Source organism: Nocardia sp. 852002-51101_SCH5132738 (assembly GCF_001665695.1).
GTDB lineage: Bacteria > Actinomycetota > Actinomycetes > Mycobacteriales > Mycobacteriaceae > Nocardia > Nocardia nova.
The window spans coordinates 57,672-115,342 of sequence record NZ_LZML01000004.1 but is presented as its reverse complement, the minus strand read 5'-3'; the positions used below and the strand labels follow the sequence as shown (position 1 = coordinate 115,342).

The window sequence follows — 57,671 nt, the reverse complement described above, 5'->3', positions numbered from 1 at the left end:
CAGCCAGGACCGGGTGGCGTCCGCATCGTCACGGGTCGCGATGGCGACGTGGGTGGCGTCGATCAGGCCGCGCAGTTCGGTGGCGGCATCGGTGTCGAGACCGGTGACGGCGCCGGGCAACCCGGCGCAGATGCGCAGGAGCAGGCCGTCGGCGACTCGCGCCAGCGCGCCGAGGTCGGTGCTGCGGACGTCGCCGTAGCGCAGGGTGCGGATCAGTCCGGGCAGTGCGGCCAGCAGGTGCGTGACGTCGTGATCCAGCGCGGCCACCGCCTCCAGGCGAGCGACCAGCCCGTCCACCGCGCCGCCGAGGTCGGCCAGGAGCGCGGTCTCCAGGGCCGCGCTGATATCGGCGACCGTGGCGTCGGAGGCGCCGGCGCGGTCGAGGATCTTCGCCTCGGCCGCGGTGCGGATGGTTGTGCCCCAGCGCGATGCCTCGATGACCGCGACCGACAGGCCCGGTTCCCACCGCAGCGCCCACGATTCGCGGAAGGTGCCGGTATTGCGGACCTCGCCGGTGACGGGTGTGCCCCAGTCGATTCCGAGCAGTCGCAGCCGATGTAGCAGATGTGACCTGGCCACATCGCGGTCCTTGCGCAGATCGAGGTCCAACTGCTGGGCCAGAGCCTGCTGTTTGAGCCGCAGGGTGCGCGCCTGCGCGCGCAGGTCGGCATCCAGCGGGACGGTCGGCGTGCTCTCGGGCACCGAACCGAGCGCCTCGCCGACCACCAGTTCGTCGCTGACGAACCGCAGCATCGACTCGTCGCCGTCGCAGAGCACCGACCGCGTGGCATCGGTGACCTCGGACAACCCCGGCGCGGGACGACCACGCAGCGCGGCCAGAGTGTCGGCCAGTCGCACCGACTCGATGATGTGCGCACTGGAAACCGGCAGGTCACGGGCGCGCAGCGCGCCGGCCACCCGGGTGAACCAGCGGGCGATCGGGTCGTCGATCCGCGTGAACAGGTGGTGGTACCAGCCGGGCGAGGTGATGCCCGCGCCGTATCCGGACGAGCCGGCCAGCCGCGAGTGGGTCCACGGCACCCAGGTGAGCGTGGCCTTCACCTTCGGCAGACCCTTGAGCAGGCGGGAATCGGCCGCCGCCGGACCGAGTTTGCCCGCCAGCGCCGGGGCGTGCCACGCCCCGCAGACCACCGCGATCCGGCGCGCACCGCTTTTGAGCGTCCGGCGGATGACCTGCCGCATATACGCTTCGCGCTGCAAGGTGCGCAGGTCGATGCCACCGGGCAGGAGCTCCGTGGGCGCGGATGAATCCTGCTGTGGCGCAGTATCTTTCGTGTCGAAGGCATGTGTGGCGTGCCGATCGAGGTCGGACGGTGGCGGCGGGTCGGCTCCGGGATCCGTCTCCGACGCCGCCCGGGCAGGACCGTCTCCGGCCGCGGCGCGCAGTGCGCCCATGGCCTCGGTGATGGCCTCGAAGATGTCGGTGCCGTCCCCGGTGGGATTCGACGACGATTCGATGACGGCGTCCCACCACCGCTCCGGGTCGTCGTATCCGCCCGCGGCGGCCAGCGCGGCCAGGGGATCACCGCTGTCACCCGGCTCGGTGTCGAGGGCGAGGGTGTGGGTGGCCGGAAGATCGCAGAAGCTCACGGGGACAGCGTGTTCGGACGCGTACCGCAGCGCCTGCCATTCCGGGGAGAACACCGCGAACGGCCAGAAGGCGGCTCGCGAAGGTTCGTTCGGAGCGTAGGCCAGCAATGCCACCGGCGGTTCCATACCGTCGGCGGCGACGTAGGCGACCAGCGGGTCGGCATCGGCCGGGCCTTCGATGAGGATCGCATCCGGGCGGAAACGTTCCAGCGCCCAGGACAGCGAGCGCGCCGACCCGGGACCGTGGTGGCGGATGCCGAAGATCCGGGTCTGCGGCTCGTCGAGCGCGACGGCGTCGCCGCTCACCCGTGCACCTCGCGGCAGGCGCGGTAGAAATCGGACCAGTCGGGGCGTTCGCGGACGACGGCCTCGAGGTACTCGGTCCACACCACGGCATCGGCGACCGGGTCCTTGATCACCGCACCGAGGACCGCACCGGCGACATCGCTCGCGCGCAACACCCCGTCACCGAAGTGCGCCGCGAGCGCGATGCCGTTGGTGAGCACCGAAATCGCCTCTGCCGTCGACAACGTGCCCGAGGGCGACTTCAACTTGGTCCGGCCGTCCTCGGTGATGCCGGAACGCAGTTCGCGGAACACCCGCACCACCCGCCGCACTTCCTCGGCCGCAGCCGGAATCGGCGGCAATTGCAGTGCGGCGCCGAGCTGTTCGACTCGGCGGGTCACGATCGCGACCTCGTCGTCCTCGCCCGCGGGCAGCGGCAGCACCACGGTGTTGAACCGGCGGCGCAGCGCGGAGGAGAGTTCGTTGACGCCGCGGTCGCGGTCGTTGGCGGTGGCGATGACGTTGAAGCCCTTGGCCGCCTGCACCTCGATACCGAGTTCGGGCACCGGCAGCGTCTTCTCCGACAGCACCGTGATCAGGGCGTCCTGCACGTCGGAGGGAATGCGGGTGAGCTCCTCGACGCGGGCGATCGCACCGGTGCGCATCGCGGTCATGACCGGTGAGGGCACCAGTGCGCCGGTGCTCGGCCCTTCCGCGAGCAGGCGCGCATAGTTCCAGCCGTACCGGATCGCCTCCTCGGCGGTTCCGGACGTTCCCTGCACCAGCAGGGTGGAGGCGCCGCTGATGGCGGCCGAAAGATGTTCGGACACCCAGGTTTTCGCGGTGCCCGGTACGCCGAGCAGCAGCAGTGCCCGATCGGTCGCCAGCGTCGCGACCGCCACCTCCATCAGGCGGCGCGGCCCGACGTATTTCGGGGTGATCACGGTGCCGTCGGGCAGGGTGTCGCCCAACAGGTAGGTGACCACCGCCCAGGGCGACAGCCGCCACGACGGCGGCCGCGGACGGTCGTCGACCTCGGCGAGGACTCGGAGTTCGTCGGCGTAGGCCTGTTCGGCATGGGGACGCAGCAGGTCGGCGGGTGGGTTCTGGGTGGTGGTCATGCCAGCTCCTCGAGCATCAGGGTGCGTTGGGTCAGATCGTCGGCGAGGCGGTCGAAGGCGCTCTGCCAGTAGGGGTCCGTACAGCGGCGGGCGGCGACGGTCACCGCCGCGACCGCGCGGACCGGGAAGTTGATCGCGGCACTGCGCAGCAGCGTGCGATAGGAGGCGGGGGACAGCCCGGCCGCGCCGGGACGGGCGGCGGCCAGATGGGCGCGATCGAGCAGCAGCCGGACCAGGTGTTCGGCCAGCGGCTGCGGCCACGGCCGCGGAAGCGCCGAGACGAGCAGTTCGAGTTCGGCCAGCCAACTGCTGTCCAGGCCGCACAGGTACCGCACCCGCCGCTCGATCGGCAGCAGCGCGAACAACCGCTGTCGCAGCCGCGGATCCGCACCCAGGGTGGGCGTGGTGGTCAGCACCTCGAACAGCGGAATCGCCCAGCGGGAATCGCCCTGTGCCAGAGTCGCTTCCGCCCATCCCGCGGCGACCGGCCCGAGGATGTCGTCGGGCAGCCCCAGCGCCGTGGCGGCCTCCGCGGATCCGCACAGCTGCTCCCAATGTCGCAGCGGGGTGGCGGCGATCAGGCGGCGCAGCCGTTCGGCATCCACGTCCGCCCCGCCGTCGCGGCGGTAGGCCACCGGGTCGAGCCGGTCGGCGAGTCCGTCGCGGCGAGCCGCGTCGTCGAGGTCGTGCGGCAGATGCGCCTCGAGCCGGCCGGACCGGACGGTCAGCCACCGGCCGGCGCGCTCGCGCATCCGTTCCGCGAAGGCCGAATCAGGCAGGTGGGCAAGGAGATCGGCGGCCGTGCGGCGAACGTCGGGCCGCGCGTCGTCGAGCGCCGATTCGAGCAGTGGCTCGTCCTCGGGCCCGACTCCTGCGGCCAGCACCGCCAGCAGTTCGGCCCGGCCGCGCGCCGGCTCCCGGCTCCAGGTTTCGGCGAGGGCCTGCCGGGCGGCCGCGGCGTCGCGGGCGCGCAGGGCTTCCAGCCAACTTCGGCGTTCGGCAGGCCGGCCGTGCGTCCACACCTGGGGATCGTCGTCACCGGTCCGCAGCAGCGGTCGCCAGCGTGGATGCAGCGCCGCCAGCCACCGCCCCCGAGCGCCCGCCAGGCGCATCAGCGGAACCCGCAGGGCGGCTTGGCTTCTTGCTGCCTCGAGGAGTGTGGCGCAGAGTGCGTCGGGTGCCCGCCGGTCGCCGGGCAGCGCGGCCTCGAACCATTCGGCGAGCATCGGTGAGCCGTCGGCCAGCAGGTGGTGCAGCCGCTGTGCCGCTGCCCGCAGCAATGGGGCGCGATCGTCGTCGGCGGCAGGGACCGGCAACTCGGCTCGGGCCGGTGGCACCCCGCCGCGGTGATACAGCTCCTGGAGCGCCACAGCCCCCAGCACGGCATGTTCCGGAGTGTCGGCGCGCGCGGCCGAAGTCACCGCCTCGGCCAGTCCGCCGGGATCGAGGGTGCGGCGGGCGGTACCCAGCAGCGCAACCGGCACGATCGGCTCCGACGAGGCCGGGACGGCGGTGCCGGGGGCCGGTACCCCCAGAAGTGATTCGGTCTCGACCCCGACGAGTTCGCCGGCCACCAGAGCGGAGACCGGGACCAATCCGGCCGCGGTCCATTCACCGATCACCGTCAGCGGATGACCGCCCGACAGTCCGATCAACTGCCACGGCACCTCGGCGGTCGCGGCGATGGGCACCGCCGTGCCGTCGGGCTCGGCGAGATACCAGCCGGCGGTTCCCGGGCTCGGCACCACGTCCGCCAGCAGCATCGGCCACCCACGCAACCACGGATCGGCGCCCAGTGCCCGCGCGTGAGCGTCGAGCTGTCCGGCGATGGACGCGGACTCCGAGACGATGGTGGTGAACGGTTCCGGCTCGCCGTGGCGCACGCCCCACACCGCGCGCAGCGGCATCGCCCCCGAGTAGTAGTGCAGGTCCGCCTCGACCATGGTGCCGGGAATCGGCAGCTCGCCCGCGAAACTCGCACTGCCGAAGCTGTGGTCGAGGATATGTGCCCAGCGTTGGGTGTCCCGGCCGAGCAGCAGAGTGCGGCGGGTGAAGACCCGTTCCTCCTCGGTGATCCGCACCCCGAGCACCATCCACCGGTCACGGATCGCGGGCTCGCCGCCGCGGACCGCCTCGGCCTTGGCCGGATAGCCGATATGGGCGCGTACCCCGGCAGCCAGCGCCGGCGGCAGGTCGTCGAGCCGCCGGTGTGCGCCGATCAGCAGATGCAACCGGGCGTATTCGCTGAGCAGAATCGCCGGCCACTGTTCGACGCCCAGGGTGCGGCGCGGCAGTTGCCGCAATGCTGCCGCCACCCCCGGCGCCTGCGAATCCACCATCCGGGCGGCCACCGCCTCCAGGGCCGCCGCGGAATGGTCGGCCTGGGCCAGGCCGGTGCGGATCTGGTCGCCGAGCCAGACGTCGAGATCGTCGAGTCCGGTGGTCACTCGCGCCCGCCGCTGGTCGAGCGTCGACTGTTTGGTGCCGCGCGTGGCCGGCTCGGCCGGTTTCGCGGCCCGTGCGGCCCGGCCCGCCAACCACTCGGCCGCGAAGTCGGCGGGTGCGTCGGACGCCGCGACCGTGCCCTGCGACCAGAGCAGTAACAGCGACAGCGCATGTTTGCAGGGAAATTTCCGGCTGGGGCACGAGCAGCGATAGGCGGGCCCCGACAGGTCGACGATCGTCTGATACGGCGTGGCGCCACTGCCCTTGCACTGCCCCCACAGCGAGCTGCCGTGGACGCCGGTGCCCAGCCATGCGGCGGTGAGCTTGCGGGCGGCGCTCACCGATGCGGCGTCGGGCGCCAGGGCCAGCACATTGTCGGCGGTGACGGCGTAGGTCGCGGCCGGAGAGGTCGTCACGTGTTCCCCCGTTCGTTCGGTACCCACGGATTTGTACCCGAGCCCACCGACAACATCGCGCGCCCGGCCGTCGACGCCGCCGTCCGGCCGGCCGTCACCGGGTTCGCTCATCGATTGCGAGACGAATTGCCGTGGCGCGGAATGTGATTGCAGGATCAAGCGCTGTTGTGAATGATCGTGATCTCTGGCATTCTGATCTGTTCGGTTGAACCGAGCCACCCGTCAGGGGTGTAACCCGTGGAACTGCCCGGCCGGGACGGCCGAGGGGTGGACATCGGGCGGTTCGACCGTTCGATGGCCATGCGTCCCGCCCGGGCCGGTTCTCCGGTAGCGTTCGCCACGACGAGTCGTGTGCGAGGGCCGGGAGGGGCAGTGGGGCAAGAGCAGGGGGAGGTCGCGCCGCGGCTGCGCGACCTGGTTTCGGCTCGGCTGCAGACGGATTCGTCGGTGAGCCCCGAGGTAGCGCAGACGGTGCTGGAGGCGCTGGGGGAGTCCGCCGAGGCGGGCGGCGCCGGGCCGCGATCCGGAGTATTCCTGCGTGCCATCCGCGTCCGCGGCTTCCGCGGAATCGGTCGCGAGGCGGTACTGCGCATCGCGCCCGGCCCCGGTCTGACGCTGGTGGTCGGCCGCAACGGGTCGGGTAAGTCGAGTTTCGCCGAGGCCGCGGAACTCGCACTCACCGGCGTCAACCGGCGCTGGGAGGGCAGATCCGCGGTCTGGCGCGACGGCTGGCGGAATATGCACTGCGAGCAGGATCCCCGGATCGCGATCGATCTGGTCGCGCAGGAACGCGGCCCGTTCACGATCGAGCGCACGTGGGCCGGCGGCGACGAACTGTCCGAAGGCAGCTGGACGCAGCGCGAAAACGGCAGCGACAGCGACCGATTCCGCCCACAGGACTGGGCCCGCGCCCTCGAGCTGTATCGGCCGTTTTTGTCCTACAGCGAACTCGGCGCGGTGGTCGACGGCCGTCCGAGCGATCTGTTCGACGCGCTGCATCGGCTGCTCGGGCTCGACGACATCAGTGCCGCCTTGGACCGGACCCGCACGCGCCGAATCGAATTGGAACGCGCCGCGAAACAGTCCCGGGACGGCCGGCAGGCTTTGCTGGACGAACTGATCACCGTCGCCGACGAGCGCGCCGAGCGCGTCGCCGAGATGTTGCGCGCGCCCGCGCCGGATCTGTCCGCGATTGCCCACGAACTCGCCGGCGCCCGCCACGACCCCGGCGGTGTCGCGGCACTGCAGGCCGTGGCACGGCTGCGCATTCCGGCTCCGGCCCAGGTCGAGGCGGCCGCCGAGGCGGTCGAGGGGGCCACCGCGGAGCTGCTGGACCTGGCGACCGGCGATCTGGAGGCCGAACTCCGGGTGGTCGACCTGCTGCGTGGCGCCCGCGAACACGCCGAGGACGGCGAATGCCCCTGCCCGGTCTGCGGCCACGGCCGGCTCGACGCGCGGTGGCGGCGCGAGGCGACAGCCCGGATCGAGGCCGTCGAGCGGCGCGCCGCCGTCCTGACCGCCGCCCGGGGCGCGCTGGGCGAGGCGATCGCCGCGGCCCGTGCGCTGATCGAACCGGTGCCGCCGGAACTGGAATCGACCATCGCCGCGCCGAATATCGATCCTGTGGACGCTCGTCGCGCCTGGTCATCCTGGTCCGCTCTGCTGGAGGTCGAAGCGGGCGCCACGCTGGCGGCCCGGATGCGCGGCGCGCACGCCGACCTCGCGGTGCGGCTGGAGGTGCTGCAGCGGGCCGTGCACAAGGAACTCGATCGCATCGATGCGGTCTGGACGCCGCTGGTCCCGCGCATCGCCACCTGGCTGCACGAGGCGCGGCTGGTGGCCTCGGCCGATGCCGAACTGCGTACCGTCCGCCGCGCCGAGGACTGGCTGAAGTCGGCCGCCGCCGGCCTGCGCGACGAACGGCTCGCCCCGCTGGCCGAACACGCCCGCCGGATCTGGGGCGGGTTGCGCCAGCGCAGCAATGTGGATCTCGGCGCGATTCGCCTGCAGGGCAACGCCGGAGCCAGTCGCAAGGTGCTGCTCGACGTCACCGTGGACGACTCCGGAGCCGCCGCTCTCGGAGTGATGAGCCAGGGCGAATTGCATGCGCTGGGCCTGGCCCTGTTCCTGCCGCGGGCCACGGTGGCCGAAAGTCCGTTCGGATTCGTCATGATCGACGACCCGGTGCAGGCGATGGATCCGGCGAAGGTCGACGGACTCGCCCGCGTGCTGGCCGCGGTGGCGCGCAGCGGACGCCAGGTCATCGTGTTCACCCACGACGAGCGGCTGGCCGAGGCGGTGCGCCGGTTACGTTTGGACGCAACGGTTCTCGACGTGCAGCGGCGCGAACACTCGCGAGTGGAGGTGCGCGCGGTCGAGGATCCGGTGCAGCGCTATCTCGGCGACGCGCGGGCCCTGCTGCGCACCAGGCAGTTGCCCAAGCCCATCGCGAACGAACTGGTCATCACCTGCTGCCGATCCGCGATCGAGGCGGCCGCGTTGGCCCGCGCGCGGCGAGAACTGCTGGCCGCCGGCGTCGACCACCGCGAGGTCCAGCGCCGCGTCGATCGGGCCCGGACTACCTGGGAGACGGTCGCCCTGGCCGTCTTCGGTGTGCCCGACCGGGTCGACGATCTCAACGACTATCTCGACCGGGAGGCGCCGTGGGCGCGCGCGGTGGTGCGCGATGCCACGGCCGGAGCCCATATCCGCATCCAGCGTCGCTCGGGCGATTTGATCTCGGGGACGAAGAGATTCGTGACATGGCTGAATCCGTGAGCCCGACCGTGGCCCAGCGCTTGGCGGCGGCCGCGGAACTACTCGACGGCACGGTCACCGATGCGGGCGGCCTGTGGTCGCGGGCGACGGTGTGGATCCTGCGGATCGCGCTGGAACAGTCGGTGGACCGGCTGTGGGCGCGAGTGTCGCCACCGCTGGCCCGGTGCAGTATGCGCGCCCAGCTGCTGGCGCTGGACAGCTGCGCCGGCCCCGAACTGTCGGGCCGGGTCGCCGGATTGTGGGCGACGCTGTCGCGGGCCGGACATCACCTCGACTCCGAACCCGCGCCGACCCTGCACGAACTGCGTGACTGGTACGACGAGACCGCCCGGCTGGCCGAGGAACTCGACCGCATCGGCCGCGCGGATGTACCCGCCGTCTTCGGCCGCCGCCGGAACAGGTGATATCGGGCGGCGATAATCGTCCGATGGCCGATACCTTTCCCGAGCGTCCGGACGACACCGACCGCTGTCCGTGCGGCAGCGGCGAACAGTTCGGGCAGTGCTGCGGCCCGCGCCTGGACGACACCCGCCCGGCGCCGACCGCCGAGGCGCTGATGCGTTCGCGCTACACCGCCTTCGCCGTCGGCGATCGCGACTACCTGCTGCGGACCTGGCATCCGCGAACCAGGCCGCGACGGCTGGCCCTGGATCCGGCGCAGCGCTGGGTGTCGCTGCAGGTCTTCGCTACGGAGGCGGGCGGCCTCTTCGACGACACCGGAGTGGTCGAATTCCGCGCCACATACCGATACGACGGCCGGCGGGGTGTGCTCTCCGAGTGCAGCAGGTTTGCTCGTATAGACGGCCGCTGGGTCTACGTCGATGGAGATATCGAATCGTAACCGGCTCGTAAAGAGTTTCCCGTGCTCTCCCATTATTATTTCGGCAATACATTTCCGATTAATGCAGATAGCGAAGGAGTTGCCGTAAACGTGGACAGCCGCGCGGTGGCTACCGGGAATCCGGACCCTCATTAGGGTCACCGCATGGCACGAATCGCGATCGAATACTGCACGCAATGCCGGTGGTTACTGCGGGCCGGATGGATGGCCCAGGAGTTGCTGAACACCTTCGGCACCGACCTCGACGAGGTGGCACTGATTCCCGGAACCGGTGGAGTGTTCCGGATCACCGTGGACGGTGAGCAGATCTGGGAGCGCAAAGCCGACGGCGGCTTCCCGGATGTCGCCGGGCTGAAACAGCGCGTGCGCGACCGCATCGATCCCGCCCGCGACCTCGGCCACATCGATCGAGGCTGACGCGGTACGAATGATCTCGGACGTACTCTCGGTTACAGGGAGTACGAGGAGGTGCGAGATGAGCACTCAATTCTTCGAGGCGACCCCGGTCGAGGACACTGCCGGACCTGTCGCCCACACGACCAGCGGTGCGGTACGCGGATTCCGTACGGGATCGGTTCACGTGTGGCGCAGCATTCCCTATGCCGCGGCACCGGCGGGACCGAAGCGGTTCGCCCGGCCGGAACCGCCCGAACCCTGGTCGGGAGTGCGTGACTGCACCGAATTCGGCGAGATCGCGCCGCAGACCATGGGCGATATGGTGCCCGTCGACTCGGGGCTGCGCATGGGCGAGGACTGCCTGTGGGTCACCGTGTGGGTGCCGGCCGCCGAGCCGGTGCAGCCGCGTCCGGTGATGGTGTGGCTGCACGGCGGCGCCTACTGTCTGGGCACGGCGGCCCAGGCGATCTACGACGGCCGCCGGATGGTCGAGATGGGCGACGTGGTGATCGTCGCGGTGAACTATCGGCTCGGCGCACTCGGCTTCCTCGATCTGTCCTCGCTGGGCGACGGGTTCGTCGCCAACCTCGGCCTGCACGATCAGATAGCGGCGCTGGAATGGGTGCGCGACAATGCCGCCGCCTTCGGCGGCGATCCGGGCAACGTCACCGTCTTCGGCGAATCCTCCGGCGCCGGATGCGTGACCGCGCTGCTGACCTCGCCGCGGGCCGCGGGCCTGTTCCACCGCGCCATCGCGCAGAGCCCCCCGGCCACGACGGTCTTCGGCCCCGACCGGGCCGCCGGGGTGGCGAGCCGCTTCCTGGAGCTGATGGATCTGCCGCCCGAACGTGCCGGGGAACTGCTGGAATGCCCCGTCGAACGGATCGTGGACGCGGCCGGAATCCTGCTGGACGAGGTGCCGCTGCAGTCGCCGGGGCGCCTGGCCGCGGCGCCGGTGGTGGACGGTGATCTGCTGCCCACCTATCCGACCGACCGCTTCCAGCAGGGCCGCTCGCATCGCGTACCGCTGATCATCGGCACCAACAAGGACGAGGCGTCGCTGTTCCGGCTGTTCCGCTCGCCGATCATGCCGGTGACACCGGATGCGGTGAACGCGATGCTCAATGCCGTCGCGGGGGAACACCCCGGGATGTCGCACGAGCGCATCGCCGAAATCACCTCCGCCTACCCGGATCTGACCAAGACTCGCGGCGCGCTGGCGATGTCGACCGATGCGGCGTTCCGGATGCCGGCGCACTGGGTCGCCGATGCGCATTCCCGGCACAGCCGCACCTGGATGTATCGCTTCGATCAGGCCACGCCGATGCTGAAGGCGGCGCGTGTAGGCGCCGGACACGCCACCGAATTGCCGTACATCTTCGGCAATTTCGGCTCCTTCGACCACGACCCGACCTTCTGGCTGGGTGGTCGCAAGGTCGCGAGCGAGGTCTCGGGCCGGATGATGCGGCGCTGGCTGGCCTTCGCCGAGCACGGAGTGCCGGCCGCGCTGGACGGCTCGAAGCATTGGCCGCCCTACCGCGAATCCACCCGCACGACACTGGTCGTCGACGCCGCGGATCGAGTCCTCGACGATCCCGATCACGATCTGCACACCGCCTGGGGCGACCAAGCGGTCGGCTTCAGCTGAGCCGGCTCAGACGCTGCTGGGCTGTTCGGCGCGCTGACCGAGCAGCACCGGCAACCGGCTGTAGCCGTGCAGGGTGAACAGCGGCCGGCGCTGCGGGCGACCGGCCAGCACGAGATTCGGGAAACGCTCGAACAGCGACCGCAGCGCGTACGTGCCCTCCATCCGGGCCAGGCTCGCGCCCAGGCAGGCGTGGATGCCGCTGGAGAACGTCAGGTGATCCTTGGCGTTGGCGCGGGTGACGTCGAAGCGGTGCGGTTCGTCGAACACCTTCGGGTCGCGGTTGGCGCCCGACAGCGACAGCACCACCGTGCTGCCCCGGTGCACGGTGACCCCGCCCAGTTCCGCATCGCGCCCGGCAATGCGGCCGGTGTTCTGCACCGGGGCGTCGAAACGCAGAATCTCCTCGATCGCGTTGGGCCACAGCTGCGGATCCTCGCGCAGCAGGTCCAGCTGATCGCGATGGTTCACCAGCTGCACGACGCCGTTGCTGATCAAATTGACCGTGGTCTCGAATCCGGCGCCCATCAGCAGCGTGGCGGAGGCCTTCAACTCGGTGTTGTCCAGCGTGCCGGAACTCACCAGGCCGGACAGGATGTCCTCGCCCGGTTCGCGCCGCAGCCGCGCGATGTGCTCGTCGAGATAGTGGTCCATCTCCAGAATGGCCGCCGAGGCGTCGCGGGTGGTTGGCCAGCTGATGCCGATATCGAGCATCGGCGAGACGGCGTCGCCCCACGCCAGGAAGCGGTCGCGGTCGGCGTCGGGGAAACCCAGCATTTCGGAGATGATCGCGATCGGCACCTGGGAGGCGAAATCGGCGACGAGATCCGCCGAACCGCCGGAGGGCAGGGCATCGAGCAGTTCCGTTGTCACCGATTCGACGCGGTCGCGCAGCCGGGCGATCGCGCGCGGAGTGAATGCCGAGGCCACCGGTTTACGCATCCGGGTGTGGTCGGGCGGATCGATCACCAGCATCGACGGCGGCTGCACCGGATTGGGCGGCAGCGGCGCCAGATCCATCAGCGGCCGCAGCGGTCCGGGCACGAAACCCTCGGCCGCCGCGACCTTGAAGGTGGTGTCGCGCAGCACGGTCCGCACCACCTCGTAGTCGGTGGTCGCCCAGCCGAGGGGGGAGTGCACCAGCCGTCCCTGTGCGCGCAAGGATTCCAGCAGTGGTATCGGATCATCGACCGCCTCGGGGCTGGACATCAGTTGTGCCACGGTTTCGCCGCGCCGGGCGTAGGTCTTCAAGACCAGCCGCGGCGTGCCCTGCACCACCAACCACCGAAACCAGTACTGCGGCTTCATCGCCATCCCCGTTCGTCGTCCGGTTCGCTGACCCCCACACTACGGAGTAGCGGGCGAGCCGAAAACGGCCTGCGGGTGGATCGCCGTGCCCTACCCGGGTAGGAGATCAGGACCGGCGAGTGGTGACGCGCTCGGTCTCGATCCGGTGCTCGAGCCGAGCCGGATCCGGGGCGGTCACCTGCACCAGCGAGGCCCCGGCCGCGTACACCGCGAGCAGTCCGTCGATCAGGTGGGCGGTGGTGTCCCAGTCGGTGGTGGACAGCACCCGGTCGCTCGCGGTGAACCCCTGCTGTTCGGCCGAGGCCCGGGCCGCGGCCACGGTCTCGGCGACGGTGGCGCCGTCGAGGGCGGCGCCCGCGCCCGACGGGTGGAATTGATCGCCGTGCGCCCGCACCGACGTGGCGTAATCGGTGATGCCGACCGGCAGATCGGCGACGGGCATGCCCATCGGATCCAGCGACAGCGCGGCCACCTCGGCGATATCACCGGCCTCGTCGATGCGCGCGGCCGAGACCAGCGCGAGCTCGGCGTCGGCGTCCGGCCGCAGCACCACCTCCGTGCCCGCCCACCAGCAGCCGAGCAGGACCGCGGCGGTCTGCCAGTGCGCGGGCAGCAGCACCGACACCCGTGCGCCCGGAGCGAGGCCGAATTCGTCGCGAATCATATTGGCGGTCTTGGCCGCCCAGTTCGCCAGCGTCAGCCCGGACAGTTCGATGCGGGCACCGGTGCTGTCGTCGTAGTGGGTGATCCGGGGCGCCGCGGGCTCGCGGGCGAGGATCGGGCCGAGCAGGGCATCGGTGAGAGTGTCGTTCAGTTCACGCATTTCGGTCCGTTCTGGCCGGCGTCGATGGGAGGCGCGGGCGGCACCGGTGTCGCGGTGCCCGAGGCCGGCGAGGTTCCGGACATATCGAACAGACTGCCGGCCGCCGAGCCCGGACCAGAGTAGTCATCGGCGAGCACCACGCGCACCGCGCCCTCCGGCACATCCGGTGCGGCGACCACGGTCAGGCCGCCGAGCGCCTCGGCGACCGCCTTCGCCTTCGGATCGGAGCCGGAGGCGGCGAGCACCCGGCTGCTGCGCACCGGCGAACCCGGCCAGTTCTCGACGGTTCCGGTGTGGAAACCCTTGCCGGTCAAGGCCTGCGCCACCTGACCGGCCAAACCACCGGTACTGCCGGCGTTGTAGACGTCGGTGGTGACCGAACTCGGCGCCACCGTCCGGTCGTCGTCGTGCTCGTCGGTGGTGGCGCCGACCGCCGCCGCGACGAAGGATTTCACCGATTTCGGATCGACCTTCACCACGGATTCGCCGTCGGCGGTCGTCCCGTCGAGGTCCTGCACCGGAATGGTCTCGAAATTCACCTTCCCGCCGGACAGATCCTGCAGCTGATGCATGAAGGCCACCACGTCCCAGTCCTCGTCGAGCACGATCGTGCGGCCGACGGCATCGCTGAGTTCGCGCAACTTCGCGGGATTGGCGAGGATGCGCGCGTTGAGCGCCTTGTTCACCAGCGAGGCCATGAACACCTGCTGACGCACGATCCGATCCAGGTCGCCGCGGGGCAGATCGTGGCGCTGACGTACGAAACTCAGTGCCTGCGCCCCGTTCAGGCGTTGCTGTCCGGCTGGGAAATCCGCGCCCGAGAGCGGTTCGTCCACCGCATTGTTCAGGCATACGTCGACCCCGCCGACGGCATTGGTGAGCAGCACGAATCCGAGCAGCCCGACCTCGGCGTAGTGGTCGACGGTGATCCCGGTGAGGTTGGCGACCGACTTGATCAGCGCCTGCCGGCCGGCCTGGGTGGACTTCTGCTCGATCTGGGAGTCGGACAGGCCCTGCGACGCGTATTTCTGCCGGGCGTTCTCCTTGGTCGCGCCGTAGGCGGAGTTGATCTTGCCCTTGCCGATGCCGGGGATGTCGACGTAGGAGTCGCGCGGAATCGAGATCGCGGTCGCCGAACGGCCGTCGTTGGGCACCCGGACCAGCACGATGGTGTCGGTGTTGGTGCCGACCTCGTCGCCGGCGTGCAGCATCGCCCGTTCCTGGTCGCTGAGCGGATTGCCGTGTGCGTCGGTGCGGCTGTCGATGCCGACCATCAGGATGTCGACCGCACCGTCGTGGCCGCCGCCCAGGCCGAGATTGCCGATCCGCTCGATACCGGAGATCAAGGAATCCACACTGTGCCAGCCGAAGCCGGTGACGATGAACACCACGGCCGCGGCGGCTACGGCGAGCAGCCGTCCGGGACGATTCACCCCGGGATCCGGCCTCGGGCGAACGCCGCGAGCTCGCGGGATGCGGCCGCCGGGCAGTGGTGCTCCGGCGCCGCGGGGCGGCGACGACGCACGTCTGTTCTGCGGCACTCCGTATTCCTTTTCCACGCTCGATCGACCCCCGTTCGAGAATCTGCCCGCGTAGCCCACCGCCTCCGATACCGGTGGCGTACCGGGGAGTTCCCGGATTCGAGGCTATCCAACCAGTGGGCCCGCACCGCTGAACCGCTGTTGGCGTGGCGTGCCAGACTTGCCGGGTGAGTCCCGATTCCCACTCCCGGCTCGTGATCACCGGTGCCGGCGGACAGCTCGGCCGGGCGTTGCGCGCGGCGGCGCCCACGGCACTCGCCCTGGGGCGTGCCGATCTCGACATCACCGACGCCGAGGCGGTGCGCGCTGTCGTGCGTCCGGGCGACGTGGTGCTCAACTGTGCCGCGTACACCGCCGTCGACGCCGCCGAGTCCGACCACGAGGCGGCGTATGCGGGCAACGTCACCGGGCCGGCGGTACTCGCCGCCGCCTGCCGCGTGGCCGATGCGCGCCTGATCCACATCTCGACCGATTACGTCTTCGACGGCACCGCCTCGGACCCGTACGAGCCGGACGACCCGACCGGACCGGCAAGTGTGTACGGCCGTACCAAACTGGCCGGTGAGCAGGCCGTGCTCGGAGAGTATCCGCAGGCCACGATCGTGCGCACGGCCTGGGTCTACACCGGTGACCGCGGCGACTTCGTGGCGACGATGCGCCGGCTCGAGGCCGAACGCGAGACGATATCGGTGGTCGACGATCAGATCGGATCGCCCACCTACGCGCCCGATCTGGCGCAGGGTCTGCTGGAACTCGTTGCGCGACAGCCGGTTCCGGGGGTACTGCACGCGAGCAACGCGGGTGCGGTCAGCCGCTTCGGGCTGGCGCGTGCGGTGTTCGCCGAACTCGGGGCCGATCCCGAGCGGGTGCGGCCCTGCGGCACCGCCGATTTCCCGAGTCCCGCCCGGCGCCCGGCGTACTCGGTGCTGTCGAATCGAGCGTGGGCCGAGGCCGGGCTCACCCCGCTGCGTGAGTGGCGCGCGGCGCTCGCCGACGCGCTGGCACGCTTGTCGGATCGGGCGAAACCGTGATTCTTCCTGCTCGCCGCCGCGCGAGGCGGCGAGCGTGAGCACCGGTGCCGGCCGTCAGTCTGATAAGGCCCTGTGGGTGGCTGCGCTCGGGTGCCTACTCCGGCCTCTCACCCATTAGGCTGGCCTTCCGTGAGCGCTTCGGATTCAGCCCCTTCCGCGGACCGTACCCCTCAGCTGGCGGTGGTCACCGTAACCTATTCGCCGGGCGAGCATCTCGACCACTTCATCAGCACCCTCGCGACCGCCACCGCGGAGAAGCCGCAGGTGATCCTCGCCGACAACGGCTCGACCGACGGTGCTCCCGAGCTGGCCGCGGAGTCCAACGAACACGTCACGCTGCTGCGCACCGGCGGCAACATCGGTTACGGCGGCGCGGTGAACCGAGCGGTCGCCGAGCTCGATCCGGATATCGAATACGTGATCATCGCGAACCCCGACGTGCGCTGGGGGACCGATTCCATCGATCAGCTGCTGGCCGCCGCGCGGCGCTGGCCGCGAGCCGGGGCGCTGGGGCCGCTGATCCACGAGCCGGACGGCAGCATCTATCCCTCCGCGCGGCGGGTGCCCGGCCTGCTCGACGGCGCCGGCCACGCGATCCTCGGCACGGTCTGGCCGGGTAACCCGTGGACGCGCCGGTACCGGCAGGAGAACGAGGAGATCGCCGAGCGCACGGTCGGCTGGCTGTCGGGTTCGTGCCTGCTGGTCCGGCGTGACGCGTTCGACAGCATCGAGGGCTTCGACTCCCGCTACTTCATGTACATGGAGGATGTCGACTTCGGCGACCGGATGGGCAAGGCCGGCTGGCACAACGTCTTCGTGCCGACCGCCGAGGTCACCCACGCCAAAGGACACGCGGCCGGGCGGCATCCGGAGACCATGTTGCCCGCCCACCACGCCTCCGCCTATCGTTTCCAGGCCGACCGCCATCCGCACTGGTGGCAGGCCCCGCTGCGCTGGGCGTTGCGGGCCGGACTTGCGATTCGCTGCAAACTTGCGGTTCGATCTGCGCTGCGCGAGCGCGACCGCGAAGCGCAGCGATAACGCGTGGACCGAACCTGAACAGGGGAAGACTGATGCCGGACAATTCGGGAGGGAGCGGGCGTGGATACCGCAACTGACGCCGTGATCCTGGTCGGTGGCCAGGGCACCCGGCTGCGCCCGCTGACGCTGTCGGCGCCGAAACCGATGCTGCCGGTCGCCGGTCTACCGTTCCTGCATCACCTGCTGGCCCGGATCGCCGATGCCGGCATCACTCATGTGGTGCTGGGCACATCGTTCAAGGCCGAGGTCTTCGAGGAGCATTTCGGCGACGGAGCCGAGCTCGGCCTCGACCTCGAATACGTCACCGAGACCGAGCCGCTCGGAACCGGCGGCGGCATCCGCAACGTGCTGCCGAAGCTGCGCGCCGACAACGTGATGGTCTTCAACGGTGACGTCCTCGGCGGCGCCGATCTGGGGGCCGTGCTCGATACGCACGCCTCGACCCGTGCCGATGTGACCCTGCATCTGGTCCGGGTCGGTGATCCGCGCGCGTTCGGTTGCGTACCCACCGACGAGACCGGCCGGGTCACGGCGTTCCTGGAGAAGACCCAGGATCCGCCGACCGACCAGATCAACGCCGGCTGCTACGTCTTCCGCCGCGAGTACATCGAGAAGATCCCGAGTGGCCGTCCGGTATCGGTCGAGCGCGAGGTGTTCCCGTCGCTGCTGGCCGAGGGCGCCCACATTCAGGGCCATGTCGATGCCTCGTATTGGCGCGATATGGGTACGCCCGAGGATTTCGTGCGCGGGTCCGCCGATCTGGTGCGCGGCATCGCGCCTTCTCCGGCGCTGCCGGGGCAGCGCGGCGAATCACTGGTTCATCCCGGTGCCGGCGTCGCGCCGGGTGCGCTGCTGATCGGCGGCACGGTCGTGGGCCGCGGCGCCGAGGTCGGCGCCGGTGCGCGGCTGGACGGTGCGGTGCTGTTCGACGGTGCCCGGGTCGAGGCCGGCGCCACCGTGGAGCGCTCGATCATCGGATTCGGCGCGCGCATCGGTCCGCGAGCGCTGGTCCGCGACGCCGTGATCGGTGACGGCGCCAGCGTCGGGGCCCGCTGTGAGCTGCTGCGCGGCGCCCGCATCTGGCCGGGCGTGGATCTGCCCGACGGCGGGATCCGCTTCTCCACCGACGTCTAGTTCCGGTCGTCGCTCCAGGGCTGTGCATCGGCCGTGCTGTGCATCGGCCCGTGCTGTGAATCGACGAGGCCGCCCGTGCGCTCGCACGGGCGGCCTGTGTCGTTGTAGCGGCCGAGAACTCTCTACGACTATTGCGAGACAGCGGTGACCGGCACCGCTGCGACGGTGTCGCGGGACGACTCCGCCGAACGCTCGCGCACGAGGAGCACGCCGGTGGCCGCGACCAAAGCTGCGGTCAGACCGTGCACGCTCAGCGCAGTGGTCACCGAACCGTGGTTGTTCAGCACCGTCAGCATGTCGCCGACCGGGGTCACCGCGACGGCGAGCATCGCGATACCGAGGGCGAAACGCTGCCGCGTCAGCAGCAGCGCCAGCAGCACCACGCCGGAGCTGATATCGCGGACTCCCTTCAGTGTCATGAAGGCCGACGACTCACCCTGCGGCCAGGCCGGAAGCCCGAAACCGGGTGCCATGGAATTCGGTGCGAGGACGTAGCCGAGGCCGATGTACAGGATGAAGGCGACGCCGATCAGGACGAGGGCGGTGGCGATGCGAGTACGCGTCATTGTCTTGCTCCAAAATCTAGCGTTGCTAACCGACAGGTCGATCGTAAGTGGTTATCGCTAACTTGTCTAGCGTTGCTAGAATTTCGGTATGACGGTTCAGGAACGCAAGGAACGCGAACGTGCCCAGCGCCGGCAGGCGATCATCGACAGTGCACGTGAACTGGCCGAATCCGACGGCTGGGATGCGGTGACCGTGCGCCGGCTCGCCGAACGCATCGAATACAGCCAGCCCGTGCTCTACAGCCATTTCTCGGGAAAGCGGGCGATCGTCTCGGCTGTCGCCGAGGAGGGGATCGCCCTGCTCAGAGATGTCCTGCGGGCCGCGCGCGAACAGGCCGACGGCCCCGACGCCGCGATGGAGGCGGTCGCCCGGGCCTATCTGCACTTCGCCGCCGACAACCCCGCCCTCTACGACGCCATGTTCGTTCAGGACACCGAACTGCCCTTCGGTCCCGACGCCCCGCAGACATTGCGCGACTGCTTCGAGGAACTCGAGCGACTCTTCCGCCCGCGCGTCCCCGATGACGAATCCGGGGCCTACACCGAAGTGTTCTGGAGCGCACTGCACGGGATGGCGGCATTGGACCGAAGCGGTCGCCTGCGCCCCGACCTGTGGGAACAACGCATGCACGTCCTCATGCGCTGGGGCACTCGCAGTTGACGTGCCATCTGCCGTAGCCGGTCGGTGCGCCGGGATGCCGTGGAGCCCTTGGTTTTCGCCCTAAGGTGGTGATCATGGCGGATGCGGTGGTGGTCGGCTCCGGACCCAACGGTCTGGCCGCGGCGGTGCTGCTGGCCCGCGCGGGGCTCGAGGTGGAGGTATTCGAAGCCGCGGATCATGCCGGTGGCGGCTGCCGTACCGCCGAGCTCACCCTGCCCGGCTATCACCACGACGGGTGCGCGGGCGCGCATCCGATGGCGCTGGCATCCCCGTTCTTCCGCGCCTTCGATCTCGGCGCGCACGGCGTCGAACTGGCGATTCCCGAGATCTCCTACGGACATCCGCTCGACGGCGGGGTGGCCGCGGCGGCCTGGCGGGATCTGGATCGGACGGTCGAGGGTCTGGGCCGCGACGGGGCGACATGGCGGCGCCTGTTCGCCCCGCTGGTGCGACAGTGGGAGGCGGTGGTGGAGCTGGGGATGTCGGACCTGCGTCATATCCCTCGTGATCCGCTGTCCGCCGTGCGCTTCGGGCGCCGGCTACTCGAGCAGGCATCGCCGATGTGGGACCTGCGTTTTCGCGAGGAGCGCGCAGCGGCACTGTTCACCGGGGTGAGTGCGCACGCCATCATGCCGCCGCGGCAGTTCGCGGCGGCCGGGGTGGCGCTGCTGCTGGGCACCCTCGGCCATGTGGGTGGCTGGCCCATTCCACGCGGCGGCTCACAGGCCATCGTCGATGCGCTGATCGCGGATCTGGAGCGGCACGGCGGACGCGTCCACACCGGGCACCGCGTCGATTCCCTGGACGAATTCGCCGGTGTGCGAACGGTTCTGCTCGATACCGCGCCGACGGAACTGCTGCGGATCGCGCGGGTTCCCACGGCATATCGAAACCGGCTGCAGCGCTATCGATTCGGCGGCGCGGCCTGCAAGGTGGATTTCGCGCTCTCGGGTCCGGTGCCGTGGCAGGCGCCGGAGCCGGCGGCCGCGGGCACCGTGCACGTCGTCGGCACGCGAGCCGAGGCGACGGCCGTCGAACGTCTCGTCGCGTCGGGACGCCACGCCGAGCGGCCCTACGTCCTGGTGATTCAGCCGGGTGTAGTCGATTCGTCGCGGGCGCCCGGCGACAACCACACGCTCTACGCCTACGCCCATGTACCCCACGGATCCGGCCGCGACGTGAGTCCCGAAGTCGTCGCGCAACTCGAACGCTTCGCCCCCGGCTTCCGTGACCTGATTCAGGCCACCCATGTGCGCCCGGCCGCACTCATGCCCGCGTACAACGCCAACTACGTCGGCGGCGATATCGCGGCCGGCGCGATGACGCCGGCGCAGACGATCTTCCGCCCGACGCCGCGCTGGAACCCTTATGCCACACCGCTTCCCGGTGTGTACCTGTGCTCCGCGGCGACCCCGCCGGGGCCCGGAGTGCACGGCATGTGCGGCATGCACGCCGCGACTCGTGCGCTGCGCGAACGGTTCGGCATCCGCCTCGACCCGGCCGTCTTGCTCGGCGCGACGAGCTGAACCGGAAGGACCTACACCGGCTGGGTGCGGTACAGATCGGGTTCGATGTACATGACCCGGGCGGCGGGGACGGCGGCCCGCACCCGGGCTTCGGCGTCGTCGATCGCGGTCGCGATATCGGCGATCTCGAGTCCGGGCACGATCGACACCTTCGCCGCGACGAGCATCTCCTCCGGGCCGAGGTATTCGGTGCGCAGGTGGATGACCCGGTCGATGCGCTCGCCGTCGACCAGATTCGCGCGGATCGCCGCGTCCTGCGCGGGCGTCGCGCCCTCACCGATCAGCAGGCTCTTCATCTCCACGATCAGCACGACCGCGATGACACCGAGCAGCACGCCGATGCCGAGGGTGCCGATACCGTCCCAGATCGCATTGTCGGTCACCACGGTCAGCACCACGGCGACCAGCGCGATCAGCAGGCCGATCAGCGCACCGGTGTCCTCGAGCAGCACCACCGGGAGTTCCGGGCTGCGCGAATTGCGGATGAACCGCCACCAGCTCGCCCCCTCGCGCAACGGCGAGGACTCCCGCATCGCGGTCATGAAGCTGTAGCCCTCCAGCGCGGCCGCGATACCCAGGATCACGATCGCCACCGCGGGAGAGGTCAGTTCCTCCGGATGCTGGATCTTGTGCACACCCTCGTAGATGGCGTACATCGAGCCGAGCGAGAACAGCACCAGCGCCACGACGAACGAGTAGAAGTAGCGGTTGCGCCCGTAGCCGAACGGATGCAAATCGTCGGCCTCCTGCTCGGCACGTTTCTGCCCGAGCAGCAGCAGTCCCTGATTACCGGTGTCGGCCACCGAATGCACGGCCTCGGCCAGCATCGAGCCGGAACCGGTGATCGCGGCGCCGACGAATTTCGCCACCGCGATACCGGCATTCGCGCTCAACGCCGCGAAGATCGCCTTCTTTCCGCCACCAGCAGACATGGTGCAGCCCCGGTCCTTCCGTCCCCGGCGCTCGCCGGTAGATGTCCGATTTGTTCGATCAATCTACTAAAGCGGCCGCGCGCTCACTCGCCCACACACGCGCAGAACAGTTGCGCCGGGCCGCCCAGCGCCCGTGCCTGGATATCGGTATCGGTCGCCGAGATCCACGCCGCGCTGCCGGCCGCGATCGGCAATTCGCTCCCGGCCTGCGACAGCAGGACGGTGCCGGCGGTCACCAGCATGATGCCCGGTCCGACGCGCGGGATGTCGACCGCCGCGGCATCCTCGGCCAGTTCGAAGCGGCGCAGCGCGAATTCCGGTGCGGGCGTGGGATACCGGAACGAGTGCGCATCGACCGGTTCGGGTTCGATGATCGGCGCCCGCAGCGGTTCGAAATCCAGCACGCGCAGCAGTTCGGGCACGTCGACATGCTTGGGAGTGAGCCCCCCGCGCAGCACATTGTCCGAATTGGCCATGATTTCGACGCCGATGCCGCGCAGGTAGGCGTGCAGACTGCCGGCGGCCAGGAACAGGCCCTGTCCGGGTTCGAGGGTCAATCGGTTCAGCAGCAGGGCGGCCAGGACCCCGGCATCACCCGGATACGCCTCGGCCAGTTCCAGCGTGGTGCGCGCCTCGGCCGCGAATTCCTTGGCCAGTCCGGGGGGTTCGAGTGGGTCGACCTGTTTGAGATAGCGCACACATCCGTCGAGGACCTTCGGCAGCAGTGTGGCCAGCATGGCCTGCGGCAGGGTGATCCAGGTGGTGAACAGCGTGCGCAGGCCGCCCGAGTCCGGCTGGGCGGCAAGCAGTTCGGTGTACTGCACCAGTTCCGGCACGGCCAGCGAGTTCAGCAGGTCGACGGTGCGCAGCGGATCGCGGAAGCCGGCCAGCGCCTCGAAACGGTCGAGTGCCACCACCAGTTCGGGTTTGTGGGAGCCGTCGCGGTAGTTGCGCATCGGGGAATCCAGCGGCACCCGCGTGTGATTCTCCCGTTCGAATCCGTAGCGGGCCTGATCTGCGCTGGGATGTGCCTGCAGTGAGAGCGGTTCCTCGGCGGCCAGGATCTTCAGCAGGAACGGCAGGCGCCCGCCGAATGCCGCCGCGACCGTACCCAACTCCCGGTTCGGCTCGGCCTCGAGCAGTTCCAGCAGCGAGCGGCCGGCGCCGTCGGCGAGGACCTTCGCCGGGTCGGCGGGGTGGGCGCCGAACCACAATTCGGCTTCGGGATGAGGGGAGGGAACCTCCCGACCGCACAGCTGAGCGAGGGCGGTGCGAGATCCCCAGGCATAGGAACGCAACGCACCAACGAGTTCGTGCACTAGTAGTGGCCCCCGTCGTAGTGGGCGGGACGGCTCGTGGCTGGGGGGCCGCCGAGCAGACGCAGATACGCGGCGGCCATTTCCAGCCGCAGTACCAGCACCGCCAGTTGTTCGAGCTCGCTGCCGCGCCCGGCCGCCGGCGCCTGGGGTTCGCTCGCCCCGGCTTCGCGCGGCACACTCGCCTCGGTTCGCATCAGTTCGATGTCGACGTTGACCAGATCGGCGTCGACGATGCCCGCGCCCGCGCCGAAGACGGCCAGCCGGCGCCGGGCCGCGACCTGGTCGCCGTCGGCGCTCACCACGAACACCCGGGCCCGATCGACCGGCGCCGGCCCGTCCAGCTGCTCGTCGTGGAACAGCGGGTCGTAACCGGGTGCGGTCGCCTCGGCGGATTCGATCAGCCGGGCGTTCGCGGCCACGGCCTCGGTGAGGTCGACGGCGGCCGCGATCTGTCCCGCGGTCTGCAACAGCACCTCGGCGCCGTGCTCGGCCACGACCGCTGCGGCGGGGGAATCACCGGTCAGCACCAGCCGCCGTTCCCGCATCCGCGCGGCGAGGGTTTTGGCGGGATTGTGGAAGACCTCGTGATGCGGTCCGTCGCGCAGGGCCTCGGCGTCGAGCGCGTCGGCGAGTTCGTCGAGGTTCGGCACCAGCGGTCCGATATGCGTCGGATCGATCGCCTGCAGCACCGCGATCCCGACGGCGACGAAGCGCAGAATCCGGTTGTGGTCCAGCACCCGGACCCGCGGTGGCAGCATGGCCGCGCGTCCGGCGGCCGCGGCCCGCATCGGGCCTTCGTCGGGCGCGGCGACCACGACTTCGGCGCCGCGGCGCAGCGCGCGGTCGACGGCGCCGGTCAGTCGCGGATCGGCCGAGTCGTCGCCGGCCACGACCACCACATCCAGCGAACCGACCCACTGCGGAATCGTGGTGGCGCTGATGATGGGCAGGCCCGCGCGGTCGCCGAACGCGGCCTGCAGCAGAGTGGCCGCCCGGGCCGCGCGTCCGGTGCCGGAGACCAGCACCAGACTTCGCGGCCGCAGCCCGTCGAGCCGGATGAGCGCGTTTTCGGCGACGGCGGCCGCTGTGGCACGCACCTGGGCGCCCCCCGAGGCGGCCGAACGCAAAATTCCCCCGGAATCAGCGGCCTCCAACGAGGCGACGTCATCGAGGTCGAGTACGGGTGTCCCTGCGATCATCGGGCGTTGCCACCTCCCCTCAATCGGGTCACCACGCCGGGGGATGTCGTTGTCCCCGGGCGAATCCAAGCCCTGTGATTCCACTATTCCAGTCAGCCGCGCACGATGCTCAGAATCTCGGTTACGAGTGCGTCTACTTCCTCCTGCGAACGGGCCTCGACGTTGAGTCGCAACAGCGGCTCGGTGTTGGATGCGCGCAGATTGAACCACGCTTGTCCGGGCAGCCGCACGGTCACGCCGTCGAGCCGGTCCACCGATTGCGCGCGCCCTTCGAATGCGGTGACCACCGCCAGGGTTCGGTCCTGCGCATCCGCCACTGTGGAGTTGATCTCCCCGGAGGCCGCGTACGTCGCATACGAGGACGCGAGCTCCGACATCGGCCGGTCCTTCTCACCCAGGGCAGCCAGCACGTGCAGAGCGGCCAGCATACCGGAGTCGGCACCCCAGAAGTCGCGGAAGTAGTAGTGCGCGGAGTGCTCTCCGCCGAAGATCGCGCCGGTCGAGGCCATCTGCTGCTTGATGAAGGAATGGCCGACGCGGGTGCGGACCGGCGTGCCGCCGAGTTCGGTGACCAGTTCGGGTACGGCCTGTGAGGTGATCAGATTGTGAATGATCGTGGCGCCCGGCTCTTTCGCCAGTTCGCGCTCCGCGACCAGCGCGGTGATCGCGGAGGGGGAGACCGGTTCGCCGCGCTCGTCGACGACGAAGCAGCGGTCGGCGTCACCGTCGAACGCCAGGCCGATGTCGGCGCCGGTCTCGCGGACGTACTTCTGCAGGTCGACCAGGTTCTTCGGATCCAGCGGGTTCGCCTCGTGATTGGGGAACGATCCGTCGAGTTCGAAGTAGAGCGGGGCGATGGTCAGTTGCGGCACCGCGCCCAGCACGGCCGGGACCGTGTAGCCGCCCATGCCGTTGCCCGCGTCCACGGCGATCTTCAGCGGCCGGATCGCGCCGAGATCGACCAGGCCGCGCAGGAATTCGGCGTAGGCCTCGAGCAAATTCTGCTCGGTGGCGGTGCCGCGGGTGCCCGGCCCGGCGGGTACGCCGTCGACGAGTTCCTCGGCGATGGTCGCGAGCCCGGTCTCCTGGCCGACCGGCAGCGCGTTGGCCCGGCACAACTTGATGCCGTTGTAGCGGGCGGGGTTGTGACTGGCAGTGAACATCGCCCCGGGGGACTGCAGATGGCCGGAGGCGAAGTAGAGCTCGTCGGTGGAGGCGAGCCCGATGTGGACCACGTCGAGCCCCTGATCGAGGACGCCGTCGGCGAAGGCGGCGGCCAGTTCCGGGGAGGAGTCGCGCATATCGTGACCGATGACGATGCGCGTGGCGGGGGTAGCGTCGGTGCGCATCAGCCGGGCGAAGGCCGCGCCCACGTCGCGGACGAATTCCGCGTCGATCTGCTCTCCGACAACCCCGCGAACGTCGTATGCCTTGACAACTGCGTGAACGGACTCGGCAGACCGGGCGACTGTCATGACCAACACCCTAATAGGGCCGCGGGCCCGGCCGGGCTTCAGGCCGGTCGCGCGTGTGGCGCGTGCGGTGCGGGCTCAGTTCGGGGGATCGGGCAGCACCCGGAGATGGCCGCGGCGGCCGGTGCGGCCGGGCCGCTGGGGTCGCGCCGGCGGCGGGGAGTAATCGCTGTAACCGCGCTGTTCGGGTTCCGGCGCGCGCCGGCGCATACCGGCTTCGCGGACGGCCTCGGCCAGTGCGGTCAGGTCGTCGTCGTCCGGTGTGCTGGAGGAGAATCCACCTTCGTGCCGGACCAGTTCCCAGCCCTTGGGGGCGGTGATGCGGGAGCCGTGGGTTTCGCACAGATCCCAGGAGTGCGGTTCGGCGACGGTGGCGAGGGGGCCGACGACTGCGGTGGAGTCCGAGTAGACATACGTGAGCGTCGCGACGGCCGGATTCTTGCAGCCTGGGCGGCAGCAACGACGCATGGGAATCACATCCAGCAGACTAACCCCCCACGCCGTGTGTCGCAGACAGACACGCGGGCCGGTGCCCGGCCGGTTCGGGGCGCGCGGGGGCTCCGGCTCCGGGGAGAGCACGTGGCCGCGCCCTCGGCGCGGTGACTACTGTCGCAAGGTATGACCCGATCGAAGAGGCGGCCGGTGACGACCCGTTCGGTGGTTCGCCGCGGGCGCGGTGTGCGCGGACCGATGCTGCCGCCGTCGGCGCCCGCGCGCCGCACCCGTGGCCAGCAGTTCGACCGGCTGGTATTGGAGGCGTTCGCCCCTCTGGACGCCCGCTGGCACGATCGCCTGACCAAACTCGACATCGCGGTCGACGACGTCCCCAAGATCCGCCCGCTGCACCCGGATTCGGTCACCTGGCCCGACGAGGTGGTCGCCGACGGCCCGGTCCCGCTTTCCCGCCTGGTTCCGGCCGGAGTGGACCGCCACAACGTAGCCACCCGAGCCCGAGTGGTCCTGTTCCGCAAACCCCTCGAACTCCGTGCCCACGACCCGGAAGACCTCCTGGACCTACTCCGCGAAGTCCTGGTCCAGCAGATAGCCACCTATCTGGGCGTCGATCCGGAGATCATCGACCCGACAGGGGAGTAGGCGCGCAAGAGCTGTCGGTCACCGCGCTCGCCGATGAGAACGAACGCCGGGCGACCATGGACGAACGGTGGGCAACCGAGAACCAGTGCCACGCGGCCATGAAGATGACGAGTGCCGGGCGACTCACTTCCCGTCGCCCGCCCCGCTCCGCCGAAGCGAAGCGAGGCGAACAGGAGATTCCCGGAGAGGCGGGGAGTGAGGCGGGTGAGCTCAGCTGATGCCGCGCTTGAGGCGGCGGCGTTCGCGTTCGGACAGGCCGCCCCAGATCCCGAACCGCTCATCGTGCGCGAGTGCGTACTCCAGGCACTCGTCGCGGACCTCGCAGCCCATGCAGATCCGTTTGGCTTCCCTTGTGGAGCCGCCTTTTTCGGGGAAGAAGGCTTCCGGATCGGTTTGGGCGCACAGCGCCCGTTCCTGCCACTGTTCTTCGATGGTGTCGAACATCGCATCGAAGTCGGTGACGATGAGACTCAGCTGCGGTGGTTCGGGTTTGCGCTGGGCGCGCGCCCACTGCCCTCCCTGCGGAGTTCTGTTGAGCGATCCCGATTCGTTGTTCACCGTGCTGCCCCCCTCTCGTTCGTCGTTCCGGCTGTCAGCGCAGTCGCTTGGTGCTGCGCATGCTGTGGAATCGGTTTGCGATACACCGCCCGGAATGCCCGACGGGGCCAGCTCCTCGGCCATCGCTCCGCCTCCTCACTGTGTGTTAGCGCAGAATGATTTTTCCGTCGGACCGGACGTGCCCACCGACGGTCCCACACCGCGACGTAGTCCCGCGGACATCCCCGAGCTTGTCGTTCCGATGCGAACATGCGTTCGAAACGCGGTCTGCGCCAAAGGCTCTCGCGCGGACCCGGAATGACATGTCTGTGATTAGACACGCCGGACGCGCCGATGGTCAAGCTGCCGACACAATTCCGTTACTATCCGAGGCCGCCTTCGGCGCGGTTCGGTAACCCCGAAGTAGCAAATGACCAGCAAATACGCACTCGAACACCCGCTTCCGGGCACCGCATAGGCTGTGCGGATGTGACTGGAGAACAAGCGGACATCGCGGCCGAGATCGAGCGGATTGATCGTAAACCGCGCATTGCGGTGTTGGTCGGTGGAGTCGGCGGCGCGCGCTTCTTACAAGGTGTGCGGGAACTGCTGCCGGACGCGGATGTAACGGCGCTGGTGAACGTCGGCGACGACGTCTGGATGCACGGTTTACGCATCTGTCCCGACCTGGACACCTGCATGTACACGCTGGGTGGGGGTATCGATACCGAGCGCGGCTGGGGTCGCGTCGGGGAAACCTGGCATGCCAAGGAGGAACTGGCGAAATACCACGCGCAACCGGATTGGTTCGGACTCGGAGATCGCGATATCGCGACGCATCTGGTGCGCAGTGAAATGCTGCGCGCGGGATACCCGCTCTCGGCGGTTACCGAAGCGCTGTGCAATCGCTGGCAGCCCGGTGTGAATCTTCTCCCGGCGACCGACGATCGCTGCGAAACCCATGTTGTGATCAGTGACCCCGACAACCCTGGCGAACGCCGCGCGATTCATTTCCAGGAGTGGTGGGTGCGGTACCGAGCAAACGTCGAGACCCATGGATTCGTCACAATCGGGGCGGATCAAGCCAAACCGGCCCCCGGTGTGACGGAAATCATAGAGGCTGCTGATGTGGTGCTGTTGGCACCCTCGAACCCCGTGGTGAGCATCGGTGCGATCCTCGCCGTGCCGGGTATCCGGGGCGCCCTGCGGACCACCTCCGCCAAAGTCGTCGGTTTATCGCCCGTGATCGGGGGAAAACCCTTGCGCGGCATGGCCGATGAATGCCTCGAGGTGATCGGCGTGGAAACCTCGGCCGAGGCCATCGGACGGCACTTCGGCGCCCGGTCCGACACCGGCATCCTCGACGGCTGGCTGATCCACTCGAGCGACGAGGCCGACGTGCCGGGTGTGGAGGTGCGCAGCGTGCCGCTGCTGATGACCGACCCGGCCGCCACCGCCGCCATGGTGCGGGCAGCGCTCGATCTCGCGGGAGTGCCGGCATGAGCGATCAGGGGCGAAACACCGATCACGCGCCCGGCGGGGAGATCCGGATCATCCCGGTGCCGGGGCTGCCGGAATTCCGGCCGGGCGACGATGTCGCGGAACATATTGCGGCCCAGGCTCCTTGGCTCGCCGACGGTGATGTGCTGGTGGTGACCAGCAAGATCGTCGCCAAGGCCGAGGGACGCATCGTCGAGGCGCCGCGGGATCCGGACGAGCGCGACGCGGTGCGACGGAAACTGGTCGATGCCGAGGCGGTGCGGGTGCTGGCGCGCAAGGGTCGCACCCTCATCACCGAGAATCACATCGGCATCGTGCAGGCCGCTTCCGGCGTGGACGGCTCGAATGTGGAACAGGGCGAATTGGTCCTGCTGCCAACCGATCCCGACGCCAGCGCGAAGGCGTTGCGGGTGGAATTGGCCCAGCGCCTCGGCGTCGACGTCGCGGTGGTGATCACCGACACCATGGGTCGCGCCTGGCGCATCGGGCAGACCGATGCCGCGATCGGCGCCGCCGGCCTGCGCGTCGTGCACGACTACGCCGGCGCGGTCGACGGGCAGGGTAACGAGTTGCAGGTCACCCAGGTGGCGGTGGCCGACGAACTCGCTGCCGCAGCGGATCTCGCGAAGGGCAAGCTGAGCGGGGTGCCGGTCGCGGTCGTGCGCGGGCTGACTCCGCACGACGACGGATCCACCGCCAAGGATCTGCTGCGCGGCGGCGAGGAGGATCTGTTCTGGCTCGGCACCGCCGAGGCGATCGAGCGTGGCCACCGGGAAGCGCTGCTGCTGCGCCGCTCGGTGCGGACCTTCGCCGATACTCCGGTCGATCCCGAGGTGATCCGGGCCGCGGTCGGCGACGCGCTCACCGCGCCGGCGCCGCATCACACCCGGCCGGTTCGCTTCGTCTGGGTGCGGCAGCCGGAGCTGCGCGCGCGACTGCTGAATTCGATGGCGGCGCAATGGCGCACAGATCTCGGTGGCGACGGTCTCGATCCCGAGCGGGTGGAACGCCGGGTCGCGCGCGGCCGGATCCTGTTCGACGCCCCCGAGGTGATCATCCCGTTCTGTGTCCCCGACGGCGCGCACGACTATCCGGACGAGCGTCGCCGTGCCGCCGAATCGACCATGTTCACCGTCGCGGTGGGCGCGGCTGTGCAGGGACTGCTGGTCGGGCTGGCCACGCGGGGCGTCGGCAGCTGCTGGATCGGCTCGACCATCTTCGCGCCCGAGGTGACGCGTGAGGTGCTGGGGCTGGCGCCGGACTGGAATCCGTTGGGCGCCATAGCCATCGGCTATCCCGAGGAGGAGCTTTCGCCGCGCCCGCCGCGCGAGGCGGGAACGGGTCTGGTCGAGTTGTGAGTACCGACTCGCTGCACGCCTCGGCCACCGAGCTGCTCGAAAACTGGAAGCCCGCAACGCATCCGGAACAGTCGGTACGCGAGGCGATGCTGGCGTTCCTGGGGTCGGCGCCGCGCGGGTGTCTGCGCGAACACGCACCCGGCCACATCACCGCGTCGGCGGTGGTGTTCTCCCACGACGAGCGCGAGGTGCTGTTGACGCTGCACCCGCGGGTCGGCCGGTGGATCCAGCTGGGCGGTCACTGCGAGCCGGGGGACGAGACCGTCGTCGACGCCGCGTTGCGGGAGGCGACCGAGGAGTCCGGGATCGCCGGGCTGGAGGTCGAACCCGGCCTGTACGGCGCGCAGGCCCATCCGATCACCTGCTCGCTGGGGGTGCCGACCCGCCATCTGGATCTGCTGTTCAAGATCCGCGCTCCGCGCGGCGCGTTGCCGGTGCGCAGTGCGGAGTCGACGGATCTGCGGTGGTGGCCGGTCGACGCGCTGCCCGCCGATTCGGATGTGCTGTTGCGCTGATCCGGCTTTCACCGGCGGGACGGGTCGCCGAGCGGAATCCGTCCCGCCCGGCCGTCGCGCGGTCACAACGCGTTTACAAATCGGCAAGAATGTATAGACACCCGACAGGCATCGGCATATTGTCCACGGTAATGGTTACCCACATCACAGTAGATGTGGCAGCTGTATCGAATGGAGACGACGATGTCGACCGAAGCCGGAACCACCGACGGCCTGCTCGACTCGGGATGGCGTGACCGCAAGCGCTATATGTGGTTGTGGGGGTTGTTCGCCCCGACCGGACTGTTCATCATCGGACTACCGCTGATCTGGGGGCTCAACGAACTGGGCTGGCATACCCTCGCGAAGGTGCCGTTCTGGCTCGGTCCGATCCTGATCTATCTGGTCATTCCCGCCGCCGACCTGTTCTTCGGGGCCGACGGTGAGAATCCGCCGGACGAGGTCATGGAGTATCTGGAGAACGACCGGTACTACCGCTACCTCACCTATATCTACCTGCCGTTCCAGTACGCGTCGCTGGTCATGGCGTGCTACCTGATCACCGCGGACAACCTGAGCTGGCTCGGCATCGACGGCGGGCTCACCGTCGTGGACAAGATCGGCCTGGCCCTGACGGTCGGAATGGTCGGCGGCATCGGGATCAACACCGCTCACGAACTCGGGCACAAGAAGGTGCATCTGGAACGCTGGCTGTCGCGCATCGCGCTGGCCCAGACGTTCTACGGCCACTTCTACATCGAGCACAATCGCGGGCATCATGTGCGGGTGGCCACGCCGGAGGACCCCGCGAGTTCCCGTGTGGGCGAGACGTTCTGGGCGTTCTGGCCGCGCACGGTCTGGGGCAGTCTGCGCTCCGCGTGGGGCCTCGAGCGGACCCGGCTGGAACGGCTCGGGAAGCGGCCGTGGAGTCTGCACAACGATGTGCTCAGCGCGTGGGCGATGTCGCTGGTGCTCTACGCGGCGCTGGTGGCCGGCTTCGGCATCGAGGTCCTGCCGTATCTGGTGCTGCAAGCGGTGGTCGGCTTCAGCCTGCTGGAGGCGGTCAATTATCTGGAGCACTACGGTCTGCTGCGGCAGCGCACGGCCCGCGGCCGGTACGAGCGGCCGACACCGCGGCACAGCTGGAACAGCGACCACCTCGTCACCAACATCTTCCTGTACCACCTGCAGCGGCACAGCGATCACCACGCCTACCCGACCCGCCGTTACCAGACCCTGCGCAGTTGGGACGGCGCGCCGAATCTGCCGAGCGGTTACGCCAGCATGATCCTGCTCGCCTACTTCCCGCCGCTGTGGCGGCGCGTGATGGACAAGCGCGTTCTGGCCCACTACGACGGCGATCTCACGCTGGCGAATGTTCAGCCGAGCAAGCGGGACAAGGTCCTCGCGCGCTACCAGGAGGCACGATGAGCGACAATCGCGCAGCGGCTCGTCGTGCCGACCGGGTGCGGGTGCCCCGCACGACACAGGAGGGATGATGGGGGCTTTTCGTTGCCCTGTCTGCGATTACGTGTACGACGAGGCGAAAGGCGCTCCGCGGGAAGGGTTTCCGGCGGGCACGCCGTGGGAGTCGGTGCCGGATGACTGGTGCTGCCCGGACTGCGGGGTGCGGGAGAAGATCGATTTCGAGGAGGCAGGGTGAGTGACAATCGCGGAGCGGCTCGCCCTGCCGACCGGGTGCGGGTGTCCCGCAAATGACAGGAGGCAGGGTGAGTCGGCCCTATCGGATTTTCCAGTGCATCCAGTGCGGCTTCGAATACGACGAGGAGCAGGGCTGGCCGGACGAGGGTATCGCCCCGGGAACGCGCTGGGAGGACATTCCGGACGACTGGACATGTCCGGACTGCGGCGCGGCCAAGGCCGACTTCTTCATGGTCGAGATCGAACGTTCGTGAGTCGTTTTGACTGCGGAATCGACCCGTGACACCGTCGCGGGTATGCCGCGTAACGGATCCCGGGTCCCGTATCAGGAGGCGGCGCGCACCCTGCTGCGCACGTCGGTCCTCGATGCGATGCGGGAACTGCTGATCGAGCGGGACTGGGCCAAGATCACGCTCGGCGACGTCGCGACGCGGGCGGGGGTGAGCCGCCAGACCCTGTACAACGAATTCGGCTCCCGGACGGGGCTGGCGCAGGCGTATGCGCTGCGGCTGGCCGACCAGCTGGTCGACCATGTCGGAACGGCCATCGAGGACAACGTGGGGGATGCGCGGGCGGCGTTCCGCGAAGGCCTGGCAAATTTCATCCTCGACAGTGCGGCCGATCCGCTGGTGCAGTCACTGGTGGTCGGTGAGGCCAAGCTGGATCTGCTGCGGTTGATCACCCTCGACGCCGGGCCGCTCATCGAACATGCCGCCCGCCGTTTGGGCGCGGCATTCGAAAACAGCTGGGTGGGGGCGTCGGCGGCGGAGGCGGATGTGCTCGCGCACGCCCTGGTGCGCATCGCCATCAGCTACATCCCGACCCCCGCCGCACTGCACCGCGACGCGCCGGAGGAGCTGAGCAGGTTGCTGTCGCCGTATGTGGAGGCGATTCTCGCCGCGCGGGACCGGACCGGCGGCCGGTAGCTTGAAATCGCCCTGTGACGGATAACGATTCGTCTCCGGGCCGGTTGGGGTGCCGGCCGACAACCGGGCGTGCGCTCGCCGGCCGGATCGAGTGGACTGGATGGGTGCTGACCTGGGCGCTCGCTGCGGAAACGATGGTTGCTGATGCGATGCGGCGCAGCTGGTTCCGGCCCCCGCTGTCTGTGACTTCGGGTCCGCCTGTGTAACGGTTACCACTTTGCGGGTTTGAACCGGGCGTAACGGCCCCGGAGCAGCTACATATTTACCTGGCAGGAGTCCAGGTTCATTCAAGTGGGGCAATAAGTGCAAACGGTCGGCAAACGCTCGGGTTCGGCTGATCCCAAGAAGCATCTGTGGATGTTGGGATTGATCGCTCCGGGCTGCGCATTGCTCCCTTCCCAGCTGGTCGCCCGGACCGGCATCGAAGCGTTCTGGTGGATCGGGCCGATCATCGTGCTGATCGTGATACCGCTGCTGGACTGGTTCGTCGGCGAGGACGGCACGAACCCGCGCGACGAGGATTACGAGCGGCTCTCCCACGACCGCTACTACCGGTGGTGCACCTATCTGTTCCTGCCCATCCAGCTGGCCGGACTGGTGATCGCGGCCTACATGTGGTCGGGTGACGAACTCGACGTGGTGGACAAGCTGGGGCTGGCGGCGACGCTCGGTTTCGTCAGCGGTATCGGCATCAACGCCGCGCACGAGCTGGGGCATCGGGTGGAACGGCTGGAGCGGTGGCTGGCCAAGCTCGCACTGGCGCAGTCCGGATACGGGCATTTCTTCGTCGAACACAACAAGGGGCACCACGCGCGGGTGGCCACCCCGGACGATCCGGCCAGTGCCCGGATGGGCGAATCGCTGTGGATGTTCCTGCCGCGCAGCATCTTCGGCGGACTGCGCTCGGCGATCCGGCTGGAACGCGAAAGGCTGCATCGCAAGGGCCTCGGCTGGTGGAACGTGCGCAACAACATCCTGCAGGCGTGGTCGATGACGGTGGTGCTCTACGGTGCGCTGCTGGCGGTGTTCGGTTTCGCCATGCTCCCGTATCTGCTGCTGCAGGCCGTGATCGGATTCGGGCTGCTGGAAACCGTGAACTACGTCGAGCACTACGGGTTGTTGCGCCGTCGCCTGCCCGGTGGGCGCTGGGCGCGCTGCTCGCCGGCCGACAGCTGGAACTCCGATCGGCTGGTCACCAACATCTTCCTGTTCCATCTGCAGCGCCACAGCGACCACCACGCGAATCCGGGCCGTCGCTATCAGACCCTGCGCAGCACCCAGGAGGCTCCGCAACTTCCGGCGGGTTACGCGACGATGATCCTGCTGGCCACCGTTCCGCCGCTGTGGCGGCGGGTGATGGATCCGAGGGTCGCCGCCCACTACGCGGGCGATCTCGGCAGAGCCAATATCGCGCCGCGCAAGCGGGAGCGCACCCTGGCCGTCTACCGGCTCGCCGGATAGCGGGTTCGGGCAGGACCGGGTCTCAGGCGGGGACGAGCTCGGTCCGTTCCGGGGGAGTCGCGGGTGCTTCGGCGGGTTCGTCGTCGACCATGGTCGTCTCGTCGAAGGGGAGTTCGCGGTCGAGCACGGCGCGCACGCGCACATCGTCGATGGTCTTGGTCCAGGTTCCCACCAGGACGGTGGCGACGGCGTTGCCGGAGAAGTTGGTGACGGCGCGGGCCTCGGACATGAACCGGTCGATGCCGACGATCAGGCCCACACCGTCGATCAGATCCGGGCGATGGCTCTGCAACCCGCCGGCCAGGGTGGCCAGGCCCGCGCCGGTAACCCCGGCCGCGCCCTTGGAGGCGACGATCATGAACACCAGCAGGCCGATCTGCTGCCCCAGCGTCAGTGGCTTACCCATCGCGTCGGCGATGAACAGCGAGGACATCGTCAGGTAGATCGCGGTGCCGTCCAGGTTGAACGAATATCCGGTCGGCACCACGATGCCCACCGTCGAGCGTTCGACCCCCAGATGTTCCATCTTCGCGATCAACCGCGGCAACGCGGACTCCGAGGACGAGGTGGAGAAGATCAGGAGATATTCGCGGGCCAGGTAGCGAACCAGCTTGAAGATCGATACGCCCGAACTCACCCGCAGCAGCACGCCCAGTACGCCGAAGACGAAGACCAGGCAGGTCAGATAGAACGCGAGCATCAGTGCCGCAAGCTGCTTCACCGCATCCAGTCCGGTCGCCGCCACCACGTTCGCGATCGCGCCGAAGGCACCGAGCGGTGCCAGCCACAGGATCATGGTCAGGATCTTGAACACCAGCTTCTGTGCCAGCCCCACCGCGCGCAGGATCGGTTCGCCCTGCTTGCCCATCGCCTGCACGGCGAAGCCGACCAGCAGCGCCACGAACAGGGTCTGCAGCACGCTGCCGGCGGTCAGCGACGAGAGCAGCGAGGTCGGAATGATGCTCTCCAGGAAGTGCCAGGTGCCACCGCTGCCTTCGGCCTGTTTCACGTAGCCGGCGGCAGCGCCGATGTGTTCGTGGACGTTCAGGCCGCTGCCCGGCTGCAGCAGGTTGCCGACGACGAGGCCGATCGTCAGCGCCACCGTCGACATGATCAGGAAGTAGCCGATCGACAGGCCGCCGATCTTGCCGACCCGTGCGGCCGCCCGCACCGACCCGATACCCAGCACGATCGTGCAGAAGATGACCGGGGAGATCATCATCTTGATCAGGTTGACGAACATGGTGCCCAGCTCGCCGACGGACTTTCCGAATGCGGGCGCCAGCCAGCCGACGAGTACGCCCGTCGCGACCGCCACGATGACGGCGAGATAGAGCCAATGGGTACGGTCGCGACGGTGCGTCCGTGTCGAGTCGCTCATGAGATGTGCCTCCGGTGCTGCCCGATCTGTCCCTCGGGTTCGTACTGTGATGATGGGGGTGACCGTGACCTCGGTCACCATTACGTACGTTTCGTTCACGGGAGGACCGTTGCGGGCGAGAGGCCGGACCGCCGGACGTGGATGGGGCATGACCCTGGCCGGCCAGGTCTTCGTGGTGCAGCTGGCGGTCCTGGTGGTGGTGATAGCGGTCGGATCGGCGCTGGCGGTGTGGGAGGTGCGCCGGGAACAGGACGATGCGACGGCCCGGCGGGTCACTGGCATCGCGGTGGCCCTCGCGCAGGCGCCTTCCACGGCGGCCGCCGTGCGGACGCCGGATCCCACGGCCGTGCTCCAGCCGGTGACCGAACGGATCCGGCAGCGGACCGGGGTGGACTTCATCGTGGTGATGGCCCCCGACCGCACCCGGTACACCCATACCGATGTCAGCCGGATCGGACAGCCGTTCAGTGGCAACATCGATCGGGCGCTGGCCGGTGAGACGTTCACCGAGACCTACACCGGGACGCTGGGCCCGTCGATCCGGGCGGTCACACCCGTCGTCGACGACACCGGCCGGGTCGTCGCGCTGGTCTCGGCGGGCGTGACCCGCGCCCGCATCGGCGATCAGGTGAGTGCGCAGCTGCCGCTGATCCTCGGGGCGGCCGGCGCCGGTCTGCTGCTGGCCGTCCTGGGCGCACTGCTGCTGCGCCGCCGGCTGCTGCGCCAGACCCAGGGACTGGGTCCGGCCGAACTGCGGACGCTCTACGAACATCACGACGCGGTGCTGCACTCCGTGCACGAGGGCCTGATCGTGTTCGACCGCGACGACGAGGCGGCGGCGGTGGTCAACGACGAGGCCAGACGCTTGCTCGAACTCCCGGACGGCCAGGTGCGACGCGCCGATCTGCCGGTCTCGCTGCGGCGCCTCGACGCGACCGTGATCCGAGACGAGATGCACGTGACAGCGGCGCGGGTGCTGGTGGTCAATCAGGACGTCGTCTCCTGGGCGGGGCGGCGTCTCGGCACCGTTCTCACCATCCGTGACCACACCGAATTGCGCGACATCATGGGTGAGTTGGACTCCGCGCGCGGTCTGGCGGAATCGCTGCGCGCACAGGCGCACGAGGCGGCCAACCGGTTGCATGCGGTGATCACCATGGTCGAACTGGGCAATGTCGCCGGAGCCGTCGATTTCGCGACGGCCGAGCTACAGCTGTCCCAGGCGCTGATCGACCGCCTGACCGATGCGGTCCACGAGCCGGTACTGGTGGCACTGCTGCTCGGCAAGGTCGACCGGGCCATCGAGCGCGGAGTGGAGCTGACCGTCGCCGACGACACCGCGCTGGAATCCGCCGCCCCGCTGACCCCGCAGGAAATGGTCACCCTGGTCGGGAACCTCGTCGACAACGCGGTGGACGCGGTGGCGCAGAATCCCGACGCGTGGGTCGAGGTGACGGTCCGCTCGGAGGCATCGGCGCTGGTGGTCAGGGTCGCCGACAGCGGCCCGGGAATGTCGGAGGAGACCTTCGCCCGGGCGATGGAGCGGGGATATACGACCAAGGCCGAACATCACGGCCTCGGCCTGGCGCTGGTGTGGCGGCTGGTGACCCGATACGGTGGCTCGCTGCGGGCCGAGCGAAGTCCCGAATCCGCTGTCGTGGTGAGGATTCCGGTGCGATGACGGGCCAGCCGATTCGGGTGCTGATCGTGGAGGACGAACCGCGCATCGCCGAGGCGCATCACTCGTATGTCGCGCGGGTGACGGGATTCGAGCCGGTGGGGGTGGCCGCCACCGGCCGCGACGCCATCCGCACGGCGACGCACGCTGCCGCCGCGGGAACTCCGATCGATCTCGTGCTGATGGATCTGGGACTGCCCGATATCGGCGGGCTCGAGGTGACCGCCGCCCTGGCCCGGCTGCGCCCGCGACCCGATGTCATCGCCATCACCTCGGCGCGCGACCTCGAGATGGTGCGTGCCGCGGTCGCGCACGGGATAGCGCTGTATCTGCTGAAACCGTTCACATTCGCGGCTTTCCGGGACAAACTCGAGCGCTATCTGGAATTCCGGGCCGCGCTGCCGGCCGATGATTCGACACTGACCCAGCACGACATCGATCGGGCATTGAGCGCGCTGCGTACCACCGATCCGAAGGCGTCCGCGCCGAAAGGTATCGCCCCGCAGACACTTCAGGAGATCTCCCGGGCGGTGCGCGAGACGCCGGCCGGGCTCTCGGCGACCGAAACCGGCCGCGCCGTGGGGGTTTCGCGGGTGACGGCATGGCGTTATCTGGAGCAGCTGGCGGCCGACGGCGTAGTGGAGCGCCGATCGGACTACGGCCGCGCCGGGCGTCCCCAGGTCCGATACGTCTGGCGCCGGTGATGTGCGGTCGGCTGTGCGCACGGTCGGCCGGGCGAGCACCGGCACGGCCGGGACCGGAATACGATCCGGCTCGGCGGCCGCACCCCGTCGGCGTACACCGAACGCGTGCGAGCGACTAGCCTGAGTTGTCGAACCGACATCCACCGAGAGGCTGATCCAGGCGCATGACGACCTCAGAACTTTCCGCTCAGACGAACCTGACTCCCGATGTCCGCAACGGCATCGACTACAAGGTGGCGGATCTGTCGCTGGCCGAGTTCGGCCGCAAGGAGATTCGACTGGCCGAACACGAGATGCCCGGTCTGATGGCGCTGCGCCGCGAGTACGCGGAGGTGCAGCCGCTGAAGGGTGCGCGCATCTCCGGTTCGCTGCACATGACGGTCCAGACCGCGGTACTGATCGAGACCCTGGTCGAACTGGGTGCGCAGGTGCGCTGGGCCTCGTGCAACATCTTCTCCACCCAGGATCACGCGGCCGCCGCGGTCGTGGTGGGCCCGCACGGCACCGTCGACGAGCCCAAGGGCACCCCGGTCTTCGCCTGGAAGGGCGAGACCCTGGAGGAGTACTGGTGGGCGGCCGAGCAGATGCTGACCTGGCCGGGCGAGCCCGCCAACATGATCCTCGACGACGGCGGTGACGCCACCATGCTGGTGCTGCGCGGCGCCCAGTTCGAGAAGGCGGGGGTCGTCCCGCCCGAGGACGAGTCGCATTCGACCGAATACAAGGTATTCCTCAACCTGCTGCGCGCGAGCCTGGCCGCCGACGCCGGCAAGTGGAGCGCGATCGCCGAATCGGTGCAGGGTGTCACCGAGGAGACCACCACCGGCGTGTTGCGGTTGTACCAGTTCGCCGCCGCCGGTGAGCTGACCTTCCCCGCGATCAACGTCAACGACTCGGTCACCAAGTCCAAGTTCGACAACAAGTACGGCACCCGGCATTCGCTGATCGACGGCATCAACCGCGGCACCGATGTGCTGATCGGCGGTAAGAAGGTGCTGATCTGCGGTTACGGCGATGTGGGCAAGGGCTGCGCGGAGTCGATGGCCGGCCAGGGCGCGCGCGTGCAGGTCACCGAGATCGACCCGATCAACGCGCTGCAGGCGCTGATGGACGGTTTCGACGTCGTCACCGTCGAGCAGGCGATCGCCGATGCCGACATCGTGATCACCTCGACCGGTAACAAGGACATCATCGGCCTGGACCACATGAAGGCGATGAAGGATCAGGCGATCCTGGGCAATATCGGCCACTTCGACAATGAGATCGATATGGCCGCGCTGGAGAACTCCGGGGCCACCAAGCTGAACATCAAGCCGCAGGTCGACCTGTGGACCTTCGATTCCGGCAAGTCGATCATCGTGCTGTCCGAGGGCCGGCTGCTGAACCTGGGCAACGCCACCGGCCACCCCTCGTTCGTGATGAGCAACAGCTTCTCCAACCAGGTCATCGCGCAGATCGAGCTGTGGACCAAGCCGGAGCAGTACGACAACGAGGTCTACCGCCTGCCGAAGGTGCTCGACGAGAAGGTCGCCCGCATCCACGTCGAGGCGCTGGGCGGCACCCTCACCAAGCTGACCAAGGACCAGGCCGAGTACATCGGCGTGGACGTCGAGGGCCCGTTCAAGCCGGAGCACTACCGGTACTGAGTGCGGAAACGGTTGTCCCGCAGGAGCTTTGCTTCGACGGGACAACCGTCTCGTGAGCCGCGACGCTCAGATCTGGCAGGTGGGGCTGGGGTGCAGCAACCAGCACAGCACCGAGCCCGGCTCGTTCGAACCGCTCGCCGAGCCGGATCCGAGCGGCGTGTCGGCGATCGCGGTGTTCGCCTCCGGGGTCCGGGCTGCCGTCGCGGCGGCGCAGACGGTGCCCGGGGTGCACCCGTGGCTGATGTCGCCGAGCAGTTTCAACAGGTCGATGAGGCTGCTGCCGGCGCCGCCCTCGGTGGCCGAATCCGCACTTCCGGAGGTGCCCGCGACCGGGGCGGCGGGCTCGAGCGGGAGCGGTGCGGCCGTCGCGACACCGGCGGCGAGGCCCGCGGTGATCGCGAGAGTCGCTGCGGCGGTACGTAATACACGAGTGATGAGCATGGGCGCCTTCCTGTTTTCGGGACGCTTCCTTGATCCCGCGCGGCGTCGCGGCCGTTATCCGGTGCGATGCCCCCAAAAGTAGCGTCTTCTGAAACGTCGACGTTTCCGATAACGCGCGGCGGGTGCGTGGAACAGGGCGGACGCAAAAGCTGTAACCTGCACGTTATGGGTGCACTCATCGCGGTAGAGGGCCTCGACGGCGCGGGTAAGCGGACGTTGATCGACGCCGTCGTCGCGGGCCTGCGCGACCGCGGTCTGCGCGTGGAGACGCTGGCCTTCCCGCGCTACGGCCGGTCGATCCACGCGGATCTCGCGGCCGAGGCCCTGCGCGGCCGGCACGGCGATGTGGCCGCATCCGTGAGCGCGATGGCGCTGCTTTTCGCCCTGGATCGCGCCGAGGCCCGCGACGAGTTGTCGAAACTGTTGGTGGACAACGATATTGTGCTGCTCGATCGGTATGTCGCCTCCAATGCCGCCTACAGCGCCGCGCGGGCCGGCGAGCAGGCGGACGGCGAAACGAGTTCGTGGGTAGCGGAATTGGAGTTCGGCCGGTTCGAACTGCCGGTCCCCGATATCCAGATACTGCTCGACGTGCCGACCGAGCTGGCGGTCGAACGCGCCCGGCGCCGAGGTGAACTCGACACGGCACGCGCGCTCGACGCCTACGAACGGGATATATCGCTGCAGGAACGTACGGCGGCGGTCTATCGTGTGTTGGCCGAATCGCGGTGGCACGGGCCGTGGTGGGTCCATGCGCCGCAGGACGATCCGGTCCGACTCACCGAACGACTGGCGGAAATGATTGGCCGATAGGGTGGCATGTGCGTCGGTAATGTAACCAGTGTTGGCGTGGTTGCCCGTTCCGAGCCGGAGAGATGACAACATAGTAATTATGAAGCCGAAGATTCTGGTCGTCGACGACGATATGGCGCTCGCCGAGATGCTCACGATCGTCTTGCGCGGCGAGGGTTTCGACCCCCATGTGGTCGGCGACGGCACGCAGGCGCTCACCGCGGTCCGGGAGCTACGCCCGGATCTGGTGCTGCTCGACCTCATGCTTCCGGGCATGAACGGTATCGACGTGTGCCGGGTGCTGCGCGCCGATTCCGGTGTGCCGATCGTGATGTTGACGGCCAAGACCGACACGGTCGACGTCGTCCTGGGCTTGGAATCGGGTGCCGACGACTACATCGTCAAACCCTTCAAGCCGAAGGAGCTGGTCGCGCGGGTGCGGGCGCGGTTGCGCCGTACCGACGACGAGCCGGCCGAACTCCTGTCGATCGCCGACATCGTCATCGACGTACCGGCCCACAAGGTGACCCGCAGCGGTCAGCAGATATCGCTGACTCCGCTCGAATTCGATCTGCTGGTGGCACTGGCACGCAAACCGCGGCAGGTGTTCACCCGTGAGGTGCTGCTCGAGCAGGTGTGGGGTTACCGGCACGCGGCCGACACCCGCCTGGTGAACGTGCACGTGCAGCGACTGCGGGCCAAGGTCGAGAAGGATCCCGAGAACCCTGAGATCGTGCTGACCGTTCGTGGCGTGGGCTACAAGGCCGGACCGCCGTGATCGCAGGCTCCAGAAGCCGCGTCGAGCGGCTGCTGGCAGCCGTGGTGGCCTGGTTCAAATCCGTCGGAGAATCGCTGGGCCACACGTGGCGGCGATCGTTGCAGTTGCGCGTGGTGGTCTCCACGCTCACTCTGTCGCTGATCGTCATCACGATCCTCGGTGTGGTGCTGACCAGTCAGATCACCGACCGCCTCCTGGACGCGAAAGTCAATGCGGCCGTTGAGGAGATGAGCCGCGCTCGCAATACCGTCGAGGCGCAGTTGACGGGCGTTTCCGATTCGAGCACCCAGGCGGTCCGGCTGCAGGACGCCGTGCGCGCACTGTCGACCGGCAGCAGTTCGTCCGCGGGCGGCGCCGGAACCTACAACGTCGCGCTGGCGATGGTGGGCGACGGCCAGCAGGAGGTGACCGCCGGGCCCATCACGGAGGTGCCGGCCGAGTTGCGCCGGTTCGTCCAGCAGAACCAGGTGAGCTATCAGTTCGCGACGATCTCGGATCCGGACGGTTACCGCGGGCCGGCGCTGATCATCGGCAGCCCGAGCTCGGAGGTGCCGACCCTCGAGGTCTATCTGATCTTCCCGCTCAACAACGAGCAGCGCAGCCTGAGCCTGATGCGCGGCACCATGCTGATCGGTGGCATCGTGCTGCTGCTGTTACTGGCCGCGATCACCGCGCTGGTGGCCCGGCAGGTGGTGTTGCCGATCCGCTCGGCCGCCCGGATCGCCGGACGTTTCGCCGACGGCCGCCTCAAGGAGCGGATGCTGGTCCGGGGTGAGGACGATATGGCCAGACTCGCCATGTCGTTCAACGAGATGGCCGAAAGTCTGTCCAATCAGATCACTCAGCTCGAGGAATTCGGCAATCTGCAACGCCGCTTCACCTCCGATGTCAGCCACGAACTGCGAACTCCGCTCACGACGGTGCGCATGGCCGCCGACCTCATCCACGGATCCAGCGACGAACTCGATCCGGCGCTGGCCCGCAGTGCCGAACTGCTGGTGACCGAGCTGGACCGGTTCGAGGGTCTGCTCAACGACTTGCTCGAGATCAGCCGCCACGACGCGGGTGTGGCCGAATTGCAGATCGAATCGCTGGATGTGCGGATGTGCGCGCGGGCGGCGGTCTCCACGGTCCGGCATCTGGCCAAGGACGCCGGCTGCGAACTGGTGGTGGACCTGCCCGAGGAACCGCTGGTCGCGGAGGTCGACCCGCGCCGCGTCGAACGCGTGCTGCGCAATCTGCTGGCCAACGCCATCGACCATAGCGAGGGCAAACCGGTCCTGATCCGCATGCGTGGTGACGTCGACGCCAACGCCGTCGCGATGGTGGTGCGCGATCAGGGTGTCGGACTTCGGCCCGGTGAGGAGAAGCTGGTCTTCAATCGCTTCTGGCGGTCGGATCCCTCGCGGATGCGCCGTTCCGGCGGTACCGGCCTGGGTCTGTCGATCAGCGTCGAGGACGCCAATCTGCACGACGGCCGGCTCGAGGCCTGGGGCGAGCCCGGGGTGGGCGCGAGCTTCCGTCTCACCCTGCCACTGGTGCGCGGACGAAAACTCGGACCGAGCCCGCTCTCGCTGGAACCGCCCAAGCGGCGGCTGGCCGAGCTGCCGGCCGGGTCGGTGGAGGCGGCGGACGAGCTCGCGGAACCGGCGGACGATGCGCTCGCCGACCCGGCGGACCCGGCCGCGAGCCGGGCGCCGGCGGACGGGCTCGACGGTCACGCGGTCGTTGCCGGTACCGTCGAAGCGGATGCCGATGCCGAGCCGTCGGCGCGGACGACGCCGCCGGACGCGGACGCCTCGGAATCGCCGGACGGTGAACCGGGGGCCGAGCGGACCTCGCCGAAGCCGGCGGGTGAGAGCGCGGGCGGCTCGGACGACTCCGCACTCGCCGACAAAGAGGACATCAACCCATGAACCGCACCCGTCTGGCAACGCTGCTCGCCGCGCTGTTCAGCTGCGTGCTGGTCCTCGCCGGCTGCGCCAATCTGCCGGATTCCTCGGCGCCGCAGGCGTTGGGAACGCTCAACCGTCAGCCGACGTCGACCGGCCCACATCCGCCCACCTCCGGGCGGGACCCGGATCTGTTGCTGCACGACTTCCTCGACGCCACCGCCGATCCGGCCGACCACCATCGAACGGCGCGGCAGTACTTGACGCCGGGGGCCGCGGAGGGTTGGGACGACAGTGCGCGCACCGTCATCGTCGACAAACCCGACACCCTTCGGGAGTCGAGGTCGGACGACTCCGCGACCTACCGCATCCGAGCGCGAAAACTGGGTGAGCTTGCCGCAGACGGGTCCTTCCGCGCCCAGGACAATACGTACGAGACCAGAATCGAGATGAGCAAGGTCGGCGACGAGTGGCGCATCAGCCAGGTGGAACCGGGCGTGGTAGTGGACAGGTCCGCGTTCTACAAGTCGTATCGTCGGTATCCGCTGTATTTCGCCAACAGCCCCGGGACCACCATGGTTCCCGAGTTGCGTTGGATCTCGAGCCCGAAGGACCAACTGACGCAGCGGCTGGTAGGACTGCTCGCCGCGGGCCCACAGCCGACCCTGGCGCCGGCCGTGCGCAATATGCTCGCCCCGCCTGTCAGCGTGCGCGAAGGTATCACCAAAGCCAACGGCGAACCGGATAACGTCGGCGTCGGGCTGGGCGGGGTACGCATAGATTTCGCCGGTGCCTCGGCTCTTGATGCGCGCGGTAAGGAAATGCTGGCAGCCCAGGTGGTACTGACACTGGCAGGGGCGGATATCCCCGGCCCCTACGTGTTACTCGCCGACGGCAAGCCGCTGGACGACCGGTACGCAGGCGTGGGCTGGTCGTTGGACGACGTCAGTGCAATGAACCCGACAACTCCCACAGGAGATCGGTCCAACCTCCATGCGTTGCGGGATGGCTCGCTGGTTGCCGTGGATGTCTCCAAGGGGCAGATCGTCCGTATGCCCGGATACTTCGGTGCCGCCCGAAATCTGCAGTCGGTCGGATTGTCGGAAGACGGAAAGTTGATCGCCGCGGTCGCCGAGAGCGGCGAGCCTGCGCCCGCGCCGAAACACACCCTCATCATCGGCAGCTATGACGGCGCTTCCACATTCTCGGTCGTCCAGGGCGAGACCATCACGCGGCCGTCATGGACCTCCAATGGCGAGGCCGCGTGGGCGGTGGTCGACGGAACTCGGGTGATCCGAGTTGCGCACGATCGCGGCACCGGCAACGTATCGATGCAGGACATCGATACGTCGATGCTGACTTCGGGTGAGGCGAACAGCACCGACCCGGTGCCCCGTCTCCCGATCACCGATCTCAGTATCTCTCGCGACGGAACGCGTGCAGCGATCATCGCCGGAGGCAAGGTTTACCTCGCTGTCGTGATTCAGCATCCGGATGGCAAGTTCGCACTGGTGTCGCCCAGGCCGGTGGCGATCGATCTGAGCACAACGGCCGTATCCATCGACTGGTCCACTCCTGATTCTCTCGTTCTGGCACGAGAAGGAGACGTGAACCCGGTGGAGTCGGTCTTCATCGATGGTTCGGAGCTGACGCCACTGTCCAGTCAGAACCTGACTCCACCTGTCCGCGTGGTGAGTGCTGCCCCCGGTATTCTCTACGCCGCCGATTCACGTGCGGTAATGCAACTGCAGTCGACAGGACCGTCGGCGGACCGGTTTTGGCGTGAGACGCCGGGGCTCGGTGCGAACACGGTGCCGGTTCTGCCGGACTGAGCAATCCATCCGCGTTATAAATCCGTTGTGCTCCAAAGGATCTCGATGTAATGTCGGCTGCGGCCCGACGAGTTCGTCGAGCTCGGGGGTTTGTTCAGGGAGGGATTCGAATGTTCCGCATATTGTCTGTCGCCGCAACATCTGCACTTGCCGTTGCTGTTGTCGGTATCGGGGTCGCGCACGCCGCTGACCTGCCCACTCCGGAGGGGACAGTGTTCACGGGCGAATATGCGCAATATGACTGCGCCAGGGCGTTGGAGCAGGACCTCAATGCGCTCAATGGGGCGGCGCAGGGTACTTGTGACCCCGACGGGTCAGGCGGGTGGGTGCTGCACATCGGCACACACTGACGGCGGGAACTCTGGTCCGTCCAGCAACTAGCGCGCGGCCTGGGCATCCGGTTCCGGACAATCCGGAACCGGATGCCCAGGCCGTTCGTCGGTTCGGGGCCAAGTGAACCTTTCCCGAGCGCTACCTGTCGGTGGCCTCGGCCAGACTGGGCCGATGCGGACGCTGCTGGATTTGGTCCTGCCGCAGTACTGCGGGGGATGTGGATCGGCCGGAATCGGATGGTGCGGGGAATGTGCCGCGACACTGAGCGCGGAGCCCATGCGGGTATGGCCGCGCACCGATCCGGGGGTGCCGTGCTGGGCGTTGAGCGGATACGCGGGTCCGGCCCGGCGCGCCGTGGTGGCGGCCAAGGAATCGGGCCGCCGGGATCTGATCGCACCGCTGGGCCGGGCCCTGGCCCGCGGTATCGGCCTCCTGCGGGCTCCCGGCCGCCCGCTGATTCTGGTTCCGGCGCCGAGCCGCCGGGTCGCGGCCCGGCGTCGTGGGGGCGATCCGGTCCTGCGGACGGCGCGCGTCGCGACCGGTTGGCTGTCCGATTGCCATCTCGCACCCGTGCTGTGGGCGCGCGGTGAGGTGCGCGACTCCGTCGGACTGAGCGCGCGAGCGCGCCGGGACAATCTGGCGGGCCGGCTCGTCTGCCGCATCGGTGCGACGTCGGCCCTGCGGACCCTCGCGGCCGCCGACATCGTACTGGTAGACGATGTTCTCACCACGGGCGCGACCGCTGCCGAATCGGTGCGGGTTCTGGCGCTGGCCGGGCTGAACGTGCGGGCCGTAATGGTGACATGCGCCGCGTGAGTGGGAGAAATTTGCGTGAACAGTGGCGGACGGATCGTTGGCGTAATAGCGTTGCTGACAGAGCGATCTGACACCCGAACCCAGAGTTTGGAGGTGGCGACTCGGACGACTTCGTACCGAGCATTCCGGCATGAGTGGCGGGCCACGGGTGGCAGTCTGCAAGCCCTTTCCGAATCCCGCGCAACCTCTCCCCGGTCGGCTCGGTGCGGTTGCTAACCCGCCGCACATGGAGTTGTGCGGCCAGATCCGGGAGGTACGCGTGACGACTTCACGACCTTCAGTGAAAGAAGCAGATCCCTCGACCGGTACGGGCACCCAGCTGGGTTCCGGTGAACTGAACGGAGCCGAACAGACTATTTCGGATGTGCCCCGGACGCCCGAAGCGGACGTCGTGGTCAAGGGACGTAACGTCGAGGTACCCGATCATTTCCGCATTCACGTCGCGGACCGACTCTCCCGTCTGGAACGTTTCGATCCGTCGATATACCTCTTCGATGTCGAGCTGTTCCATGAACGAAACCGCCGCCAGCGCAAGAACTGTCAGCGTGTCGAAATCACCGCGCGCGGCAAGGGCCCGGTGGTCCGGGCCGAAGCCTGTGCCGACAGTTTCTACGGCGCACTGGAATCCGCGGTGGTCAAACTCGAGGCCCGATTGCGGCGCAGCAAGGATCGCCGCCGGGTGCACTACGGCGAGAAGACACCTGTCTCCGTCGCGGAGGCGACGGCCGCGCTGGTCGAGGACACCCTGCCCGCCGGCGCCGGCGGATCCGAGCCGGCCGACCGCGCCGACACCGAATCGAGCGAGTACGCCGGGCCGGGGCATATCGTGCGCACCAAGGTCCATTCCGCGACTCCGATGTCGGTGGACGACGCGCTGTATCAGATGGAACTCGTCGGCCACGATTTCTTCCTCTTCCACGACCGCGAAACCGACCGACCGTCGGTGGTCTACCGCCGCCACGCCTTCGACTATGGGTTGATCAGGCTGACGTAACGAGTTTTCGGGAGCTGGACGGCCGGGGCCGAGAGCCCCGGCCGTTCGTCGTTCACCGGGCCGGCGAGATTACCGTGACATCTTGTATCGGCATCTTGCTCGTCCTACTGTAAAGGCATGGCCACCAAGCGTTCTCGCCGCGCCGTCATCGTCGCGGGTGCTCGTACCCCGTTCCTGCGCGCCTTCACCGACTACACGCGGATGGACACCATCGATCTGGGTGTCCTGGCGGTGGGCGGGCTGCTCGAGCGGACCGGACTGCCCAAGAATCAGGTGCAGGCGATGGTGTGGGGCGGGGTGATCCTGCCGAGTGCGGCGCCCAACGTCGCGCGGGAGATCGCCCTGGATCTGGGACTCGACCACGGCTGCGAGGGCTACACGGTCACCCGTGCGTGTGCCTCCGGACTGCAGGCGGTGACCGCGGCGGCGGCCGCCATCGAACGCGGGGAATACGACATCATGGTCGCCGGCGGCAGCGATTCCACCAGCAATGCCGAGGTGAAGCTGCCGCAGAAGATGGTGCACGCGGCCGCGCCGCTGGCGCTGGGTAAGCCGAAGCCGAAGGACTATCTGTCCGCGGTGGCGCAGCTGGCGCCGTTCACGGATCTGCTGCCGCGCCGGCCGAAGATCGCCGAGCGCACCACCGGCGAGGTGATGGGGGAGTCGGCGGAGAAGATGGCCCGCATCAACGGCATCACCCGGGAGCAGCAGGACGCCTTCGCCGCCCGCTCGCATCATCGCGCGGCGGCGGCGATCGAATCCGGCCGGTTCGACCGGGAGGTACTCGCGGTCGCCACGCCGGACGGGAAGGCGGTCACTCGCGACGGACTCGTGCGCGCGAACACCGGTGTCGAGAAGCTGGCGACCCTCGCCCCGGTCTTCGAGCGGGACGGGACGGTGACGGCGGGCAACGCCAGCCCGCTCACCGACGGCGCGGCCGCGGTGCTGCTGATGAGCGAGGAGAAGGCGCGCGCCCTGGGCTTCGAACCGCTGGCGGCCTTCCGGTCCTGGAGTTTCGTCAGCGTCGACCCGTCCGATCAGGTGCTGATCGGTCCGGCCATCTCCATGCCGCGGGCGCTCGACAAGGCAGGGCTGGCCCTGCCGGACATCGATGTCGTCGATATCCACGAGGCCTTCGCCGCCCAGACCCTCTCGGTGGTGTCGGCCCTGGGCAGCGACGCGTGGGCCAAATCCCGGCTGGACCGCGACAGTGCCGTCGGCGAGATCGACCCGGACATCCTCAATGTGCACGGCGGTTCGATCGCGATCGGCCACCCCTTCGGCGCCACCGGTGCGCGCATGGTGACGACCATGGCCAACGAGCTGGCACTCACCGGGAAGAGCACTGCGCTGCTGGGCATTTGCGCCGCGGGAGGGCATGGCGCGTCCGCGGTCCTCGAACGGGTGTAGGCAGGGCGCTAGTACCGCTCCCAGTGGATCGCGTCGTCGAGTGGACGCCGGTCGCGCCAGCCGAACCGTTCCAGATCCGGCGTGTGCTGGAATTCGTGCACCGGGCCGATGCACAGCCACGCGACGGGACGAATGCCGGCGGGCAGCTCGATCAAGTCGGTGAGGAAGGGTGCGTCGTAAAAACTCACCCAGCCGACGCCCACCCCTTCGGCGGTCGCGGCCAGCCACAGGTTCTGGATCGCGAGAACCGTGGAGTACAAACCGGTTTCGGGGACCGTCGCGCGACCGAGGATCTGCGGGCCGCCGCGACTGTCGTCGTGGGTGACGACTATCCCGGTGCCGCTCTCGGTGATGCCTTCGATCTTGATCGGCTCGAAGGTGCGGGCTCGCTCCGGTGGCAGCGAATCGCGGAATTCGACGCGCTTCTCGGCGACGTGTGCGGCGAAGCGCGCCAATGTCGCCGGGTCACGCACGACGACGAAATCCCACGGCTGCGAATTGCCGACGCTGGGTGCGCGATGGGCCGCGTCGAGGATTCGGAGCAGGGTCGCATCGTCGACGAGATCGCCGGTGAATTCGGCACGCACATCGCGGCGCCGCCGGATCACGTCGTAGATGCTGGATTCTTGCGTTGACACCGGTTCAGTCAATCAGGCCCGGACGTGGGCAGACGAAAGGGGCTCCCCGGATATCGAATCCGGAGAGCCCCTTCTGTTCGGTGATCGCTAGGCGGCCGAGCCGACCGTCTGCCGGCGTTCCGCCACCCGGCGCTTGCCTTCCTTCAGCGCGGTGCGCAATCCGCGCCGGCGCCCGGTCACCGGGTCGACCGTGCCGATGCCACCGAATGCGCGCTCGGACTTGGTCTCGGGAGCGTCGTCGGTGCCACGGCGCAGATATTTGTTGGGCAGCGACAGCTTGATGATGGTGCGCCACGATTTCGCGTACTGCACCGGCAGCGAGCCGCTGGTGTAGGGCAGGTCGTATTTGTCGCACAATTCCCGCACGCGCACCGAGATGGCCCGCAGCCGGTTGCTCGGCAGGTCCGGGAACAGGTGGTGCTCGATCTGATGGGAGAGGTTGCCGGTCATGAAATGCATGACCGCGCCGCCGGTGATATTGGCGCTGCCCAGCATCTGGCGCAGGTACCACTCGCCCTGCGTTTCGTTGTCCACATCGCCCTTGGTGAACTTCTCCGCACCGTCGGGGAAGTGGCCGCAGAAGATCACCGCGTTGGTCCACACATTGCGGACGATATTGGCGGTGATATTGGCCGTCAGCGTGGACAGGAAGGCCGGTCCGGTCAGCAGCGGGAAGATCACATAATCCTTGGCCGCCTGCTTGCCGACCTTCTTCAGCACGACCTTGCGGTCCTGCTCGAATTGCCGGCGTTCCGGAGAATCGGCCGGCCACTTCTTCTTCGCGACCTTGCCCAGCTCCAAATGCTGGATGGCCACGCCGTATTCGAAGAACATCTGCAGCAGCAGGTTGTAGACCGGCTGTCCGAGATAGAACGGCGTCCACCGCTGATCGCGCGTCACGCGCAGCAGGCCGTAGCCGATGTCGTCATCCATACCCAGCACGTTGGTGTACTTGTGGTGCAGGTAGTTGTGCGTGATCTTCCAGTGTTCCGACGGTCCGGCGTTGTCCCACTCCCAGTTGGAGGAGTGGATTTCCGGATCGTTCATCCAGTCCCACTGGCCGTGCATGACGTTGTGGCCGATCTCCATGTTCTCGATGATCTTGGCGGCCGACAACATCGCCGTGCCGGCCAGCCAGGCCGGCGGCAGGAAACTGGCGAACAGCGTGGCGCGACCCCCGATTTCCAGGGCGCGCTGCAAACGGATCACGTTACGGATGTAGCGGGCGTCGTTCTCGCCTCGGGAGGCCTCGATTTCGCGACGGATCGCATCCAGCTCCGCGCCGATCGCTTCTACATCCTCTGGAGTGAGGTGGGCGTATTCCTTGACATCCGAGATCGCCATGCTGGTTACACTACCGTAGGTTACGGTCCCGTAGGTTGTCTCCGGATCGGATTACAACTGTGGCGTATACCGCATTGTGATCGTGACCGATATGGCTTAGGTTAGTCGCCTTCGCTGTTGCCGCAACCGGACGCGAACGGTCGCTCGTCCCCGCAGTCCGCGGCGCCGGAGTATCTGCTTCTCGGCCCGAGCCTTCTCCTGCAGAGCGAGCTTGGCTTCGCGCAGCGCCTCCTTTTCCTGCCGTGCCTTCTCGCGCAGTGCGGCCTTGGCTTCCACCATTGCCGACCGCAATCCCTGCCGCCTTCCGGTGAGCGGGTCGACGCCGGACAGCGGCTCTTCGGTACCGGCCGTCGACGGGCGGGTCAGCAGCGAGAATTTGCGTTCCGACGACGTCTCCGGGGCGTCGTCCGCGGTCCGGCGCAGGAATCGGTCGGGCAGTGCCAGTTTGTGAATTGTGCGGAACGCCAGGGCATATTGTTTGCCCAGCGATCCCGTGGTGTACGGCAGGTCGTATTTGTCGCAGAGTTGGCGGACCTGTTCGGCGATCTCCGGATACCGATTGCTCGGAATGTCCGGAAAGAGGTGATGCTCGATCTGGTAGCACAGATTGCCGCTCATGAAGGCCATCGCCGGGCCGGCCTGGAAGTTGGCACTGCCCAGCATCTGCCGCAGATACCATTCCGCCCGGGTTTCGTCCGCGAACTGCTCCTGGGTGAATTTCTCGGCGCCGTCCGGGAAATGCCCGCAGAAGATCACGGCGTACGCCCACAGATTGCGGATCAGGTTGGCCGTCGCGTTGGCCTTCAGCGTCGCCTTCCAGCCCGGACCGCTCAGCAGCGGAAAGACCACGAAGTCCTTGGCGACCTGGCGGCCGGCCTTGCGCAGGAACTGCCGGTTGGGTTCGGACAGCAGGTCGCTGCGCGGAACTCCGGTCTGCTGTTTCTCGATCTTCAGATCGTGCAGGGCGATACCCCACTCGAAGAGCGCGGCCAGGATCAGATTCGCCACCGGCTGAGCGAGATTGATCGGCTTCCACTCTTCGTCGCGGGTCATGCGCAGGATGCCGAAGCCCACGTCGTCGTCCATGCCGACGATGTTGGTGTAGGTGTGGTGCGAGAAGTTGTGCGCCCGTTTCCACTGCCCGGAGGTGCCGGTCATATCCCACTCCCAGCTGGTGGAGTGGATCTCCGGGTCGTTCATCCAGTCCCATTGCCCGTGGCTGACGTTGTGCCCGAGCTCCATATTCTCGATGATCTTGGCCACCGACAACATCGCGGTGCCCGCGACCCAGGCCCATTTGTTGCGTCCGGCGAACAGGACCGCGCGGCCGGCGGCCTCGAGCGTGCGCTGGGCGCGGATGGTGCGCCGGATGTAGGCGGCGTCGCGCTCACCCAGCGATTGCTCGACCGTGCGGCGGATGGTGTCGAGTTCCTGCCCCAATGTGTCGATATCGGCAGCCGTCAGATGCGAATACGCCTTGATGTCGGTGATGGCCACGGTCCTGCAATGCCTCCGCTTCGCTCCGGCGGTGTCGAATGAATGCCTCTGCATCGCGTCGGCGGGCCGGTATCGGATTGCCTCCGCTGCGCTTCGATGGACTGCCTCCCCCGCGCTTCGGCGGCATGGGCTCCGCTGCGCTTCGGTGGGAGGTCTCGGTCTTGTCCTCTTCAGAGTATCGGTAACCGGTGGTGATCGCTCGCGCCGCCGCGGGGCGAACGGGTGAACACCACCGGAACGCGACTCACACGTCCAGGGTGCAGTCGCCGGCCGCGGCCGAGATGCAGGTCTGGATTTTCTCCCCGGCCTGGTGTTCGGCGCCGTTGCGCAGATCGCGCACATGTCCGTCGGTCAGGGTGACCACGCAGGTCTGGCAGATACCCATCCGGCAGCCGAACGGCATCTGCACGCCCGCGGCCTCACCGGCCTCGAGCAGGCTGGTGGCGCCGTCGGCCTCGGCACTGCGATCGGTGCGGGCGAAGGTGACCGTGCCGCCCTCGCCGACCGCCGAACGTTCCACCTCGAACCGCTCGACATGCAGCTTGTCGCTGATACCCGCTGCGGCCCAATGCTTCTCGACATCGTTGAGCAGACCGGCCGGACCGCAGGCCCAGGTCTCGCGCTCGCGCCAGTCCGGGAACCGGCTGTCGAGATCGGCCAGATCGAATTTGCCTTGCTCGCCGGTGAGGTGGATATGCGCGGTGAAGCCGGGATGCTTGTCGTGCAGCGCCCGCAGTTCCGCGCCGAACATGACGTCCTCGGCGGTCCGGGCGGAGTGGATGTGCACGATGTCGTCCATCGCGTCGCCGTCGGTGCGGTCGGCGGCGCGGCGGTCCATGGTCCGCAGCATCGCCATCACCGGGGTGATGCCGCTGCCGGCGGTGATGAACAACACCTTCGCCGGCGGGGGCTCCGGCAGGACGAACCCGCCCTGCGGCGCGGCCAGGCGAACCACCGTGCCCTGCGGCACGCCGTTGACCAGGTGGCTGGACAGGAAGCCCTCCGGCATCGCCTTCACCGCGATCGAGATCACTCGTTCGGCGCGGTTGTCGCGATGGGTCCAGTCCGGCGGGCAGGTCAGCGAATACGACCGCCAGTGCCAGCGCCCCTCGACCAGGACACCGATGCCGATGTACTGACCGGGGGTGAAGGTGAAATCGAAACCCCAGCCCGGCTTGATCACCAGGGTCACCGAATCGGCGGTCTCCTTGCGGACCTCGATGATCCGTCCGCGCAGTTCCCGCGCCGACCACAGCGGATTCACCAGATGCAGATAGTCATCGGGCAGCAGCGGGGTGGTGATGCGGGCCGCCGCGCCGCGCAGCGCGTCCAGGCGCGTCCGCCCGGCCATCTTCGCGTCGGCGACCGGGGCCTCGAGCCATGCCCGCAGGCCTTGTACCGATTTCGACACCATCGTGCGAATGCTCATTTCCTGTGATCACGCGCCTGCGGCGCACCCTTCGAGCCAAGGTTACGGCATCGTAGGTTAGCGGGCGGATCAGAGGAGGTCGAGCAGGAACGGCAACTCCTGTGCCGCGTACCAAGCCAGCTGGTGATCCTCCGCGTCGCCCAGCACGAATTCCGCGTCCGGATCGCCCAGGTCGGCCGCGTCGACGACGTCGACGGCCTTCGCGACCTGAGGTTCGGCCTCGGCCAGATCGACGTGCACCGAGGCGATGCGCTTGTAGGTGATCGGCCCGGACAGCCGGACCACCGCATCGTCGAGATCCGGGCGCAGGGTCGTGCCCGTCACATCGGCGGCGATCACGGCACGGCGGTAGACGGGGGCCGAATACGACGATCCGGTGTCTTCGGCGGCGTCCGGATCTGTTCCGTCCTCCGGTTCGGCATCGCTGTCGTCGGCGTGCATCAGTGCGGATTCGCGTTCCTCGGCGAGCAGCCGCAGCGATGCGCGCGCCGCCTCACCCATCGCCACCTCGGCCAGTTCCTCGTCGTCGCCGGAGGCGTAGGCCTCGCGCAACGCGGGGGTGACCGCGAAGGCGGTGTCGTTCACCGCGCGAATTTCGCGCTGCGCCACCAGCTCTCGGAGCATGGCGATGGTGGCCGGGACATAGACGCGTAGCTTGCCCTGATCAGACGCAGGCACCGAGCATCTCCTCCATGGATTCGCGCACCGCCGCCGCCAGTACGGCGATATCGGCCATCGCCTCGCGGTCGGCATTGAGACCGTAGAACACACGTCCGTCGTAGGACGTGATTCCGATGCTCGACGCCTGATTGCGCAGCAACGGCGATACCGGATACATCTCCAGCATCCGTGCGCCGCCGATATACATCGGCCGCTGCGGACCCGGGGCGTTGGTGATCACCAAGTTGAATGTGTGTTCTGCGAACGTACTCGCCGCCCGCACGCTCATCGCGTGCAGGCTGGCCGGGGCGAAGCCGGCCATGTGAACCAGGGTGCGCGCCCGCACGGCGCGCCGATGCCGGGCATTCTCGGCCGTGGCATGCGAGATGTGCGACAGCCGCATCACCGGATTCTGCTCTCCCACCGGCAGATCGATCAGGAACGAGGAGACCTCGCTGGCCGGGCTCACGTCGTCGGGTGACCCGTCGACGTAGACCGACATCGGTACCACCGCGCGCAGCACCGCCGATCCGACCAGCACCTCACCGCGCGATTGCAGGAATATCCGCAGCGCGCCGGTCACCACGGCCAGGATGGCGTCGTTGATGGAGCAGCCGAAGTGTCTTCGAATGCGGCGATAGTCCTCGAGGTCGGTCCGTGCGATGTCGAACCGGCGGCACCGCGAGATCGAAGTGTTGAAGGGGCTGTCGGGCGCCGTCCGCCCGGCCGCGCGCACCCGGTCGACCGCGGCGTCGACCGCCTTGCCCGCGGCCGCCACCACCGCCGACGCGTTGGCTCCGGCATCGCGGACGACTTCCCATGCCGTCGCGGGCTGGGTCGCTATTTCGGCCAGTGACATGCCCAGCAGTTCCATGTCGCCGGGTTCACGGTGGGCCACCCAGGTATCGGGTGCGACCACCCGCGGCGAGGGCCCCGAGTCCAGGATGACGTGGCCGATCTCGAGCGCGGTCTCACCATCCACCAGCGCCGAATGGGTTTTGGTGAAGATCGCGCAGCGGTCCTCGGACAGGCCTTCGATCAGATACATCTCCCACAGCGGCCGGCTCGGGTCGAGCGGTCGCGACGACAGCCGCCCGACCAGTTCGTAGAGCTGCTCGTCGGAGCCCGGAGCCGGCAGCGCCGATCGCCGCACGTGATAGGTGAGGTCGAAGCGGCTGTCCTCGACCCAGACCGGGCGCCCCACCTTGAACGGGACCTCACGGACCTTGCGGCGGTAGCGGGGCACCATCGACAACCGGCTGTCGACCAGGTCCAGCAGCGTCTGGTAGTCCACGCACGGAGATCCGTCGCCGGGGTCCTCGGGGGCGACGCGCACGATCGCGAGAGAGCCGATGTGCATGGGATTGCTGCTCGACTCGAGCCGGAAGAACGACGCGTCCTGCGGCGTCAGTCTCGTGATCACGCTGTCCGAGCTCCTCTCCGTTGCCGCTCTCCATTGTGGAGTGACACAAACCTTGCGCGCGTGACTGTGTGGGACTTGTCGCGTCGGCGTCGGAATTCCGCCGTCGTCGACGCCGCGCATGGCATGCTGGTTCGATCCGTGCCCAAGCATGCCGACCAGGGGGAGTGTCGAATGCTCGAGTCTTCTGCAAGCCCGGTATACACCCGTCGCGCCCGCCGCGCGCCGGTATTCGAACCGCCGTTGGATCCGAGGAGTTCCGGTGGTGCGACTGCGGGAAAGTCGCTCGATCGGGGGGCGGCCGCGCACGTCGTGCCGCGACTGCGGACCCCGCGCCGGTCCGCGCACGACGGCCGCTCGCCGGGGTCCGGCGCGGGTGTGCCGGTGTCGTCCGACATATGCGGCGGGGACGAAATCGGTACGGCCGCAGCGCAGTTCGCGGAGCGGTCGCTGCGCCTGGTGCTCGAGGTCATCGACGGGCGGCGTCCGCTCGGGCAGTTGCGTCCGGTGGTGGAGCCGACCGTGCTGGCCGCCGTCGAAACGCTCGCCCGCACCGCCGCCGCGGAGCGCCGCCTCGGTACGGCGGTGCTCGTCACCGTGAAGCTCGCCGAGGTCACCGCGAGTGCTGCGGAGGTGTGCGGCGGATACGAGCGGGGGCAGCGCCGTTTCGCCGTCGCCGCGCGGCTGGTGCTGCGTCGCGGGCGTTGGCGGATGAGTGCCTTGCGCATGCGGTGATCGCGGGCGTGTGTCGTGCCGAAGTGTGATCGATCACTGCCGGGCCCCGATGGGCCGCGGCTGTCCGTGGATGTTCCGACGCGGCGGCGCCTACGATGGAGGCCGCATTACCATGGACGATGCCGCT

General features: G+C 68.5%; 51 protein-coding genes (1 of these 51 only partly in view). 30 read left to right on the top strand and 21 right to left on the bottom strand.

Annotation, left to right across the window (positions count from 1 at the left end):
- The 3 genes in view from A5789_RS00670 to A5789_RS00660 are tightly spaced (each overlapping or abutting the next) and all read right to left on the bottom strand, a layout consistent with a single transcriptional unit that may run on beyond the window.
- Positions 1 to 1,935, bottom strand: partial view of a DUF5682 family protein gene (locus A5789_RS00670; protein WP_082940382.1) — the 5' portion only. 456 nt of this gene lie to the left of the window's left edge; the window shows 1,935 of its 2,391 coding nt (coding positions 1-1,935); its start codon is at positions 1,933 to 1,935; the stop codon falls past the left edge of the window.
- Complete coding sequence (locus tag A5789_RS00665; RefSeq protein WP_063016893.1) at positions 1,914 to 3,017, bottom strand: AAA family ATPase; 1,104 nt, start codon at positions 3,015 to 3,017, stop codon at positions 1,914 to 1,916. The genes A5789_RS00670 and A5789_RS00665 overlap by 22 nt, the downstream gene beginning before the upstream one ends.
- Positions 3,014 to 5,989, bottom strand: a complete 2,976-nt coding sequence (locus A5789_RS00660) for an SWIM zinc finger family protein (RefSeq protein WP_082940372.1) — start codon at positions 5,987 to 5,989, stop codon at positions 3,014 to 3,016. The genes A5789_RS00665 and A5789_RS00660 overlap by 4 nt, the downstream gene beginning before the upstream one ends.
- A gap of 261 nt (positions 5,990 to 6,250) precedes the next feature.
- Between A5789_RS00660 and A5789_RS00655 the strand changes: the two genes are divergently transcribed.
- From A5789_RS00655 to A5789_RS00635, 5 genes are all read left to right on the top strand, one after another.
- Entirely contained in the window at positions 6,251 to 8,656 is a 2,406-nt protein-coding gene (locus A5789_RS00655) for an AAA family ATPase (protein ID WP_227462689.1), read from the top strand.
- The gene (locus A5789_RS00650) at positions 8,641 to 9,060 is read left to right on the top strand and encodes a hypothetical protein (RefSeq protein ID WP_064901702.1); all 420 of its coding nucleotides are present in this window, start codon (positions 8,641 to 8,643) and stop codon (positions 9,058 to 9,060) included. Before A5789_RS00655 ends, A5789_RS00650 begins: the two co-directional genes overlap by 16 nt.
- A gap of 23 nt (positions 9,061 to 9,083) precedes the next feature.
- The gene (locus tag A5789_RS00645) at positions 9,084 to 9,497 is read left to right on the top strand and encodes a YchJ family protein (RefSeq protein WP_063016944.1); all 414 of its coding nucleotides are present in this window, start codon (positions 9,084 to 9,086) and stop codon (positions 9,495 to 9,497) included.
- A gap of 144 nt (positions 9,498 to 9,641) precedes the next feature.
- Positions 9,642 to 9,914: a SelT/SelW/SelH family protein gene (locus tag A5789_RS00640; RefSeq protein WP_030514989.1), complete on the top strand. Its 273-nt coding sequence runs from the start codon at positions 9,642 to 9,644 to the stop codon at positions 9,912 to 9,914.
- Between the two features lie 58 nt (positions 9,915 to 9,972).
- Positions 9,973 to 11,541 carry a carboxylesterase/lipase family protein gene (locus A5789_RS00635; RefSeq protein WP_064901701.1) on the top strand — a complete coding sequence of 523 codons (1,569 nt, stop codon included), beginning with the start codon at positions 9,973 to 9,975 and terminating at the stop codon, positions 11,539 to 11,541.
- A 6-nt stretch (positions 11,542 to 11,547) separates the two neighbouring features.
- On the opposite strand, the gene A5789_RS00630 is transcribed toward A5789_RS00635, so the two are convergent.
- The 3 genes from A5789_RS00630 to A5789_RS00620 form a co-directional block, all read right to left on the bottom strand.
- Positions 11,548 to 12,852, bottom strand: coding sequence for a cytochrome P450 (locus tag A5789_RS00630; RefSeq protein ID WP_369817459.1), 1,305 nt, complete (start codon positions 12,850 to 12,852; stop codon positions 11,548 to 11,550).
- Between the two features lie 100 nt (positions 12,853 to 12,952).
- Positions 12,953 to 13,669 (bottom strand): TIGR03089 family protein, encoded by a 717-nt coding sequence (locus A5789_RS00625; protein ID WP_064901728.1) that lies wholly within the window; start codon positions 13,667 to 13,669, stop codon positions 12,953 to 12,955.
- Positions 13,657 to 15,102: an LCP family protein gene (locus A5789_RS00620; RefSeq protein WP_064901700.1), complete on the bottom strand. Its 1,446-nt coding sequence runs from the start codon at positions 15,100 to 15,102 to the stop codon at positions 13,657 to 13,659. The genes A5789_RS00625 and A5789_RS00620 overlap by 13 nt, the downstream gene beginning before the upstream one ends.
- Positions 15,103 to 15,377: 275 nt before the next feature.
- Between A5789_RS00620 and rfbD the strand changes: the two genes are divergently transcribed.
- The 3 genes from rfbD (at position 15,378) to A5789_RS00605 (ending at position 18,416) form a co-directional block, all read left to right on the top strand.
- The gene (gene rfbD, locus A5789_RS00615; protein ID WP_064901699.1) at positions 15,378 to 16,241 is read left to right on the top strand and encodes a dTDP-4-dehydrorhamnose reductase; all 864 of its coding nucleotides are present in this window, start codon (positions 15,378 to 15,380) and stop codon (positions 16,239 to 16,241) included.
- 129 nt (positions 16,242 to 16,370) lie between these two features.
- A complete protein-coding gene (locus A5789_RS00610; protein WP_063016878.1) occupies positions 16,371 to 17,282 on the top strand; it encodes a glycosyltransferase family 2 protein in 912 nt (303 codons plus the stop codon).
- Between the two features lie 60 nt (positions 17,283 to 17,342).
- Complete coding sequence (locus A5789_RS00605) at positions 17,343 to 18,416, top strand: sugar phosphate nucleotidyltransferase (protein ID WP_062995279.1); 1,074 nt, start codon at positions 17,343 to 17,345, stop codon at positions 18,414 to 18,416.
- Positions 18,417 to 18,544: 128 nt separating this feature from the next.
- Here A5789_RS00605 and A5789_RS00600 read toward each other — a convergent pair whose 3' ends face one another.
- Positions 18,545 to 18,982 carry a DUF4267 domain-containing protein gene (locus tag A5789_RS00600; RefSeq protein ID WP_030514997.1) on the bottom strand — a complete coding sequence of 146 codons (438 nt, stop codon included), beginning with the start codon at positions 18,980 to 18,982 and terminating at the stop codon, positions 18,545 to 18,547.
- Positions 18,983 to 19,070: 88 nt separating this feature from the next.
- Here A5789_RS00600 and A5789_RS00595 point away from each other — a divergent pair, with 88 nt between their 5' ends.
- A complete protein-coding gene (locus A5789_RS00595) occupies positions 19,071 to 19,643 on the top strand; it encodes a TetR/AcrR family transcriptional regulator (RefSeq protein ID WP_063019578.1) in 573 nt (190 codons plus the stop codon).
- Positions 19,644 to 19,717: 74 nt separating this feature from the next.
- A complete protein-coding gene (locus A5789_RS00590; RefSeq protein ID WP_064901727.1) occupies positions 19,718 to 21,169 on the top strand; it encodes an NAD(P)/FAD-dependent oxidoreductase in 1,452 nt (483 codons plus the stop codon).
- Between the two features lie 11 nt (positions 21,170 to 21,180).
- Here the strand turns inward: A5789_RS00590 and A5789_RS00585 are convergent, their stop codons facing one another.
- From A5789_RS00585 to A5789_RS00565, 5 genes are all read right to left on the bottom strand, one after another.
- Complete coding sequence (locus A5789_RS00585) at positions 21,181 to 22,101, bottom strand: cation diffusion facilitator family transporter (RefSeq protein ID WP_030515000.1); 921 nt, start codon at positions 22,099 to 22,101, stop codon at positions 21,181 to 21,183.
- Positions 22,102 to 22,184: 83 nt separating this feature from the next.
- Complete coding sequence (manA, locus tag A5789_RS00580; RefSeq protein ID WP_064901698.1) at positions 22,185 to 23,420, bottom strand: mannose-6-phosphate isomerase, class I; 1,236 nt, start codon at positions 23,418 to 23,420, stop codon at positions 22,185 to 22,187.
- A complete protein-coding gene (locus A5789_RS00575; protein WP_064901697.1) occupies positions 23,420 to 24,619 on the bottom strand; it encodes a hypothetical protein in 1,200 nt (399 codons plus the stop codon). The genes manA and A5789_RS00575 overlap by 1 nt, the downstream gene beginning before the upstream one ends.
- A gap of 92 nt (positions 24,620 to 24,711) precedes the next feature.
- A complete protein-coding gene (locus tag A5789_RS00570) occupies positions 24,712 to 26,094 on the bottom strand; it encodes a phosphomannomutase/phosphoglucomutase (RefSeq protein WP_064901726.1) in 1,383 nt (460 codons plus the stop codon).
- 75 nt (positions 26,095 to 26,169) lie between these two features.
- The gene (locus tag A5789_RS00565; protein WP_030515004.1) at positions 26,170 to 26,559 is read right to left on the bottom strand and encodes a DUF3499 domain-containing protein; all 390 of its coding nucleotides are present in this window, start codon (positions 26,557 to 26,559) and stop codon (positions 26,170 to 26,172) included.
- Between the two features lie 150 nt (positions 26,560 to 26,709).
- Between A5789_RS00565 and A5789_RS00560 the strand changes: the two genes are divergently transcribed.
- A complete protein-coding gene (locus tag A5789_RS00560; RefSeq protein WP_195022669.1) occupies positions 26,710 to 27,186 on the top strand; it encodes a metallopeptidase family protein in 477 nt (158 codons plus the stop codon).
- A gap of 210 nt (positions 27,187 to 27,396) precedes the next feature.
- Here A5789_RS00560 and A5789_RS00555 read toward each other — a convergent pair whose 3' ends face one another.
- Positions 27,397 to 27,630, bottom strand: a complete 234-nt coding sequence (locus A5789_RS00555) for a WhiB family transcriptional regulator (RefSeq protein ID WP_030515006.1) — start codon at positions 27,628 to 27,630, stop codon at positions 27,397 to 27,399.
- Between the two features lie 582 nt (positions 27,631 to 28,212).
- On the opposite strand from A5789_RS00555, the gene cofD reads away from it, so the two are divergent.
- The 8 genes from cofD (at position 28,213) to A5789_RS00515 (ending at position 35,124) form a co-directional block, all read left to right on the top strand.
- On the top strand, positions 28,213 to 29,226 hold the full coding sequence (gene cofD / locus A5789_RS00550; RefSeq protein WP_227462688.1) for a 2-phospho-L-lactate transferase: 1,014 nt from the start codon (positions 28,213 to 28,215) through the stop codon (positions 29,224 to 29,226).
- Positions 29,223 to 30,581, top strand: a complete 1,359-nt coding sequence (locus A5789_RS00545) for a coenzyme F420-0:L-glutamate ligase (protein ID WP_064901696.1) — start codon at positions 29,223 to 29,225, stop codon at positions 30,579 to 30,581. Before cofD ends, A5789_RS00545 begins: the two co-directional genes overlap by 4 nt.
- Complete coding sequence (locus A5789_RS00540) at positions 30,578 to 31,096, top strand: NUDIX hydrolase (protein WP_064901695.1); 519 nt, start codon at positions 30,578 to 30,580, stop codon at positions 31,094 to 31,096. The genes A5789_RS00545 and A5789_RS00540 overlap by 4 nt, the downstream gene beginning before the upstream one ends.
- 183 nt (positions 31,097 to 31,279) lie before the next feature.
- Complete coding sequence (locus tag A5789_RS00535) at positions 31,280 to 32,506, top strand: alkane 1-monooxygenase (RefSeq protein WP_063018897.1); 1,227 nt, start codon at positions 31,280 to 31,282, stop codon at positions 32,504 to 32,506.
- Positions 32,507 to 32,573: 67 nt separating this feature from the next.
- Positions 32,574 to 32,738, top strand: a complete 165-nt coding sequence (locus A5789_RS00530; RefSeq protein WP_030515011.1) for a rubredoxin — start codon at positions 32,574 to 32,576, stop codon at positions 32,736 to 32,738.
- A 67-nt stretch (positions 32,739 to 32,805) separates the two neighbouring features.
- On the top strand, positions 32,806 to 32,991 hold the full coding sequence (locus A5789_RS00525; RefSeq protein ID WP_030515012.1) for a rubredoxin: 186 nt from the start codon (positions 32,806 to 32,808) through the stop codon (positions 32,989 to 32,991).
- A 42-nt stretch (positions 32,992 to 33,033) separates the two neighbouring features.
- Positions 33,034 to 33,663, top strand: a complete 630-nt coding sequence (locus tag A5789_RS00520; protein WP_063018903.1) for a TetR/AcrR family transcriptional regulator — start codon at positions 33,034 to 33,036, stop codon at positions 33,661 to 33,663.
- A 357-nt stretch (positions 33,664 to 34,020) separates the two neighbouring features.
- Positions 34,021 to 35,124, top strand: a complete 1,104-nt coding sequence (locus A5789_RS00515; protein ID WP_051755795.1) for an alkane 1-monooxygenase — start codon at positions 34,021 to 34,023, stop codon at positions 35,122 to 35,124.
- Positions 35,125 to 35,146: 22 nt separating this feature from the next.
- Here the strand turns inward: A5789_RS00515 and A5789_RS00510 are convergent, their stop codons facing one another.
- Positions 35,147 to 36,505 (bottom strand): cation:dicarboxylate symporter family transporter, encoded by a 1,359-nt coding sequence (locus A5789_RS00510; RefSeq protein WP_064901693.1) that lies wholly within the window; start codon positions 36,503 to 36,505, stop codon positions 35,147 to 35,149.
- A 148-nt stretch (positions 36,506 to 36,653) separates the two neighbouring features.
- Between A5789_RS00510 and A5789_RS00505 the strand changes: the two genes are divergently transcribed.
- From A5789_RS00505 to ahcY, 3 genes are all read left to right on the top strand, one after another.
- Positions 36,654 to 38,186 carry an ATP-binding protein gene (locus tag A5789_RS00505; protein ID WP_064901692.1) on the top strand — a complete coding sequence of 511 codons (1,533 nt, stop codon included), beginning with the start codon at positions 36,654 to 36,656 and terminating at the stop codon, positions 38,184 to 38,186.
- Entirely contained in the window at positions 38,183 to 38,887 is a 705-nt protein-coding gene (locus A5789_RS00500; RefSeq protein ID WP_064901691.1) for a response regulator, read from the top strand. Before A5789_RS00505 ends, A5789_RS00500 begins: the two co-directional genes overlap by 4 nt.
- A gap of 164 nt (positions 38,888 to 39,051) precedes the next feature.
- Entirely contained in the window at positions 39,052 to 40,533 is a 1,482-nt protein-coding gene (gene ahcY / locus A5789_RS00495; protein ID WP_063018889.1) for an adenosylhomocysteinase, read from the top strand.
- Between the two features lie 66 nt (positions 40,534 to 40,599).
- Here the strand turns inward: ahcY and A5789_RS00490 are convergent, their stop codons facing one another.
- Entirely contained in the window at positions 40,600 to 40,974 is a 375-nt protein-coding gene (locus A5789_RS00490) for a hypothetical protein (RefSeq protein ID WP_063018887.1), read from the bottom strand.
- A gap of 165 nt (positions 40,975 to 41,139) precedes the next feature.
- On the opposite strand from A5789_RS00490, the gene A5789_RS00485 reads away from it, so the two are divergent.
- The 7 genes from A5789_RS00485 to A5789_RS00450 all read left to right on the top strand — a co-directional run bounded on the left by A5789_RS00485 (position 41,140) and on the right by A5789_RS00450 (position 49,821).
- The gene (locus A5789_RS00485) at positions 41,140 to 41,787 is read left to right on the top strand and encodes a dTMP kinase (RefSeq protein ID WP_063018901.1); all 648 of its coding nucleotides are present in this window, start codon (positions 41,140 to 41,142) and stop codon (positions 41,785 to 41,787) included.
- A 79-nt stretch (positions 41,788 to 41,866) separates the two neighbouring features.
- On the top strand, positions 41,867 to 42,544 hold the full coding sequence (gene mtrA / locus A5789_RS00480) for an MtrAB system response regulator MtrA (protein ID WP_030515021.1): 678 nt from the start codon (positions 41,867 to 41,869) through the stop codon (positions 42,542 to 42,544).
- On the top strand, positions 42,541 to 44,460 hold the full coding sequence (gene mtrB, locus A5789_RS00475) for an MtrAB system histidine kinase MtrB (protein ID WP_082940371.1): 1,920 nt from the start codon (positions 42,541 to 42,543) through the stop codon (positions 44,458 to 44,460). Before mtrA ends, mtrB begins: the two co-directional genes overlap by 4 nt.
- Positions 44,457 to 46,268, top strand: a complete 1,812-nt coding sequence (gene lpqB / locus A5789_RS00470) for an MtrAB system accessory lipoprotein LpqB (protein WP_064927097.1) — start codon at positions 44,457 to 44,459, stop codon at positions 46,266 to 46,268. The genes mtrB and lpqB overlap by 4 nt, the downstream gene beginning before the upstream one ends.
- A gap of 504 nt (positions 46,269 to 46,772) precedes the next feature.
- The gene (locus A5789_RS00460; protein ID WP_104364032.1) at positions 46,773 to 47,417 is read left to right on the top strand and encodes a ComF family protein; all 645 of its coding nucleotides are present in this window, start codon (positions 46,773 to 46,775) and stop codon (positions 47,415 to 47,417) included.
- A gap of 334 nt (positions 47,418 to 47,751) precedes the next feature.
- The gene (hpf, locus tag A5789_RS00455) at positions 47,752 to 48,411 is read left to right on the top strand and encodes a ribosome hibernation-promoting factor, HPF/YfiA family (RefSeq protein ID WP_369817461.1); all 660 of its coding nucleotides are present in this window, start codon (positions 47,752 to 47,754) and stop codon (positions 48,409 to 48,411) included.
- Positions 48,412 to 48,528: 117 nt separating this feature from the next.
- Positions 48,529 to 49,821: an acetyl-CoA C-acyltransferase gene (locus tag A5789_RS00450; protein WP_064901688.1), complete on the top strand. Its 1,293-nt coding sequence runs from the start codon at positions 48,529 to 48,531 to the stop codon at positions 49,819 to 49,821.
- An 8-nt stretch (positions 49,822 to 49,829) separates the two neighbouring features.
- Here the strand turns inward: A5789_RS00450 and bluB are convergent, their stop codons facing one another.
- From bluB to A5789_RS00420, 6 genes are all read right to left on the bottom strand, one after another.
- The gene (gene bluB, locus A5789_RS00445; RefSeq protein WP_030515028.1) at positions 49,830 to 50,459 is read right to left on the bottom strand and encodes a 5,6-dimethylbenzimidazole synthase; all 630 of its coding nucleotides are present in this window, start codon (positions 50,457 to 50,459) and stop codon (positions 49,830 to 49,832) included.
- Positions 50,460 to 50,546: 87 nt separating this feature from the next.
- Positions 50,547 to 51,803 (bottom strand): fatty acid desaturase, encoded by a 1,257-nt coding sequence (locus A5789_RS00440; RefSeq protein WP_063010772.1) that lies wholly within the window; start codon positions 51,801 to 51,803, stop codon positions 50,547 to 50,549.
- 96 nt (positions 51,804 to 51,899) lie between these two features.
- The gene (locus A5789_RS00435; protein WP_064903406.1) at positions 51,900 to 53,300 is read right to left on the bottom strand and encodes a fatty acid desaturase; all 1,401 of its coding nucleotides are present in this window, start codon (positions 53,298 to 53,300) and stop codon (positions 51,900 to 51,902) included.
- A gap of 244 nt (positions 53,301 to 53,544) precedes the next feature.
- Complete coding sequence (locus A5789_RS00430) at positions 53,545 to 54,714, bottom strand: ferredoxin reductase (protein WP_063010796.1); 1,170 nt, start codon at positions 54,712 to 54,714, stop codon at positions 53,545 to 53,547.
- Between the two features lie 84 nt (positions 54,715 to 54,798).
- Positions 54,799 to 55,353: a hypothetical protein gene (locus A5789_RS00425; RefSeq protein ID WP_064903408.1), complete on the bottom strand. Its 555-nt coding sequence runs from the start codon at positions 55,351 to 55,353 to the stop codon at positions 54,799 to 54,801.
- Positions 55,354 to 55,393: 40 nt separating this feature from the next.
- A complete protein-coding gene (locus A5789_RS00420; protein ID WP_063010768.1) occupies positions 55,394 to 56,812 on the bottom strand; it encodes a wax ester/triacylglycerol synthase family O-acyltransferase in 1,419 nt (472 codons plus the stop codon).
- Between the two features lie 381 nt (positions 56,813 to 57,193).
- Between A5789_RS00420 and A5789_RS38475 the strand changes: the two genes are divergently transcribed.
- Positions 57,194 to 57,544, top strand: a complete 351-nt coding sequence (locus tag A5789_RS38475) for an Rv3235 family protein (RefSeq protein ID WP_146101005.1) — start codon at positions 57,194 to 57,196, stop codon at positions 57,542 to 57,544.
- The last annotated feature ends 127 nt before the right edge of the window (positions 57,545 to 57,671 follow it).

Excerpts from the sequence above, each read along its gene's own strand:
- A5789_RS00625 (WP_064901728.1), bottom strand. The coding sequence starts at position 13,669 with ATGCGTGAACTGAACGACACTCTCACCGATGCCCTGCTCGGCCCGATC.
- A5789_RS00555 (WP_030515006.1), bottom strand. The coding sequence starts at position 27,630 with ATGTTCGACACCATCGAAGAACAGTGGCAGGAACGGGCGCTGTGCGCC.
- A5789_RS00595 (WP_063019578.1), top strand. The coding sequence starts at position 19,071 with ATGACGGTTCAGGAACGCAAGGAACGCGAACGTGCCCAGCGCCGGCAG.
- A5789_RS00560 (WP_195022669.1), top strand. The coding sequence starts at position 26,710 with ATGACCCGATCGAAGAGGCGGCCGGTGACGACCCGTTCGGTGGTTCGC.
- A5789_RS00570 (WP_064901726.1), bottom strand. The coding sequence starts at position 26,094 with ATGACAGTCGCCCGGTCTGCCGAGTCCGTTCACGCAGTTGTCAAGGCA.
- A5789_RS00520 (WP_063018903.1), top strand. The coding sequence starts at position 33,034 with ATGCCGCGTAACGGATCCCGGGTCCCGTATCAGGAGGCGGCGCGCACC.
- A5789_RS00630 (WP_369817459.1), bottom strand. The coding sequence starts at position 12,852 with ATGGCGATGAAGCCGCAGTACTGGTTTCGGTGGTTGGTGGTGCAGGGC.
- A5789_RS00530 (WP_030515011.1), top strand. The coding sequence starts at position 32,574 with ATGGGGGCTTTTCGTTGCCCTGTCTGCGATTACGTGTACGACGAGGCG.
- A5789_RS00485 (WP_063018901.1), top strand. The coding sequence starts at position 41,140 with ATGGGTGCACTCATCGCGGTAGAGGGCCTCGACGGCGCGGGTAAGCGG.
- A5789_RS00585 (WP_030515000.1), bottom strand. The coding sequence starts at position 22,101 with ATGTCTGCTGGTGGCGGAAAGAAGGCGATCTTCGCGGCGTTGAGCGCG.
- A5789_RS00640 (WP_030514989.1), top strand. The coding sequence starts at position 9,642 with ATGGCACGAATCGCGATCGAATACTGCACGCAATGCCGGTGGTTACTG.
- A5789_RS00645 (WP_063016944.1), top strand. The coding sequence starts at position 9,084 with ATGGCCGATACCTTTCCCGAGCGTCCGGACGACACCGACCGCTGTCCG.
- A5789_RS00535 (WP_063018897.1), top strand. The coding sequence starts at position 31,280 with ATGTCGACCGAAGCCGGAACCACCGACGGCCTGCTCGACTCGGGATGG.
- ahcY (WP_063018889.1), top strand. The coding sequence starts at position 39,052 with ATGACGACCTCAGAACTTTCCGCTCAGACGAACCTGACTCCCGATGTC.
- A5789_RS00500 (WP_064901691.1), top strand. The coding sequence starts at position 38,183 with ATGACGGGCCAGCCGATTCGGGTGCTGATCGTGGAGGACGAACCGCGC.
- A5789_RS00565 (WP_030515004.1), bottom strand. The coding sequence starts at position 26,559 with ATGCGTCGTTGCTGCCGCCCAGGCTGCAAGAATCCGGCCGTCGCGACG.
- A5789_RS00510 (WP_064901693.1), bottom strand. The coding sequence starts at position 36,505 with ATGAGCGACTCGACACGGACGCACCGTCGCGACCGTACCCATTGGCTC.
- A5789_RS00425 (WP_064903408.1), bottom strand. The coding sequence starts at position 55,353 with ATGCTCCGAGAGCTGGTGGCGCAGCGCGAAATTCGCGCGGTGAACGAC.
- A5789_RS00600 (WP_030514997.1), bottom strand. The coding sequence starts at position 18,982 with ATGACGCGTACTCGCATCGCCACCGCCCTCGTCCTGATCGGCGTCGCC.
- A5789_RS00440 (WP_063010772.1), bottom strand. The coding sequence starts at position 51,803 with ATGGCGATCTCGGATGTCAAGGAATACGCCCACCTCACTCCAGAGGAT.
- A5789_RS00660 (WP_082940372.1), bottom strand. The coding sequence starts at position 5,989 with ATGAGCGAACCCGGTGACGGCCGGCCGGACGGCGGCGTCGACGGCCGG.
- A5789_RS00505 (WP_064901692.1), top strand. The coding sequence starts at position 36,654 with ATGACCCTGGCCGGCCAGGTCTTCGTGGTGCAGCTGGCGGTCCTGGTG.
- A5789_RS00460 (WP_104364032.1), top strand. The coding sequence starts at position 46,773 with ATGCGGACGCTGCTGGATTTGGTCCTGCCGCAGTACTGCGGGGGATGT.
- A5789_RS00515 (WP_051755795.1), top strand. The coding sequence starts at position 34,021 with ATGTTGGGATTGATCGCTCCGGGCTGCGCATTGCTCCCTTCCCAGCTG.
- A5789_RS00490 (WP_063018887.1), bottom strand. The coding sequence starts at position 40,974 with ATGCTCATCACTCGTGTATTACGTACCGCCGCAGCGACTCTCGCGATC.
- A5789_RS00430 (WP_063010796.1), bottom strand. The coding sequence starts at position 54,714 with ATGGTGTCGAAATCGGTACAAGGCCTGCGGGCATGGCTCGAGGCCCCG.
- A5789_RS00665 (WP_063016893.1), bottom strand. The coding sequence starts at position 3,017 with ATGACCACCACCCAGAACCCACCCGCCGACCTGCTGCGTCCCCATGCC.
- A5789_RS00590 (WP_064901727.1), top strand. The coding sequence starts at position 19,718 with ATGGCGGATGCGGTGGTGGTCGGCTCCGGACCCAACGGTCTGGCCGCG.
- A5789_RS00650 (WP_064901702.1), top strand. The coding sequence starts at position 8,641 with ATGGCTGAATCCGTGAGCCCGACCGTGGCCCAGCGCTTGGCGGCGGCC.
- lpqB (WP_064927097.1), top strand. The coding sequence starts at position 44,457 with ATGAACCGCACCCGTCTGGCAACGCTGCTCGCCGCGCTGTTCAGCTGC.
- A5789_RS00635 (WP_064901701.1), top strand. The coding sequence starts at position 9,973 with ATGAGCACTCAATTCTTCGAGGCGACCCCGGTCGAGGACACTGCCGGA.
- A5789_RS00450 (WP_064901688.1), top strand. The coding sequence starts at position 48,529 with ATGGCCACCAAGCGTTCTCGCCGCGCCGTCATCGTCGCGGGTGCTCGT.
- mtrA (WP_030515021.1), top strand. The coding sequence starts at position 41,867 with ATGAAGCCGAAGATTCTGGTCGTCGACGACGATATGGCGCTCGCCGAG.
- A5789_RS00545 (WP_064901696.1), top strand. The coding sequence starts at position 29,223 with ATGAGCGATCAGGGGCGAAACACCGATCACGCGCCCGGCGGGGAGATC.
- A5789_RS00575 (WP_064901697.1), bottom strand. The coding sequence starts at position 24,619 with ATGATCGCAGGGACACCCGTACTCGACCTCGATGACGTCGCCTCGTTG.